The sequence below is a fragment of the Nocardia sp. NPDC050793 genome (genome assembly GCF_040654065.1).
Classification (GTDB): domain Bacteria; phylum Actinomycetota; class Actinomycetes; order Mycobacteriales; family Mycobacteriaceae; genus Nocardia.
In genome coordinates this window covers 230686-286702 of record NZ_JBFAHG010000009.1, presented here as the reverse complement: position 1 = coordinate 286702, position 56017 = coordinate 230686, and the positions used below count along the sequence as shown (strand labels likewise).

General features: G+C 69.6%; 53 protein-coding genes (1 of these 53 cut by a window edge). 21 read left to right on the top strand and 32 right to left on the bottom strand.

Going from position 1 to position 56017, the window contains the following annotated elements:
* Nucleotides 1-248: 248 nt before the first annotated feature.
* The 3 genes from AB0H50_RS28165 to AB0H50_RS28155 are packed head-to-tail and all read left to right on the top strand — an operon-like array spanning nucleotide 249 to nucleotide 2750.
* On the top strand, nucleotides 249-1157 hold the full coding sequence (locus AB0H50_RS28165) for a cation diffusion facilitator family transporter (protein WP_357458257.1): 909 nt from the start codon (nucleotides 249-251) through the stop codon (nucleotides 1155-1157).
* Between the two features lie 46 nt (nucleotides 1158-1203).
* Entirely contained in the window at nucleotides 1204-2262 is a 1059-nt protein-coding gene (locus AB0H50_RS28160; protein WP_357458254.1) for a MerR family transcriptional regulator, read from the top strand.
* A complete protein-coding gene (locus AB0H50_RS28155; protein ID WP_357458252.1) occupies nucleotides 2259-2750 on the top strand; it encodes a hypothetical protein in 492 nt (163 codons plus the stop codon). Before AB0H50_RS28160 ends, AB0H50_RS28155 begins: the two co-directional genes overlap by 4 nt.
* A gap of 120 nt (nucleotides 2751-2870) precedes the next feature.
* On the opposite strand, the gene AB0H50_RS28150 is transcribed toward AB0H50_RS28155, so the two are convergent.
* From AB0H50_RS28150 to AB0H50_RS28140, 3 genes are all read right to left on the bottom strand, one after another.
* A complete protein-coding gene (locus AB0H50_RS28150) occupies nucleotides 2871-3944 on the bottom strand; it encodes a crosslink repair DNA glycosylase YcaQ family protein (protein ID WP_357458249.1) in 1074 nt (357 codons plus the stop codon).
* A gap of 27 nt (nucleotides 3945-3971) precedes the next feature.
* Entirely contained in the window at nucleotides 3972-4388 is a 417-nt protein-coding gene (locus tag AB0H50_RS28145; RefSeq protein ID WP_357458247.1) for a hypothetical protein, read from the bottom strand.
* 169 nt (nucleotides 4389-4557) lie between these two features.
* Nucleotides 4558-5274 carry a hypothetical protein gene (locus AB0H50_RS28140; RefSeq protein WP_357458245.1) on the bottom strand — a complete coding sequence of 239 codons (717 nt, stop codon included), beginning with the start codon at nucleotides 5272-5274 and terminating at the stop codon, nucleotides 4558-4560.
* 396 nt (nucleotides 5275-5670) lie between these two features.
* On the opposite strand from AB0H50_RS28140, the gene AB0H50_RS28135 reads away from it, so the two are divergent.
* The 4 genes from AB0H50_RS28135 to AB0H50_RS28120 all read left to right on the top strand — a co-directional run bounded on the left by AB0H50_RS28135 (nucleotide 5671) and on the right by AB0H50_RS28120 (nucleotide 9284).
* Nucleotides 5671-6048, top strand: a complete 378-nt coding sequence (locus tag AB0H50_RS28135) for a hypothetical protein (protein WP_357458242.1) — start codon at nucleotides 5671-5673, stop codon at nucleotides 6046-6048.
* Between the two features lie 131 nt (nucleotides 6049-6179).
* Nucleotides 6180-7784, top strand: a complete 1605-nt coding sequence (locus AB0H50_RS28130; protein WP_357458239.1) for a GMC family oxidoreductase — start codon at nucleotides 6180-6182, stop codon at nucleotides 7782-7784.
* A 15-nt stretch (nucleotides 7785-7799) separates the two neighbouring features.
* The gene (locus AB0H50_RS28125; protein ID WP_357458237.1) at nucleotides 7800-8525 is read left to right on the top strand and encodes a VIT family protein; all 726 of its coding nucleotides are present in this window, start codon (nucleotides 7800-7802) and stop codon (nucleotides 8523-8525) included.
* Between the two features lie 87 nt (nucleotides 8526-8612).
* On the top strand, nucleotides 8613-9284 hold the full coding sequence (locus AB0H50_RS28120; RefSeq protein ID WP_357458234.1) for a phosphoribosyltransferase family protein: 672 nt from the start codon (nucleotides 8613-8615) through the stop codon (nucleotides 9282-9284).
* A gap of 83 nt (nucleotides 9285-9367) precedes the next feature.
* On the opposite strand, the gene AB0H50_RS28115 is transcribed toward AB0H50_RS28120, so the two are convergent.
* From AB0H50_RS28115 to AB0H50_RS28105, 3 genes are read right to left on the bottom strand one after another with little or no spacing between them, the layout of a single operon-like run.
* Entirely contained in the window at nucleotides 9368-9556 is a 189-nt protein-coding gene (locus AB0H50_RS28115) for a CsbD family protein (protein ID WP_357458232.1), read from the bottom strand.
* An 8-nt stretch (nucleotides 9557-9564) separates the two neighbouring features.
* A complete protein-coding gene (locus AB0H50_RS28110; RefSeq protein ID WP_357458230.1) occupies nucleotides 9565-9720 on the bottom strand; it encodes a hypothetical protein in 156 nt (51 codons plus the stop codon).
* A gap of 37 nt (nucleotides 9721-9757) precedes the next feature.
* Entirely contained in the window at nucleotides 9758-10198 is a 441-nt protein-coding gene (locus AB0H50_RS28105) for a hypothetical protein (RefSeq protein ID WP_357458227.1), read from the bottom strand.
* Nucleotides 10199-10358: 160 nt separating this feature from the next.
* On the opposite strand from AB0H50_RS28105, the gene AB0H50_RS28100 reads away from it, so the two are divergent.
* Nucleotides 10359-10553: a hypothetical protein gene (locus AB0H50_RS28100; RefSeq protein WP_357458225.1), complete on the top strand. Its 195-nt coding sequence runs from the start codon at nucleotides 10359-10361 to the stop codon at nucleotides 10551-10553.
* A gap of 192 nt (nucleotides 10554-10745) precedes the next feature.
* Here AB0H50_RS28100 and AB0H50_RS28095 read toward each other — a convergent pair whose 3' ends face one another.
* Entirely contained in the window at nucleotides 10746-10901 is a 156-nt protein-coding gene (locus AB0H50_RS28095) for a hypothetical protein (protein ID WP_357458222.1), read from the bottom strand.
* Nucleotides 10902-11194: 293 nt separating this feature from the next.
* On the opposite strand from AB0H50_RS28095, the gene AB0H50_RS28090 reads away from it, so the two are divergent.
* Nucleotides 11195-12358 carry a cytochrome P450 gene (locus tag AB0H50_RS28090; protein ID WP_357458219.1) on the top strand — a complete coding sequence of 388 codons (1164 nt, stop codon included), beginning with the start codon at nucleotides 11195-11197 and terminating at the stop codon, nucleotides 12356-12358.
* Nucleotides 12359-12389: 31 nt separating this feature from the next.
* Here the strand turns inward: AB0H50_RS28090 and AB0H50_RS28085 are convergent, their stop codons facing one another.
* Complete coding sequence (locus tag AB0H50_RS28085) at nucleotides 12390-13412, bottom strand: DUF418 domain-containing protein (protein ID WP_357458216.1); 1023 nt, start codon at nucleotides 13410-13412, stop codon at nucleotides 12390-12392.
* 289 nt (nucleotides 13413-13701) lie between these two features.
* Between AB0H50_RS28085 and AB0H50_RS28080 the strand changes: the two genes are divergently transcribed.
* Both AB0H50_RS28080 and AB0H50_RS28075 read left to right on the top strand, forming a co-directional pair.
* A complete protein-coding gene (locus AB0H50_RS28080) occupies nucleotides 13702-14181 on the top strand; it encodes a MarR family transcriptional regulator (protein WP_357458213.1) in 480 nt (159 codons plus the stop codon).
* Nucleotides 14178-14558 (top strand): DUF5313 family protein, encoded by a 381-nt coding sequence (locus tag AB0H50_RS28075; protein WP_357458210.1) that lies wholly within the window; start codon nucleotides 14178-14180, stop codon nucleotides 14556-14558. Before AB0H50_RS28080 ends, AB0H50_RS28075 begins: the two co-directional genes overlap by 4 nt.
* A gap of 6 nt (nucleotides 14559-14564) precedes the next feature.
* Here the strand turns inward: AB0H50_RS28075 and AB0H50_RS28070 are convergent, their stop codons facing one another.
* The 11 genes from AB0H50_RS28070 to AB0H50_RS28020 all read right to left on the bottom strand — a co-directional run bounded on the left by AB0H50_RS28070 (nucleotide 14565) and on the right by AB0H50_RS28020 (nucleotide 26269).
* Nucleotides 14565-15776 carry a cytochrome P450 gene (locus AB0H50_RS28070; RefSeq protein ID WP_357458358.1) on the bottom strand — a complete coding sequence of 404 codons (1212 nt, stop codon included), beginning with the start codon at nucleotides 15774-15776 and terminating at the stop codon, nucleotides 14565-14567.
* 153 nt (nucleotides 15777-15929) lie between these two features.
* Nucleotides 15930-16733, bottom strand: coding sequence for a hypothetical protein (locus AB0H50_RS28065; protein ID WP_357458207.1), 804 nt, complete (start codon nucleotides 16731-16733; stop codon nucleotides 15930-15932).
* Nucleotides 16734-16968: 235 nt separating this feature from the next.
* Nucleotides 16969-17925: an MlaD family protein gene (locus tag AB0H50_RS28060; protein WP_357458204.1), complete on the bottom strand. Its 957-nt coding sequence runs from the start codon at nucleotides 17923-17925 to the stop codon at nucleotides 16969-16971.
* Nucleotides 17922-19022: an MlaD family protein gene (locus AB0H50_RS28055; protein WP_357458202.1), complete on the bottom strand. Its 1101-nt coding sequence runs from the start codon at nucleotides 19020-19022 to the stop codon at nucleotides 17922-17924. Before AB0H50_RS28055 ends, AB0H50_RS28060 begins: the two co-directional genes overlap by 4 nt.
* Nucleotides 19023-19095: 73 nt before the next feature.
* Nucleotides 19096-20199, bottom strand: a complete 1104-nt coding sequence (locus AB0H50_RS28050; protein ID WP_357458200.1) for an MlaD family protein — start codon at nucleotides 20197-20199, stop codon at nucleotides 19096-19098.
* Entirely contained in the window at nucleotides 20199-21245 is a 1047-nt protein-coding gene (locus AB0H50_RS28045; protein ID WP_357458197.1) for an MlaD family protein, read from the bottom strand. The genes AB0H50_RS28050 and AB0H50_RS28045 overlap by 1 nt, the downstream gene beginning before the upstream one ends.
* Nucleotides 21233-22237 carry an MCE family protein gene (locus AB0H50_RS28040; RefSeq protein ID WP_357458195.1) on the bottom strand — a complete coding sequence of 335 codons (1005 nt, stop codon included), beginning with the start codon at nucleotides 22235-22237 and terminating at the stop codon, nucleotides 21233-21235. The genes AB0H50_RS28045 and AB0H50_RS28040 overlap by 13 nt, the downstream gene beginning before the upstream one ends.
* Nucleotides 22234-23268 (bottom strand): MlaD family protein, encoded by a 1035-nt coding sequence (locus AB0H50_RS28035; protein WP_357458193.1) that lies wholly within the window; start codon nucleotides 23266-23268, stop codon nucleotides 22234-22236. Before AB0H50_RS28035 ends, AB0H50_RS28040 begins: the two co-directional genes overlap by 4 nt.
* A gap of 3 nt (nucleotides 23269-23271) precedes the next feature.
* Entirely contained in the window at nucleotides 23272-24138 is an 867-nt protein-coding gene (locus tag AB0H50_RS28030) for an ABC transporter permease (protein WP_357458190.1), read from the bottom strand.
* On the bottom strand, nucleotides 24138-24983 hold the full coding sequence (locus tag AB0H50_RS28025; protein ID WP_357458187.1) for an ABC transporter permease: 846 nt from the start codon (nucleotides 24981-24983) through the stop codon (nucleotides 24138-24140). Before AB0H50_RS28025 ends, AB0H50_RS28030 begins: the two co-directional genes overlap by 1 nt.
* 197 nt (nucleotides 24984-25180) lie before the next feature.
* Nucleotides 25181-26269, bottom strand: coding sequence for an ionic transporter y4hA (locus AB0H50_RS28020; protein ID WP_357458184.1), 1089 nt, complete (start codon nucleotides 26267-26269; stop codon nucleotides 25181-25183).
* Between the two features lie 53 nt (nucleotides 26270-26322).
* Between AB0H50_RS28020 and AB0H50_RS28015 the strand changes: the two genes are divergently transcribed.
* Nucleotides 26323-26706, top strand: a complete 384-nt coding sequence (locus AB0H50_RS28015) for a DUF4377 domain-containing protein (protein WP_357458181.1) — start codon at nucleotides 26323-26325, stop codon at nucleotides 26704-26706.
* Nucleotides 26707-26746: 40 nt separating this feature from the next.
* On the opposite strand, the gene AB0H50_RS28010 is transcribed toward AB0H50_RS28015, so the two are convergent.
* Complete coding sequence (locus AB0H50_RS28010) at nucleotides 26747-27142, bottom strand: nitroreductase/quinone reductase family protein (RefSeq protein WP_357458178.1); 396 nt, start codon at nucleotides 27140-27142, stop codon at nucleotides 26747-26749.
* Between the two features lie 182 nt (nucleotides 27143-27324).
* Between AB0H50_RS28010 and AB0H50_RS28005 the strand changes: the two genes are divergently transcribed.
* The 3 genes from AB0H50_RS28005 (at nucleotide 27325) to AB0H50_RS27995 (ending at nucleotide 29223) form a co-directional block, all read left to right on the top strand.
* Nucleotides 27325-27996, top strand: a complete 672-nt coding sequence (locus AB0H50_RS28005) for a PhoU domain-containing protein (protein WP_357458175.1) — start codon at nucleotides 27325-27327, stop codon at nucleotides 27994-27996.
* A gap of 214 nt (nucleotides 27997-28210) precedes the next feature.
* Nucleotides 28211-28963, top strand: coding sequence for an HNH endonuclease family protein (locus AB0H50_RS28000; RefSeq protein WP_357458172.1), 753 nt, complete (start codon nucleotides 28211-28213; stop codon nucleotides 28961-28963).
* A 35-nt stretch (nucleotides 28964-28998) separates the two neighbouring features.
* Complete coding sequence (locus AB0H50_RS27995) at nucleotides 28999-29223, top strand: hypothetical protein (protein WP_357458169.1); 225 nt, start codon at nucleotides 28999-29001, stop codon at nucleotides 29221-29223.
* 47 nt (nucleotides 29224-29270) lie between these two features.
* On the opposite strand, the gene AB0H50_RS27990 is transcribed toward AB0H50_RS27995, so the two are convergent.
* On the bottom strand, nucleotides 29271-29717 hold the full coding sequence (locus AB0H50_RS27990) for a hypothetical protein (protein WP_357458166.1): 447 nt from the start codon (nucleotides 29715-29717) through the stop codon (nucleotides 29271-29273).
* Between the two features lie 157 nt (nucleotides 29718-29874).
* Between AB0H50_RS27990 and AB0H50_RS27985 the strand changes: the two genes are divergently transcribed.
* Nucleotides 29875-30690: a helix-turn-helix transcriptional regulator gene (locus tag AB0H50_RS27985; RefSeq protein ID WP_357458355.1), complete on the top strand. Its 816-nt coding sequence runs from the start codon at nucleotides 29875-29877 to the stop codon at nucleotides 30688-30690.
* A 54-nt stretch (nucleotides 30691-30744) separates the two neighbouring features.
* Here AB0H50_RS27985 and AB0H50_RS27980 read toward each other — a convergent pair whose 3' ends face one another.
* The 8 genes from AB0H50_RS27980 to AB0H50_RS27945 form a co-directional block, all read right to left on the bottom strand.
* Nucleotides 30745-31557 carry an ABC transporter permease gene (locus AB0H50_RS27980; protein WP_357458164.1) on the bottom strand — a complete coding sequence of 271 codons (813 nt, stop codon included), beginning with the start codon at nucleotides 31555-31557 and terminating at the stop codon, nucleotides 30745-30747.
* Nucleotides 31557-32375, bottom strand: a complete 819-nt coding sequence (locus AB0H50_RS27975) for an ABC transporter permease (protein ID WP_357458161.1) — start codon at nucleotides 32373-32375, stop codon at nucleotides 31557-31559. The genes AB0H50_RS27980 and AB0H50_RS27975 overlap by 1 nt, the downstream gene beginning before the upstream one ends.
* Nucleotides 32372-33343 carry an ATP-binding cassette domain-containing protein gene (locus AB0H50_RS27970; protein ID WP_357458159.1) on the bottom strand — a complete coding sequence of 324 codons (972 nt, stop codon included), beginning with the start codon at nucleotides 33341-33343 and terminating at the stop codon, nucleotides 32372-32374. The genes AB0H50_RS27975 and AB0H50_RS27970 overlap by 4 nt, the downstream gene beginning before the upstream one ends.
* Nucleotides 33340-46845 (bottom strand): amino acid adenylation domain-containing protein, encoded by a 13506-nt coding sequence (locus AB0H50_RS27965; protein WP_357458156.1) that lies wholly within the window; start codon nucleotides 46843-46845, stop codon nucleotides 33340-33342. Before AB0H50_RS27965 ends, AB0H50_RS27970 begins: the two co-directional genes overlap by 4 nt.
* Before the next feature lie 248 nt (nucleotides 46846-47093).
* Nucleotides 47094-47561, bottom strand: coding sequence for an AMP-binding protein (locus AB0H50_RS27960; protein WP_357458154.1), 468 nt, complete (start codon nucleotides 47559-47561; stop codon nucleotides 47094-47096).
* A 507-nt stretch (nucleotides 47562-48068) separates the two neighbouring features.
* A complete protein-coding gene (locus AB0H50_RS27955; protein WP_357458151.1) occupies nucleotides 48069-49274 on the bottom strand; it encodes an FAD-dependent monooxygenase in 1206 nt (401 codons plus the stop codon).
* 211 nt (nucleotides 49275-49485) lie between these two features.
* Nucleotides 49486-50136 (bottom strand): PadR family transcriptional regulator, encoded by a 651-nt coding sequence (locus AB0H50_RS27950; protein ID WP_357458148.1) that lies wholly within the window; start codon nucleotides 50134-50136, stop codon nucleotides 49486-49488.
* Nucleotides 50137-50245: 109 nt separating this feature from the next.
* A complete protein-coding gene (locus AB0H50_RS27945) occupies nucleotides 50246-50878 on the bottom strand; it encodes a TetR family transcriptional regulator (RefSeq protein WP_357458145.1) in 633 nt (210 codons plus the stop codon).
* 187 nt (nucleotides 50879-51065) lie between these two features.
* Between AB0H50_RS27945 and AB0H50_RS27940 the strand changes: the two genes are divergently transcribed.
* Both AB0H50_RS27940 and AB0H50_RS27935 read left to right on the top strand, forming a co-directional pair.
* Nucleotides 51066-51266 carry a hypothetical protein gene (locus tag AB0H50_RS27940; RefSeq protein WP_357458143.1) on the top strand — a complete coding sequence of 67 codons (201 nt, stop codon included), beginning with the start codon at nucleotides 51066-51068 and terminating at the stop codon, nucleotides 51264-51266.
* 128 nt (nucleotides 51267-51394) lie between these two features.
* On the top strand, nucleotides 51395-52336 hold the full coding sequence (locus AB0H50_RS27935; RefSeq protein WP_357458140.1) for a sigma-70 family RNA polymerase sigma factor: 942 nt from the start codon (nucleotides 51395-51397) through the stop codon (nucleotides 52334-52336).
* A 36-nt stretch (nucleotides 52337-52372) separates the two neighbouring features.
* On the opposite strand, the gene AB0H50_RS27930 is transcribed toward AB0H50_RS27935, so the two are convergent.
* Nucleotides 52373-53005 (bottom strand): TetR/AcrR family transcriptional regulator, encoded by a 633-nt coding sequence (locus tag AB0H50_RS27930; RefSeq protein WP_357458137.1) that lies wholly within the window; start codon nucleotides 53003-53005, stop codon nucleotides 52373-52375.
* Nucleotides 53006-53150: 145 nt separating this feature from the next.
* Here AB0H50_RS27930 and AB0H50_RS27925 point away from each other — a divergent pair, with 145 nt between their 5' ends.
* The 3 genes from AB0H50_RS27925 (at nucleotide 53151) to AB0H50_RS27915 (ending at nucleotide 54936) form a co-directional block, all read left to right on the top strand.
* Nucleotides 53151-54026: an oxidoreductase gene (locus AB0H50_RS27925; protein WP_357458135.1), complete on the top strand. Its 876-nt coding sequence runs from the start codon at nucleotides 53151-53153 to the stop codon at nucleotides 54024-54026.
* Between the two features lie 74 nt (nucleotides 54027-54100).
* A complete protein-coding gene (locus AB0H50_RS27920; RefSeq protein ID WP_357458132.1) occupies nucleotides 54101-54556 on the top strand; it encodes a transcriptional regulator in 456 nt (151 codons plus the stop codon).
* Nucleotides 54553-54936, top strand: coding sequence for a DUF3817 domain-containing protein (locus AB0H50_RS27915; RefSeq protein ID WP_357458130.1), 384 nt, complete (start codon nucleotides 54553-54555; stop codon nucleotides 54934-54936). Before AB0H50_RS27920 ends, AB0H50_RS27915 begins: the two co-directional genes overlap by 4 nt.
* Before the next feature lie 110 nt (nucleotides 54937-55046).
* Here the strand turns inward: AB0H50_RS27915 and rdgB are convergent, their stop codons facing one another.
* Both rdgB and rph read right to left on the bottom strand, forming a co-directional pair.
* Nucleotides 55047-55655, bottom strand: coding sequence for an RdgB/HAM1 family non-canonical purine NTP pyrophosphatase (gene rdgB / locus AB0H50_RS27910; RefSeq protein WP_357458127.1), 609 nt, complete (start codon nucleotides 55653-55655; stop codon nucleotides 55047-55049).
* A protein-coding gene (gene rph / locus AB0H50_RS27905; protein ID WP_357458124.1) for a ribonuclease PH crosses the window boundary here: on the bottom strand, nucleotides 55655-56017 show its end. Its footprint extends 411 nt past the window's final position; only the last 363 of its 774 coding nucleotides appear in the window; the start codon falls outside the window, past its right edge — the gene reads right to left on this strand; its stop codon occupies nucleotides 55655-55657. Before rph ends, rdgB begins: the two co-directional genes overlap by 1 nt.

Sequence of the window (56017 nt, the reverse complement as noted above, 5' to 3'; positions counted from 1 at the left end):
CGGGTACCCGTCTTGGCAACCCCCTACACCTCCAAATAAATGCAGACATGCGCATGTCTGCAAGATAGGCTAGGCTGTGGCGCGGCAGCCATCCGACAGGGAAGGGACGTTCGCTCATGGGAGATCAATGCGTGTCGCCGCGGCAACCGGCGGACAGCGCGGCGCGGGAACACGACCGCGCCGGTGAGCTGCGGCATTCCCATGATCACAGCCACGACCACGGCGACGGGCACCACCACGATCACGGCGTGTCCGTCGACTCGGACCCGCGCTGGCTGAGCATCGCGCTCGCACTGATCGTCGCGTTCATGGCGGCCGAGGTAGTGGTCGGTCTGATAGCGCAGTCGCTGGCGCTGATCACCGACGCCGCGCACATGCTCACCGACGCCGCGTCGATCGTCCTCGCGCTCATCGCCATCCGACTGTCCAAGCGTCCCGCGCGCGGCCGGTACACCTACGGCTACAAGCGCGCGGAGATCCTGTCGGCGCAGGCCAACGGCATCACCCTGCTACTGCTCGCCGCGTGGTTCGTCTACGAGGGCGTGAACCGGCTGATCCACCCGCCGGACGTGGAAGGCCCGCTGGTCTTCGTCACCGCGCTGATCGGCATCGTCGTCAACATCGTCGCCGCGTGGTGCATCAGCCGCGCCAACCGCACCAGCCTCAATGTCGAAGGTGCCTTCCAGCACATCCTCAACGACATGTACGCCTTCATCGGCACGGCCATCGCGGGCGCGGTGGTGTGGCTGGCCGGTTATCCGCGCGCCGACGCCATCGCGGCGCTCGTGGTCGCCGCGCTGATGCTGAAGGCGGGCTGGGCGCTGGTCCGCGAATCGGGGCGGATCTTCCTGGAGGCCGCGCCCGCACACCTCGATCCCGACTCCATCGGCGCGCGCATCGTCACCATTCCGCGGGTCGGCGAGGTGCACGATCTGCACGTCTGGGTGATCACCTCGGGCGAGCCCTCGCTGTCGGCGCACATCCTGGTCGACGACCGGGCCGACTGCCACGCCGTGCGGCTGGGGATCGAGCGGGTGCTGCTGGCGGAGTTCGGCCTGGAGCACACGACATTGCAGGTGGACCACGTGTCCGATCCGGATGCGCAGCGCATCGATCTGCACTGCGCCGAGCCGCACGGGCCGGTGCACCGGGCCTGAGGTGCGCGGTTGACCTTCACGTTGGTTGAGACTCCATGATGGCCCGGTGCGGAGTTCCAGGGTCGAGGAGTTGATCACCATCGGGGCGTTGGCGCGGGCCAGCGGCCTGACCGCGAGCGCGCTGCGGTTCTACGCCGACTGCGGGCTGCTCGCGCCCGCCGAGGTCGACGCGGCGACCGGATACCGGTATTACACGCGCTCGCAGTGCGAGCGCGCGGTCCTGATCCGGCGGCTGCGCGGCATCGACCTATCGCTCGAGGCCATCACCGAGGTGCTCGCGGCCGACCTGGACCGCGCCGAACGATTGCTCGACGCGCATGTCGCCGAGTTACAGCGGCGGGCGAAGGCGGCCGCGCGAGTCGCGGCGCAGGTCAAACGGGCCCTCGGGGCGGGGCACGGCACCGCGGTGCCTGCGGCCGAATTGGCGCGCGCCATAGCGCAAGTGGGCCCGGCCGCGGCGGTCGACGACTCGGTGCTCACCGGCATCCTGGTGGAGGCGGATGCGACCGCACTGACGCTCACCGCCACCGACCGATATCGGCTGTCGACGCGCACGATCGCGCCGCTGCGGGACGGCGGCGAGTGGTCGGCGGTGGTCGGGGCCGCGACGCTCGCGTCGCTGCGCCCGTGGCTGGACTCGATCGACGAGGTCGTGCTCGCGCCGCGCGAATCCGGCTTCGCGCTCACCTCCGGCGACGCCGAGCACGACTGCGCCGGAATCGCCGAACCCTTCCCCGACTACCGCGTGGTGCTCGACGGACTGCCCGCGGTGCGCACCCGAGTGCTCATGCCCCGGACAGCGCTGCTCGACCTGCTGGAGACTGCCGGCGACGACAGCCTGGTCTGCGCCGTCGACGGGTCAGTTCTCACGGTCTCCGGCGCTGTCGCCGCAACCCGCCTGCCCGCCGTGGTCACCGGCGCCCCCATGGATCTCGCGTTCCGTTCGACGGTCCTTCGCCCCGCCGTCGCGAGCGCGGTCGGGCCGGATCTCATGGTCGACCTCGCCGCCCCAGACCAACCCGTCGTCGTCCGTTCCGCGACCGACGGCGATCTCACCACCCTCGTCATGCCCACATTCGTTCCGAACACGGAGGACGACCGATGACCGCGACAACCGACACCACCATGGACGCCATCACCCACGCGGTCGGGCTCGGCCGCGCGGGCGACCGCGAGACCGCGCGCACGCTGCTGACCGCCCTGTGGACCGAACTCGGCCCGCAGGGCGATCCACTGCACCGCTGCACCCTCGCGCACCACCTCGCCGACCTGCACGACGACGCCGCCCAGGCCCTCACCTGGGACGTCCGTGCACTCGACGCCGCCGACAGCCTCACCGACGAACGCGTGCGCCGCCACCACGCGGGACTGAACGTGCGCGGCTTCTACCCGTCGCTGCACCTGAACCTCGCCGACAACTACCGCCGCCTCGGCTCGTTCGAGGCCGCCGGATATCAGATCGACGCCGCCCGCGCTTGCCTGCACACACTCGGTGACGACGAGTACGGTGCGACGGTGCGCACGGCCGTGGAAGAAGTGGCGCAAGCGATCCGTGACCGACGCACGGAACCGCGACCGTCGGCCCCCAGCTGAGCACCGATGGAGGCCCTGCGCCATTTCCGACGTCACACACTTTTCGTACGCCTTACAGAGGCGGTGCCTATGTGAAGCGTGCACGCGATGTGTGGGAACGTCGGTGTGTCTGATCGCGGCTCAGTCGAAGTCGAAGCGCAGCCGCTCGTCTCCGGTCAGCCATTGCGCATTCCGCTCCATCTCCCCGCGACGTCCGCGCGGAAGCGGTTCGAAAAGGCTCACCGCCATCCGGTGCTGAGCACGGCGGTACCGCCACACACCCGCCACCTCACCGTCGACGAGCACCGCGCCCGGTGCGGACAGCGCTCGCCACACCTGTGTCCGCCGAGCCCGGTCGGGGACGAGCAGCGACCGATCCGCTTGGCGCAGATAGGGGTCGCCGGGCGGAACAAGCAGGACTCCTTCCGGCGGCGGCGCACCGCGCACCTCGTCCAGCAGCGATTCGGGCAGGTCGTAGCGCCGGTCGTCCACCAGCACTCGCACCAGCGTGCCCGCCACCGCACGCCACGGCTCGTCGACGCCGACGCCGAGCCAGTCGCGAAAGACCGGACGGGTGGTCGGTCCGTTCACCCGGAAGAACGCCCGCAACAGCGCCAGGCGCGGCTGTTGCACGCCGACGGCGGGATGGTCCGGGGTCGGGTACAGCATCGTCGCCCGATTCACCTCCGGCCCGAGCACGATCTGTGCCTGGCACCCGGCTGCGCGGAACAGCCCGTCCGGCACGTGCTCCGCTCCGCAGCGCTCGCACCAGCGCACCAGGGCGGGCGACACCCGCGCGGTCACCGCCGTGCTGACCTCGGCCTTCGGCATCGGCCGCGTAACGACAGCGCGCAGCGCCGCGGCGACCTCGGCGACGGCGTCGGCCTGCGCCGCACCGCCCTCGTCCGAGGCGCGCGGCGCCAGCGCGTCACGCACCACGTCCAGCTGGGCCAGCCGGTGCGCGTGCGGTGCTCCGCGCATCGACCACCAGCTCACCAATGGCCCGGCCGGATCGATCGCCCGGCCGAGCGGGGTGGAGCCGATGCGCTCGGTGCGCTGCCGCAGTGCGTAAGCGGCGCCGCCGAACCGACCGTCCTGCAATCCGAGCAGCAGCAGGTCGTCCAGCGCACCGCCGTTCGTTCGCCCGTTCAGGCCGTGGCGGCGCCAGCGGTGACCGAGCCACTGCGCGCGGCCGACGGCGATCGTCTCCGCCATCGGCCCACCGTATCGACCACGCCGCCCTCAGTATTCGTCGGCAGGCCGCCAGGTCGACACCGCCCAGATCACCACGATGCTGAGGGCGATGATCAGGATCGACCAGTACGGGTAGTAGGGCAGCCAGAGGAAATTGGCGATGATCGCGAGCGCCGCGATGACGATGGCCGCGACCTTGCCCCAGGTGCTTCCCGTCATGAGGCCGATCGAGCAGATCACCAGGATCACGCCGAGCACGATGTGGATCCAGCCCCAGGTGGAGATGTCGAACTTGTACACGTATTCGACCCCGACGACGAACAGTTCGTCATCGACGACGGCCGAGATACCCTCGAAGATCTGCAGTACGCCAACGGTCAGCAGCAGGATCGCGGCGCCGATAGAGGTGCCCGCCGCGATGCCCTGCCGAACCGGGTGACTAGTTTCCGGTGTGGTCATCTGCATTCCCTTCCGCGAAGGAGAAACCTGGATGTCCATCCCAGCCGGTGCACCCGCGGAAAGCCTCACCCGTTTCGGGTGAGGATTCGCGATCAGAGCGCCGCGGCGGACACTCCCGCCGTCTCCGGTGGGGACGAACGCCCACGGCGCTCCGCCGCGCGGAAGGGTGAGTCGGCTACGCGGCCTTGCGCACCTTCTCCACGGCGTCCACGAAGAACTTCTCGAACGCGGCCTCGTCCAGCGAGTCTTTCAGCGCGGCGACGCGCACCACGACGGTGGTGCCGCGCAGCACGGCCATGCCCTGGTAGGCGGTGGAGGTGAGCGGCTTGCCGGTGCCGACGGTCGACGTGCTGACCGAGCGGTAGACGATGGCCTCGGCGCCCTTCAGCCCCGCGGGAGCGGCGAGGTTCTCCACCTTGACCACCGAGGTGATCTGCTTTCCCTCTACCGTCGAGGTCGCGCTCACCTCACCGCACTTCTTGTTTCCCTCGGTGATCTGCGCCAGATCGGCGGTGCGGCCGGCGACGAACTCCACGAACATCAGTCCGGCCTTGTCGTCGGTGGCGCCGGCGACCGCCGCTTCGGCAAGCAGGTCCTTGGTCGAGGCGCCCAGATCCTGCTGGGTGCCCGCGCAGTCCGCCGGGGTGATGGTGGAATTCTGTTGCGTGCCCGCCAGATCGGCGGCCGCGGTCTCCAGGCGGTCCTTGGGCAGGTCCACTTTCTTCGTGTTGGCCGGGAATTCGGACTCCGACAGCAGTAGCTGGTCACGCGGGGTGGTGGGCGCGGCCGAATTCGTCGCCGCTTCGTCGTTCCCGCCGCAACCGGCGAGCAGCATGACGCCCGCCGAAATCCCCGCCAGCAGGCGTGCCCCTGAGTACCGCAGTGTGATCATGCCGGTCAGCATGCCAGCACCCGTCCCGCACGCCCGCACCGGTCCACCCCGTGCTATGCGCGCGAAGATGCCGGGCGCGAAACGTTCTCGGCCACAGACTCATCGCACCCAGTCGCCGACTCCTTGGACAGCACGGGGTCAGGACGACGTCGGCCACCCGCGGCACGGTCACCGCCTCCGGGGTCGCGCCCTCTCTGACCAGTGGTTCGACCGTATCGGGACAGCCGAGCGTCCCGGCGAGCTCGGCCGCAGCTCGCCTGTGTTCCGGGCATCCGCGGTGAGTATTCGGGTCGGCGCGGCACGGCGCGGACAAGGTCAGGCGGCGGGGATCACCTCTAGGAAGCCGGGTTCCGTCGGCATAGACTTCGGCCCGGATATCGACTCGGAAGGGGTCGCATGGACACGGTCCGAGAGGTTGCCGAAGAGGGCAAGCGGCTCATCGACCTGGCCTGGCTCGGCGAACTCACTCGCGACGACGCGGTGCATCGATTCGTTCAGGTCGGCGACGGAATGGTCTGTCCGGTCACGGCGGGCGAGATCATCGACGACGGCGTGCGCTGGCTGGACGCCAATGCCACTCGACTACGAATCCTCGGCTGGTGCGCCCTGCTGGAACTACCGCTGCTCGGAGGTTTCGCGGTGCTATCGCTCGCTGTCGGCGACTATGTCACCGCACTTCTGGCGCTCGCGCTGCTCGGCGGCATGCAGTTCGCGCACCGCAAGCTGATCCCGCACCCGGTGCCCATCCGGCGCACCCGCCGCGTCGGGTCCTGAAAAGTTACCGAACTTCTTCGCCGCCACAGCTTTTCGGCGCGTGGCCGACGCGTGCCTCGTACAGTGAGCGTCACGTGCGGACCGGTCGACGGCCCGCCGGTCGGGGTTTCTGGCTTGCGGGGAGGGCGACCGTGCGGATCGAAGAATTGGCAGCGGTCAGGGACGAGGAACTGACCGCCGACGTGTGCGTGGTGGGGTCCGGGCCCGCCGGACTGACGATCGCGGCCGAGCTGGCGAATTCCACGCTGCGCGTGCTGGTGCTGGAGAGCGGCGGGCGCGAATCCTCGGACGCGACAAACGCACTCGACGACTACGACAACATCGGCGCGCGCCGGGCGCAGCCGGGCCGGATCGCGGGCGACCGGATCCTCGGCGGCAATTCGCACTCGTGGAGCGGGCGCTGCGCGCTGCTGGACGAACTCGACTTCCGCCACCGCCCTTGGGTTCCCGGCTCCGGATGGCCGATCGGCCCCGGCGATGTGGAGCCCTACCTGCCCCGCGCCGCCTGCCACATCGGTATCGGCCACGGCAGCGGCTTCACCGACGACGGCTTCTGGGAACTGGCCGGACGAGCCCGCCCGGCCGAGACGCTCGACCCGCGGCGGTTTCGCTCCTACTTCTGGCAGATCAGCCGCGACCCCGCCGACCCGTTCGACTGCAAGCGCTTCGGCGCGCACATCGAAAGACTCACCGCGCCTGATGTTCTGGTGATCGTCGGCGCGACCGTCACCCATCTCGACACCGATCCGGACGGCACACACGTCGAGACGCTGCAAGTCGCGGGAGCCGAACAGCGACCGCGAACCGTGTGTGCCCGCGCGGTGGTGCTCGCGACCGGCGGCATCGGCAATCCACGCCTGCTGCTCGCCTCGCGCCGGGCCCGGCCCGAGGGGCTCGGCAACCGGAACGACCAGGTCGGGCGCTATCTCATGGACCACCGCTGCGGAGCGGTCGGCGCGCTGGAACCCGCTGCGGCCGAGGCGATCACGCAGCGCTTCGGCAAGTACGTGGTCAAGACGCCGCACGGCCGTCACACCTTCTTGCACGGCGTGGCCCTCGCACCCGAGATCCAAGCCGGTGAGGGTCTGCTGAACTGCGCGTTGTGGTTACAGGAGGTGCCTGCCGCGGACGATCCGTGGGACTCGGTGAAGCAACTGCTGCGCGGTCGCGGCGACCGCCACGACGCGAAGGTCGCGCTGGCCAACTCCGGACTGCTGCTCGCCGGTGCGCGACGGCACCTTCTCCAGCACACCGGACTGCCGCACAAGCTGGATCGAATCGAGTTGCGCTGCATGGTCGAACAGGCGCCGAACCGGGACAGCCGGGTCACCCTCACCGATCGCGCCGACCGGCTCGGGATGCCGACGGCGCGGATCGACTGGCGGGTGCACGACCAGGAGGACGTCACGGTGCGCCGCGCCGCCGCGCTGGCGGTGGCGGAATTCGCCAGACTGGGATTCGCGGCGCCGACCCTGTTCGACTGGGCCGCACCGGACAGCGCGCTGCCGCTGGAGCTCACCGACTGGGCGCACCCGACCGGCACCACCCGGATGTCGGCCGACCCGCGCGATGGCGTCGTCGACGCCGACTGCCTGGTGCACGGCATGGACAACCTGTTCGTCGCGGGCAGTTCGGTGTTTCCCACCACGGGCCATGCCAATCCGACGCTCACGATCGTCGCGCTTGCCGTCCGCTTGGCCGATCACCTCCGCACGAAGGTCACCGCCGCCGGTTAGGCGTACCGTGCGGACATGGAGGACTCGACGATCAACGGTTCTCATCCGCACGAGCCGCACGCGGGTGGCTTCGCGACCAGGCTGAACTGGTTGCGCGCCGGCGTGCTCGGCGCGAACGACGGCATCGTGTCGACGGCCGGGCTCGTGGTCGGCGTAGCCGCGGCGACCACGACCACGAGCGCGATCTTCACGGCGGGCATCGCGGGTCTGTCGGCCGGTGCGCTGTCGATGGCGGTCGGTGAGTACGTGTCGGTCAGCACCCAGCGGGATTCCGAGCGAGCGCTGCTCGCCAAGGAACGCAGGGAGCTCGCCGAGGTGCCCGACTACGAGCTCGCGGAACTCACCGACATCTATCGCGCCAAGGGACTCTCCCCCGACACCGCGCGCAAGGTCGCCGAGGAACTCACCGCGCACGACGCCTTCACCGCGCACGCGGAGGCCGAACTCGGCTTGAATCCGCGCGCGCTCACCAATCCGTGGCAGGCCGCGTTCTCCTCGGCGATCGCGTTCACCCTCGGTGCGCTGCTGCCGCTGCTGGCGATCCTGCTGCCGCCGGTCACCGCGCGCATTCCGGTGACCGTCGCCGCGGTACTGCTGGCGCTGGCGCTCACCGGTTCGATCAGCGCCAGGCTCGGCGGCAGCGATCCCGTCCGCGCGGTGCTGCGGGTGGTGCTGGGCGGCGCGCTGGCCATGCTGGTCACCTACGGCATCGGGCAGCTGGCCGACGTCGCCGGAATCTGAACGGAGCCCCGAGCTCCCCGCCGCCGCAGCGGTTTCGGCCGGGCGTAGACTTCGGTGCTTTCCGAAGTCCGAGTCCGGAGGCCCAGCATGCCCTTCCGTGATCGCCGGGCGGCGGGTCGGCGACTCGCCCTGCGGTTGGCCCACTTTCGCGACGCCGACACGGTGGTGCTCGGAGTGCCCCGCGGTGGCGTTCCAGTCGCCTACGAGGTGGCCGGCGCGTTGCGCGCGCCTCTCACGGTGGCGATGGTGCGCAGGCTGCGGGTGCCCTACCGGCCGGACCTGGCGTTCGGCGCGGTCGGCGAGGGCGGGGTCGGGGTGATCGACGACAAGATTCTGGCGCGCGCGTTCGTCTCCGAAACGGGCCGGGCGGAGCTGGAGGCGGAACAGCGAGCCGACTTGGCCCGCAGCGTCATTCGCTATCGTGGCGGTGCCTCCAGTCTCGCGTTGCACGGCCGGACGGCGGTGATCGTGGACGACGGCATCGCGACCGGTGTCACGGCCAGGGCGGCCGTCGAGGTGGTGCGGGCGGCGGGGGCGGAGCGCGTCGCGCTGGCGGCGCCCGTCGGCGCGGCCTCCGCGATCCGTGCGCTGGGCGGGCAGGTCGACCAGGTCGTCTGCCTGGAAGGCGCGGAAGTGGTCACGTCGATCGCCAGGTGGTACGGGGATTTCACCCCGGTCGACGACGCCCAGGTGTGCGATCTGCTGGACAGCGCGGCGGCCGACCTGCGCCAGCGTTCCGGCGGTCCGGGCGGCCGTTAGACCGCTCGGCGGCATCCGTGCCCGCGCATGCCGATGTCGGCCGGGAGTACGTACTGTGCTCTCGGCCGACATCGGGCGATCGGTCAGCGCCGGAACGCGTCCCGCACTTTGCCCGCGGCCTGCTTCAAGTTGCCGAAGACCTGGTCCCGCCGGCCTTCCGCCGACAGCCGCGGATTATCGGTCGCACGGCCGAAGAATTTCTTCACCTGACCACGCGCGGCCTGAATTCGATGATCGAAACGACTATTCCTGCGGTAATTTTCGTCGCGCATCGCTGACCTCAGTAATAATGCCTGCGGCCGCCGACCGGACGCCCCACCGAACCGGCGATCCAGAGCGCCGCGCCGATGATCAGCACGATGAGGCCCGCCGTGGTCAGCCATCCGATCCCGAGCAACCAGCCCACGATCAGCAGTATCAATCCGAGAACAATCACGGTTCCATCCCTTTCTTCTTGGTCAACCGTTGACTTGTCAGCCGGCAGTAGGAGCCTGCGTCTTGCCGCCGGGAGCGCCCGCCAGCGGCGCGGTTCCGGACGGTCGGCGCAGGAATCGATTCGCGCTCCAGACCGGCTTGTTGCCGGGCGGTGGCGCGACGGGCCGTGCCTGCGGCGGCGGAGCATCGCGGCGAGCAGCCGCGATCTCCCGGCGTGACCTGCGCAGTTCCCTGCGCGCCTCGCTGCCGCGGCGGGAGGTGCGCCACAGCCCGGTCAGCACTAGGAGCAGCCCGAGCGCTCCCGCAGCGCCGATCACCGTGCCGTACAGGAACACCTCTCCCGCGGACGCTGTGAAGTGATAGTCGAAAACGGCGAAATCGCCTGTCGACGTGTGCAGTTCGCCGGTATTCGCCGCCACAGCGGCGACGCCGACGATCACCGCGCCGATCAGGACGATCAGCCCTATGAGAATGATCATGAGAATCCTGGTGCGCTGAAAAGTTGTATTACGAATCCGCTATTCCCGGTTCCAGCGGGATCAAACTCACCGCGATCGCGAACGTTTGCGTCACACGGTTACGGTGTATCCGCTGAACTGACCGCAACCGGTCGAATCAGCACACAGGAGAGTCCGGAACATGACCTATACCTTCGACCTCACCGATTACTCGGATGAGTCCGCCGTCGTCGCCGAGAACGCGCTGCGCGGACTCGGCGGAGTCGATTCCGTCGACGTGGACCGCGTCGCGGAGACCATCACGGTGAACTCCACCAGCCTCAGCTACGGCGAGGTTCTGAGCGCGATCCGGCAGGCGGGCGTTCCCGCCAACTAGCACGCTCAGCGAGCCGGGCCGAGATCGAGGCGTTCGGTCACCCGGTCGACCAGATCCGGCGGCATGCCGGGTTCGCGGCGCACGGCCAGCGCTTCCCTGCGGCCGCCTCCCCCACCGCGTGCGCGGTAGAGAAGCGGCCGGTTACTACCGCTTGCACGGCCACCCGGCAGACGATGCCGTATGCGGCGACGATCACGAATGCGAAGGAATGGGTGGCCTGCCGGTGGTCGCGGTGACGTCGTTGAACAGCCCCGCGCCGTCCAGCACGGCGCCGAGCCGCGCGGCCAGCGCCGCGAGCGGGTCGGGCGGAGCGACGATGGCGCCGAGCACGACGGCGGCGATCGGCACGCCCGGATACGCAACCCAACAGCGTCATCAGGACCGCCGATGCGACGCCGTCCGCCGCGGCACCGGCTCGGCCAGGATCGTGGCGAAGAGCAGCACGAATATCAGCACCAACTGATCCATGACCGTCCAGTCTGCGACGGCCCGGCCCGATCTCGGCCGTGCCGCACCGGGTGCGCGGCAACCGCGGTGGGGCCCGCACCAGCCCGAGCGGCGCACGCGCCGCGAGCGGAGTACTTTGGTGCGCACCGAAGGGTGCCGAGAAGTGTTGGCGGACAAGCGGATGGGGGCTGGGGTTGCGACAGATCTTCGATGCCGGTTTCGCGGCGGATCCGTGGCCGGTGCTGAGCGCGCTGCGTCGCGAGGGCGGCGTGCACCGGGTCCGCACGCCCGACGGCCCGCCCGCCTGGCTGGTGACCAGGCACGCCGATGTGCGCGCCGCGCTGTCGGACGAGCGATTGACCGCCGACGTCACCGAGGCCGGGCCGATCGACTACGCGGGATTCGCCGTCCCGCCCCCGATGGACGCGCTGCTCGTCGCCGACGCCGACGGCCACGCGCGGCTGCGCCGCCTGATCGCGGCCGAGATCGCGCCGCACAGGGCCGCCGAATGGGACGAGCGCGCAAGCGATCTGGTCGACATGCTGTTGCAGGACACCGACACGGACCCGAAGGTGGATCTGGTCGCGCGGCTGGCGATCCCGCTGCCCGCCGCGGTGCTCGGCGAGTTGCTCGGACTGGCCGACGCGGAACGCGAAGCTCTACTGGCCTGGGCGAATTCGACGCTGCTTCCCGGCGCGACAGCGCCGCGCGCCAGGGACACCCTCGCCACCATGCGTACCCTCGTCGATGCCGTGGTCGCGCGGGCGGGCGCAGACACCGCGGTCGGGCGGCTGGTCGCCGCGCGCGACGAGACCGGTTCGCCGACGGCCGACGAGCTCACGGGTGTGCTCTTCTACCTGCTGTTCGTCTGGTACGAGGTGCTCGCCGACCTGATAGCGGGCGCCGTGCTCACGCTCGTCGCCGAGCCCGCGCACCGCAGGGCTTTCCGCGCGGCCACCGACCGGCGGCGCGCGGTGGACGAGCTGCTGCGCTACCTCTCACCGCAGGTGCTCGCCGGACCACGGTTCGCGACAACGGATCTGGACATCGGCGGCTATACCGTAAAGGCCGGGCAGACGGTGTTGCTGTGTCTGGCGGGCGCCAATCGCGATCCGGCGGCGTTCGACCGGCCCGATCGGTTCGATCCGAACCGCACCCGCAACGCCCAGCTCGGCCTGGGTCACGGCCCGCACTCCTGTCTCGGCACCGCCCTGGTGCACGGCGTCGCAGGGGCGGTGCTCACGCATTTCTGCGACCGCTGGCCGGAGACCACGCTGACCGCGCCCCCGCGAGAAATCCCGTGGCGCTCCGGTTTCCGGCACCGAGGGCCGCTGATCCTGCCGGTCGCACTCGCCTGAACGCTCGAGCTTCGCACGCGCGAACCTCGGGTCACCGGCGCGGCAGATCGATCGAGGCCACGCCTTCCTGTTCGGGCTTGCCGATCGGGACGATGCGCCACCAGGTGACGCACCGCAACACCCATTCCAGCGGGCCGTACCGGAACCAGGACAGCCACAGGTAGCTGACGAAGGCTTGGCAGACGACGATCCCGGCGGCGAGACCGAGCAGCGCGGAATAGCGGGTGGTGCCGCCGAGACGCAGGTGCGGCTCCGCGAGCAGGATCATCGCCGTGGCCGACACGTAGTTCGTCAGCGCCATCCGTCCCATCGGCGCGAGCACCTCGGCGAGTACCTCGAAGTATCCGGTGCGCAGCACGAGCAACAGGCCGCTGACGTAGGTGAGCGCGCCGAACAGGCCCGCGATCGGCTCGATCGAGCTGGTCCACAGCTCCAGATACGGTGTGCGCCACTGCCATACCGCGGTCACCAACGCGGCGGGCAGCGCTGGCGCGAAGACGGCCGCGAGCTGCCAGGTGCGGCCGCGCAGGTCGACGACGAGACCGTAACGGCCCGCGGCCGAGCCGAGCAGGAACAGACCGGGCACCAGGGCGAGGCCGCCGCCGAGGGTGAGCGCCACGCCCACCGTGCCGACCAGGCCCGCGGCCAGAATCAGCCACGCGGGCAATGCGGACCCGGGCAGTAGGATCACCGCTCCCACCACCGCGTACGGCAGCAGCGCCTCCCCCGGCTGGAAGCGCTGGTGCACCAGCCCGAGCACGCCGAGCGCGATCAGCCTGCGCGCCACCACGAGTCGTGGACGCGCGGTCCGCTCGGCAACGCCGTCCAGGAACAGCACGAAGCTCAGGCCGAACAGGAACGCGAAGATCGGGAAGAAGCGGCCCTCGACCAGCACCGACAGCACGTGCCGGAGCGGGTCCATGGCCTCGCCCGATGGAACGGTGGCCGTCATGTCGGTCATCTGCCAGATGATGACCACCGGGATTCCGCACAGGGCGAACCCGCGGACGGCGTCCAGTTCGTGAATGCGCTCACGCGGGGCGACGTCGTACATGTCCCGACAGTAACGGCGCGGTCGGGCGAAGTCCGTCAACCGCCGCGCGGCACAGCCGGAAAACGAAGAGCGGGCGCGACTGGACGAACGCCCGTCGACGACCACGCGCACAGCTGGAACGAAAGGCGACCTGGGCCGCAGAGATGCCGTATGGGACTTCGAGACAGGACCCAGGCCGCCGAGAACCCCCGCGTACGGCCGGAGCGGGGGCGAGGCGGGTCCGGAGGAGATATCGCGCACACACACTAACTATTTGTGCGTTAACCTAGCGCGGACCCGAGGAGGAACCGTGGAGACCGAGATCGATGACCCGCTGCGCCTGGACCGGCAGGTGTGTTTCGCGCTGGCCGTGGCCAATCGCGCGGTGCTCGCCGTCTATCGCCCGCTGCTGGAACCGCTCGGGCTGACGCACCCGCAGTACCTGGTGATGCTCGCGCTGTGGGGCGAGGCGCCGATGTCGGTGAAGGAGATCGCCGAAGCCATCCAGCTCGATTCGCCGACCCTCTCACCGCTGCTCAAGCGCCTGGAGTCGGCCGGACTGATCAGCAGGGGCCGCGACCCGCGCGACGAGCGGAACCTGGTCATCGACCTGACCGAGGCGGGCGCCGCGCTGCGCACGCAGGCCGAGCGGATTCCGCCCGCGGTGGTGCAGCGCCTCGGCGTCACGGTGGCCGACCTCGAAGAACTGCGCGAGGTGCTGACCCGGGTCAACGAGGCCGCCCGCCGGTCGGTGCTCGCCGACCCCGCATCGACAGGAGCCGACGCATGACCCGCGCGCGCCGCCGCCCCAACCCCGTCGAGTGGATCGGCTACGCCTTCGGCCGCAGGCTGCCCGACTCGCTGCGCGACTGGGTAAGCGAGGACCTGACCGGAAAGCACGCCGTCGCACGCCATCTGGTGCGCGGCATGGTTCCGTTCACACCGCTGTTCGCGGCGTTCCTGTTCTTCCCCGGCGAGCTGTGGTTGCGCGGGTCGATGGTGCTGCTCGCGATGCTGCTCGCCCTGTTCTACACCGCGGCGTTCATGCCGATGAACCGCGCGCACCGGTTGACCGAGCATGGGCTGCCCGCCGATCTGGAGAGCCCGGAGCGGGCGCGCAGGCGCGCACTGGAACGCGCCCGCTACGCCGCCCAGCATCCGCACTGAACGAGCTCAACGGAGGACGAGCGCGAGCCGCGCGTGCCTGCGCACGAAGATGCTCGGGACCCATTGGGCCGCACCGTCTTCCGGAGCCAGCTCGAACGACGCTGTACCGGCGAGCAGCGCCCCGATCGCGACCCGCGCCTCCAGCCGGGCCAACGCGGCGCCGACGCAGAAATGGACGCCCTTGCCGAACGCGAGGTGCCCGCGCTGGACGGTGCGATCCAAGCGGAGCCGGTCGGCGTCGGGAAAGACGGCGGGGTCGCGGTTGGCCGCGCCCCAGAGCAGGAGCAGGTGCGCGCCCGCGGGCAGGTCGACGCCGCCGAGCGTGGTGTCGGCGACGACGTGCCGATGGTGGGCGCGGAACGGCGATTCCACTCGCAGCGCCTCTTCGAGGAAGTCCGGCAGCAGCTCCGGATCCTCCCGAAGCCGTTGTTGCAGAACGGGATCGGTGGCGAGCAAGCGGACGGCGTTGCCGATCAGGCCCGCGGTCGATTCCCCGCCCGCACCGACCAGCTGCACCAGCATCAGCACCGCGACCTTCGGCTCGAGATCGCCCGCCGCGCACGCCCGCGCCAGATCGCCGAGCAGATCGTCGCCGGGCGCCGCGCACGCCGCGGTGAACGCCCGGTGCAGATAACCGGCGAGCTCGGTCGCCGCGGTGATCACGATCCCGAGCCGGTCGGTGGTGACCACCCCGCCGAGCAGTTCGGTGGAGGCGTAGCCCCACTCCACCAGGCGCGGGACATCCGCGCCGGGCAGCCCGATCAGACTCGCGACCATGGTCATCGGAAGGCGGTCCGCCATCGCCGCCATCCACTCGATGCGGTCGCCGTCCACCCCCTCGGCCCACAGTCGGCGCACGTTCGCCTGCATCGTGGGCTCCAGTGCGCGAATGCGTTTCGCGACGAGCGCGGGCAGCACCAGCTTGCGCTGGCGCAGGTGCTCCGGATCGTCGGCGGTGGCGAGGACGTGCACCGCCTGCCCTTCGCCGTCCATATCGAAGACCGCGGCCGAGCCATCGGGCTGATGCACCAGCGCGGCGGTCAGGTGCGAGGAGAAGTCGGCGGGGCGGGTGGTCGCCTCCACGACGAGATCCCAGCGGCTCACCAGGTAGAAACCGGTGCCGCCGACCTGGTGCACCGGCGCCGTGCGGCGTAGCCGGTCGTAGAGGGGATACGGGTCGTCGAGCGCTCCTGGGTCGAACAGGTCGATCTCGTCCACTGCGCGACGGCGTTCTCTTTCACTCACCCGCAGGCGGTGCGCCACAACGGGCGGGAAGGGCGGAAGCGGCAACTGAAGAACCGGAGCCCAACCAGAACTGGGCCCAACCGGATGCACGGACGGCCACGACGCACCGCCGAATGGCTTCCTACCTCACTCCCCCGCAGGCGGTGCGGGCGCCACCGGCGGGGGAGGCAGGATCGGCAGCGGGAAGAACTGGGGCACGATCGGCGGTGCGGGCGCGACGGGAGGCCCAGCGGGTGCGGGCGCAACGGGCGGCCCGGCGGGTCCGGGCGCGACGGGAGGCCCAGCGGGCGCGGGGGCGATCGGAGGCGCAGGGAATCCGGGGGCGAGCGGCGGCGCGGGGACGACCGGCGGCACCGCTGCGCCCACGCCCGGTTCCTGTTGGACGCAGATCCACCGGCCGTCCGGGGACAGGCCCCACTGGGCGGTGATGCCGTCGTGCGAACAATCGTCGCCTACCTGGTGATTCTCGCGGGCATGCTCCTGCGGCAGGCAGATCCACTGGCCGTCCGGGGCGTGGCCCCACTGCGCGGTGATCCCGTCGTGCGAACAGTCGTCGCCGACGCGGTGCGGATCGTGGCCCTGTCCCTGCGGCACGCACGTCCACTGGCCCTCGCGCAGATCCCACTGCGCGGTGATGCCGCCCGCCGAGCAGTCGTCGCCGATCCTGCGTGCCTGGGGCGTCGCCGACGCGGGCGGACGGGCGGTCGTGGTCATCGGCACGGTGCGCGCGGTGGGGCCCGCGGCCGTCGATTTGCTGGCGACCGCGGGCGTCGGTCCGTTGTCCGACGGGGGATTCGACCGCAGTACGAGTCCGATCGCCACCACCACCGCGAGTGCCGCGGCGATGGCCGCCGCGATCACGAGAACGCGAGTGTTGTTCGCCCCTTCGTCATCGCCATAGGGCGCAGGGCCGCCGCCGGACTCCACCATCGCACCGCCTTCGCTGCCGAACAGAGAACACCGTCACGAGTAGTCGATCTTTCCCGGCAGGTTACCCGAAGGTCGCTGACGCGAAGACCACCCACCCGAATCTCGTGTTCCCACCGCTCAACGGCCACCCAACAAACTGGTCCATCGGTAGCCACGCAGACTCTCCACACGCTTCACAGAGGTTGCACGCGCTGCGAAGCGTGTGGCAGGTCTGCGAGGCCGGTTGCGGGGCAGGCTATTTGATGGCGACGCGGACCTGGATCGCGTCGTCGTCGGTGCTGTGCAGTGCTTGGCCGATGAGGGTGCTCAGGTCGAGTTGCGGCGCGGCGGAGGTGGCCGCGTCGGCGAGCGGTCGCAGGCCCGGGATGAGTGCGCGCAGTTCGGGACCCGCTTCGCGGAGCCAGGCGGTGAGCTTTTCGAGGAACGGCACGACGCCGTCGCCCTCCAGGTACATGTCCGGACTGCCCTGCGCGGTGACCAGGCGGCCGACTGCCTCGACGAGCTCGTCGAGCGCCTGACCGAACCGCACCAGGCCGGGCGCGCCCGCCGCGGTGGCGGGACCTGCCCATTCGATGTCGGCGGCGGCGAGTTGAAAACTGTCGAGCAGCTCGGCGATCTTCGGCGCCCTGGTCATGATGGTCGAGGCGAGCAGGTCACCGGACCTGGCGAGCTCGGGCATCACGGATTCGGTACCGGTGACGGATTTGCTCATCGTCTCCACCAGCGAGCCGACGACGGCGGGATCGAGCTGGTTCATGGTCTTGGTGACCATGCGCGCCACCTCGGCGACGGACAGCGGCGTCCGCACGTCCTCGGCGTCCAGGCGCTGGCCGTCCCGCAGGTACGGTCCGCCGTCGCCCTTGGGAACGAACTTCACGTACGGCTCGCCGAGCGACGACAGATGTTCGATGGTGACGACGCTGGCGGTGGGCACCTGGTGCGCGACGTCGACGCGGAAGCCGACCTCGACGCCCGCCGCGGTGTTGTCCACCGAGGTGACGTCGCCGATCTCGATGCCGGTCAACAGGATCGGCGAACCAACGCCGAGCCCGCCGGAGTTCTTCAGCACCATGGTGGCGTGGGTGTAGTCGGCGAACGGATCGAACCGCACCACGCCGAAGGTCAGGTAGGCCGCGCCCAGAATCATGATGGCGGCGATGCCGCCGAGCGAGGCAAGCGAACCGATCTTCATCGGACGGCTCCGATCATGCGCAGGGTCTGAACGATCCGGTCGACCTGCTCCTGTTCCGCGACGGGACCGATCTCCGTGCGCACGCCGGTGACGTTCACCTTCGGCCCGCGCTCGACGAACGGAATGATCTTGTCCCGCACCAGCGCGACCAGCATGGCCAGGTTCGAGGGGTTGCGCAGATCCAGCGGTCCTCCGGTGGCCAGCGGCACGAACGCCTTGGCCGTCGCGTCGCCGGACTGCACGAGCGGCGCGAGCCACACCAGCGACTGGCCGACGGGGCCGAGCCGGTCGAAGATCTTCGTCACGCCGTCGATGGATTGCGTTGCGGCGCCGAGGCGGTCCACCGAGGCCGCGCTGAGGATGTTGTCCAGCTCCGGCTGCACCTTGTGCAGCACTTCGGCGTTGTTGGCGAGGCCGTGGAGCAGCTCGTCCACCTGGTCGAGGTTGGCGGCCAGGTCGGCGGCGTCGGCGCCCATCACGCCCGCGATCCGCGCGGTCTCCTTCGGATCCTGCGGCAGCACAGAGTTGAACCGGTTGACGATGTCCTGCAACTGGCCGACCGCGCCGCCCTGCACGAAGAACGCCATCGCGGCCATCGTGTCCTCCAGCTGCACAGGAGGTTTGGTGTGATCGAGATCGATGGTGCCGCCCGGCTCCAGCAGTGAGCCGAAGCCGTCCGGCGGGGTGGTCAGTGCGATGTGGATGTCACCGAGCACCGTGTTCTGGCGCAACTCCGCGATCGTGTCGGACGGCAGCCGTACCGATTTCGCGATGTCGATGTCCACGACGACGTACCCGCCGCGCCCCCGCGGCGCCTCGGCCGCAGGCACCACGGTGACCTTCTCGACGGCGCCGACCTGCGCGCCGTTGGCGATGACCTTCGCGCGGGCGGGCAGGTTCAGCACGTTCGCGAACTCGATCCGCACGCGATAGGTCGGGCCCGACACCGAGGTGCCAGGGACCGGCACCGAGGACGGGTCGAACGCGCAGCCGCCGAGCAGGACCGAGGCGGCGAGCGCCAGCGCGATCACGTTGCGCCGCACGATTTTCGGCCGCCACCGTAACGTGACCGTGCGCTGTGTCGCCTGTGCGCTCATGCCTGCGCCTCGCTAGCGCTCGCCTCCGGCATGCACGGAGCGCACCGGCACATGATTCGCTCACTCCGTTCACTCATCGCGCACCCGCCAATCCCAGCACCAGTTGCACCAGTTCCACGTTCACCATGCCGTTCTCGACGCCGGCGCACCGGCCGGGCGACACCGTGTTCACGGCGGCGCACACCTGTTCGGCGTTCTGCTGCGGAATCGCCACCTTCGGCGGGGCGTAGGTCAGGCTCGCCGCGCCGGTCTCCGGATCGGCGACGCTGCGCAGCGCGGAGGCGAACACCGGTGTGGTGAGCACGATCTCGCGCAACGAGCCGACGTTGGCGCGCAACAGTTTCAGCATCGGCACCGCCCGATCGAGCAACGCGAGGATCTGGTCGCCGAACGAGTTCGTGATGTCGTTCAGCATCGGCAGCACCTCGGCCAAGCCGTCGAACAGCTGCGCGCCGGGGATCAGCAGGTCCTCGCTCGCCTGGTTCAGCACCGGTCCGACGCGCACCAGCATGCTCCGCAGATCGCCCCAGTATCGGTTCACCTTCTGCGAGACCGAGGCGAACGCGTCGAAAATGCCCGCGAGGTGGCCGATGTCGGCGTCCGGCGATTTCAAAGCCGACCCGAGCCTGCGGATCAGTTCGTTGATCTGCGGGCCGGTGCCCGCCGTCGCCATGTCCAGCGAGCTGAGCCCGTCGGCCAGCGAATTCGGCTGGGACGGATCGGGTCCCACGACCTGGTCGGAGAATTGCGCGAGCGCCGTGAGTGTCTCGGTGAGGCTCTTCGGGGTCAGCGTCTTGGTGATGCACTGGGAACTGTTCCAGCGCTCCAGGTTCGTGCCGCTGGCCAGCACGGCGAGCTCCCGGTCGGCGACGACGGTGTCGGACACCGTGGTGGCCGAGGCGTCGGCGTACACCGGGTGGTCGGCGTCGACCTCGAACTCGACCCGTACGTTCGCGCCCTGGTTGCGCACCGAGGTGACGCTGCCGACCGTGATGCCGCGCATGGTCACCTGGTTGCCCTCGTACAGGCCGATGCTGTCGGGCATGATCGCGCAATAGGATTCGGTCTTCTTCATCGGATCGAAGACGACGAAATAACCGGCCACCCCGAGCAGCGCGATGACCGCGACGCCCGCGATCGACATGAACGCCTGAGTGCCGAGCAGCTTCTTCAGCATCAGCACTCCTTCCCCGGCACCGGCACGCACACCGACGACAGATCCAGACCCGTGGGGGCGGGCACCGTCGTACCCGACCGGTCGAGCACGATGCCCTCCTCCGGGATCACCAGCGACCGCAGCTTCTCACCGAGCTGCTCGGTGCTCGCGATCATCGGTTCGAGCTTGCCGCCCATCTCCTCGAGCCGCGGCAGCGCGTCGGCCAGCTGCTGCGCCCTCGGCTTCAGCGTGGCGTCCCAGGCGGGTGCGAGCGCGGCGAGCCGCTGCACCACGCTGTTGATCAGCGCGACGGACTCGCGCAGTTCCGCGCGTTTGTCGATGAGCACCGTCTCCAGCAGGTTGACGTTGTCCATCAGCCTGCCCAGGTCGGTCTTCGCGCCGTCGTACATGGTGACGTATTCGTCCGCCACCGCGATGGCGTCGGAGACCTGGGCGCGCTGGCGGTCGATGGCGTCGAGGTAGCCGCCGACCATGTCCAGCGTGGTGCGCAGAGTGTCCGGGGCGGAGGTGAGCGAGTCGTCCAGTGCGGACAGGTTGCGCCGCAGCGTGTCGCCGTCGAGCTCCTTCAGCGGCGTCGTGGCGTCCTGGAAGGTCTGAATCAGGCTGTAGGGCAGTCGAACTCGATCCGCGGGGATAGCCTGCTCGCCGAGCGGCGCGTCTCCCGCGGGGAACAGCGCGACGTAGTGCCCGCCCACCACCGTGAGCATGCGAATGTCCAGGGAGGTCTTGTCACCCAGGAACACATCAGATTTCACGGTGAACCTCATGACGACCCGATCCGGCTTCAGCTCCAGCGATTCCACCGAACCCACCGGGATACCGGCGAGGCGCACGTCGTCGCCCGCCTTCACCGACTGCGCCTCCGACAGTTCGGCCGTGTAGGTGGTCTTGCCGAACGGCACCGCGTACAGCACGCCCGCCGCGACCATGCCGAGCACGACGAGCGCCGCGCCGATGAGGCCGAGCCGAATCTCTTTGCGCCGCTTGGCCGCGTCATCGAGGATCGGCCGGTCACCGCCGGACCAGCGGGAAATCACGCCTGGCATATCGCCACCTTCTGTCCGGCTACGAGGACGCGCACCGGGGCCGGTAGCTCGGCGGCGCCCTTGCTGCACTCCGGCCGCCAGCCGGCGACGGTGCGCGGCAGTGCGTTGTCCACCGACTGCAGCAGGCCCGGCAGCCTGCCGAAGACCTCGACCGCCTGCCGCGGATCGGGGAACAGGCCGCGGATCATCGCGTCGATGTCCTGGCCGCTCTGCGGGTCGAGCCCGAGCGTGGCCAGCAGCCGGTCCAGCGGGCCGAGCACCGCGGGTGCGGACATCGCGAAATCGGCGAGCCCGCCGATATTGGCCTGTAGCGACTGGAAGACGTCGCTGAGCCGGGCCAGCAGCGGCACCAGGTAGTGCACCCGCCCGCCGACCCGGTCGGCGATGTCGGACATGTTCTTCACCAGCTGACCGATCACCTGCTGGCGGTCACCCACGTACTGGCTGAGCTTGCCGATGGCCTCCATGGCTGGGCCGATGCCGGTGCCGTCGCCCTCGATCACCGCGAGCATGCTCTCGGTGAACTGGTTGACCGCTTCCGGCGACAGCGTCGCGAGCACCGGCTTCAGACCGTTGAACAGGCTGGTCACATCGAAGGAGGGCACCGTCATGTCGGTGCCGATCAGCGCGCCCGCCGCAAGGCGCACACCGGGATTCGGCTGCTGCTGGAGATCGATGTACCGCTGCCCTGTCAGGTTCTGGTACCGGATGGCCAGTGTGCTGTTGTCGTAGATCGGCGTCGCCGTCTCGACCGTGAGGTGGATCTTCGCCTTCACCCCGTCGAGCGAGATCTTCTCGACCTTGCCCACCTGCACGCCGTACATGCGCACGTCGTCGCCGACCTTCAGCCCGTTCGCGTCGGTGAACAGCGCGTCGTGCGCCTGGGTCTCACCCGACACCGGCCGCTCGAGCGCGGTGAGCACCAGCACGAGAACCACCGCCATCACCGCGGCGAACAGACCGAGGCGCCATGCCGCACCGCGCACCGTCATCGCACACCTCCCTGTCCGAGCAGCGGCACCGCGATACCGGGCACGCCCCGCAGATCGACCTCCAGATTCAGCACCGGCCCGTCCGGCGTCTCCGGCATCGCGGCGCGCAAACGCTCCAGCAGCAGGCGCAATTCGGCCGCCGACTGCTGCGGCCTCGGCACCATCTGGGCGAGCACGCTCAGCAGCGGCGCCAGCATGTCGGTGGCCTCGGCCAGCTGTCCGCCCGCTGTGCTCACCGTGGTCGCGAGGCCGGGCAGGATCTGTCCGGTGAGTGCGGCGACGCCGATGTCGTAGTGGTCCTTGTCGGTCTGCACGATCCGGATGTCGTGGATCTGGTCCAGGATCTGGATGGTCGCGCCCGCGAAGTCACCGCCGCCGTCGAAGGCCGGGCCCAGCCTGCCCATCAGCTCGGAGGCGGGCATGGTCTGGTTGTCGGCGATGGTGCGCGCCACCGTGATCAGCGCTTGCACCAGTGGTGTGAACGCTTTGAAATCGGCGGAGACCTGCGCGATGACGGTCGCCAGCTGGGGGCTGAAGACCGACGCGCCCACCTGCGACAGGCTTCGCAGGATGCTGCCCATCGTCGCGTCGTAGACGCCGGCGGCGCGCGGTCCGGTCAGGTCGATCTCGGCGTCCTGGCGCAGCGGCGAACCGCCTGGGCCGCGGCGCAGTTCGAGTTCGCTGATGCCGAACAAGTTGGCGGGCGCGTAGTCGACCAGCAGTGAGTCGTCGATGCCGTAGAGCCGGGAGTCGTCCAGCCGCAAGGTGATTCGCTGGGTGCCGCGCTCGTCGGGCGCGATCCGCGCCACCTCGCCGACCAGCACGCCGTCCAGGCGCACCTGGGTGCCCTCGGTGACGCCGTCGCCGATCTGCTCGGTACGCAGCGCGACGCGTAGGCCGTCTTCCGAGCGCACGGTGCGGTAGAGCGCGGTGGTCAGCGCGACCACCGCGATCAGCGCGACGATCACCAATCCGATCGTGCGCGAACGTTTCTTGTCCGCGGCGACGCCGGGCAAGCCGTATTCAGGCAATGTTCACCCCGTGAAGCTGATCGCCGTGTTGAAACCCCACAGCACGATGGACAGCACCATGTCGATGGCGATGATCGCCACGAAGCTGGTGCGGACCGCGCGGCCCGACGCGATGCCGACGCCTTCGGGGCCGCCCTTCGCGAAGAAGCCGTAATAGCTGTGCACGAGAATCACCACGGTCCCGAAGATGGCGACCTTGATCACCGCGGCGATCACGTCGAATCCGGACACGAACTGGAAGAAGTAGTGGTCGTAGACGCCCGCGGACTGGCCGTGCACCAGCGTGATGAGGCCGCGGCAGGCGAGATAGGACAGGATCAGCGCGATCAGGAAGGTCGGGACGATGGCCAGCGCGCCCGCGATCACCCGGGTGGTCACCACGAACGGCACCGAGCGCAGGCCGAGCGATTCGATCGCGTCGATCTCCTCGGAGATGCGCATGGAGCCGATCTCGGCGGTGATGCGGCAACCCGCCTGCGCGGCGAAGCCGACGGCGGCCGCGATCGGGGCCAGTTCGCGGGTCGTCGCGTAGGCCGACACGATGCCGGTGACCGGGCCCATGCCGAGCATGTCCAGGGTGGCGAAGGATTCGACGCCGACCGACGCGCCCATCACGAGGCCGAGCACGACCATCATCGGCACCGTGCCGCCGCCGACCACGATGGAGCCGCGGCCCCACGTCATGTTCGTGATGGCGCGCATGGTTTCCGCGCGGTAGCGCTGCAACGTCAGCGGAATCGACGAGAGCACCTGCCAGACGAACACCGCGACGAAGCCGAGCGAATCGATCGCCCGCAGCACGCGGCTGCCGCGACGGAAGTAGCGCGCGACGGGAGCGAGTCCCTTCGGGACGTAGGAAGAGACCGCCATCACGCCAGCCTTGTGGGCAGGAACATCGCGGTCACCTGCGTCAACAGCAGATTCACGCACACGATCGACACCACCGACAACACCACCGCCGCATTCACCGCATCAGCCACACCACGTGGACCGCCCTTGGCCTCCAACCCACGCTGGCACGCGATGATCACCACCACGAACCCGAAGATCAACGCCTTCACCAACGACACCCACACATCAGCGGCCGTGGTGAACGACCCGAACGTCGCCCAATAGCTACCCGGCGTCACGCCTTGGCCGCCGATCGCCACCGCGTATCCCGCCAGCACGCCGACGAAGATGATCAACACGTTCAGCAACGGCGCGACCACCAACATCGCCACCATCCGCGGAATCACCAACCGGTGCACCGGGCTGATGCCCATCGTGTGCAAAGCATCGATCTCCTCCCGAATCGTGCGCGCACCCAGATCCGCGGCGATCGCCGCCGCGCCCGCACCCCCGAGCAAGAAACCGGTCGCCATCGGCGCACCCTGCTTGATCACGCCCAACCCACCGGTCGCGCCCAGCAGCGAATCCGCGCCCAGCGTGTGAATCAGATTGCCCACCTGAATCGAGACGATCACCCCGAACGGAATCGCCATCAAGATCGCGGGCACCGTCGTCACCGTGACCAACCGCCACGCCTGCACGATCGCCTCACGCCACTGGAACTCCCGGCGCGCGATGTCACCGACCGTTCCGGTCACCGACTCCTGCGCGATACCCACCGCACGACCGAACGTCCACACCGACGACACCATCGTCTCGGAGAAATTCTTGCGAACGATCGCGGTCGCGGATTCGCGATCAGCGGTGCGGATTTCCGTGGTCATAGACCCAGTCCGCGTGCCGCGCTTTCCGCACGGGAGATGTCGAAATTCATGGCGCTCTCCGAATCCGGCGTCAATGCCAACATCCGTCAAGCTAATCGGTACTCTGCGTCACAGCAAAATTCGGATGCTGTGACGCTGGCCACGAAGCAACCATTCAGGCGAATACTCCCGGCCATTCGTGAGACGCATCACGACGGCTAAGGGCTAGCGGCGAGGAACACAAAAGCCGAGAACAGAGCCAGATGCACGCCGCCTTGCAGCAAGGTCGCGCGACCGGGAACGACGGTCAGCACACCGACGACAACCGTCAGCGCGAGCAGAACCATCTGGGTCGCACCCAGTCCGAGCACCAGCGGACCCTGTAGCCAGATGGTTGCCACAGCAATGGCCGGAATGGTGAGGCCAATGCTCGCCATCGCCGAACCCAACGCCAGGTTCAGGCTGATCTGCACCTGATCGCGCCGGGCGGCGCGCACCGCGGCCAGCGTCTCGGGCAGCAGCACCAGCAGCGCGATCGCCACACCCACCGCCGCGGGCGGCAAACCCGCGTTCGCCACCGCCGATTCGATGGTCGGCGAGACCACTTTCGCCAAGCCGACCACGCCGACCAGCGCGACCAGCAACAACCCGAGGCTGGCGAGCGTCGCGCGGACGGAGGGCCGCTGGTCGTGCGCGGCGCCGGTGATCACGCCGTCGTCCTCCACCGGGAGGAAGTCGTCGCGGTGGCGCACCGTCTGCACCATCACGAACAGGCCGTACAGCGCGAGCGAGGCCACCGCGGCGAAAGCGAGCTGCGCGGGCGAGAACTCCGGACCCGGCACGCTCGAGGTGAAGGTCGGCAGCACCAGGCTCAGCGTGGCCAGCGTCGCCACCGTGGCCAGTGCGGCGCCGGTACCTTCCGCGTTGAACACGGCTAGGCGCCTGCGCAGAGCGCCGACCAGCAGGGCCAGCCCGAAGATGCCGTTGCAGGTGATCATCACCGCGGCGAAGACGGTGTCGCGAGCCAGGGTGGCGGCCTTCTCGCCGCCGGAGATCATCAGCGTCACGATGAGCGCGACCTCGATCACCGTTACGGCGACCGCGAGTACCAGCGATCCGAACGGCTCCCCTACCCGGTGCGCGACGACCTCCGCGTGCTGCACGGCGGCGAGCACCGATCCCGCGAGGAACAGCGCGACCACGATCACCCCCGCTGCCGGCAGACTCCGGCCCCACGTGGCGACCAAGGCGAGCGCGGCGAGGAGAGGGACGAACGAGGTCCAGCGGGTTGTCAACGCACGGATCATGCGTTCCATCGTCCCAGCTATCTCCGGGCACCCAGATCGGTATCATCGGGAGGATGCAGCAACGACTCCGCGAGGCCCTCGCCGCGAGCATCCTGCTCGTTCCGCTGCTGGCCGCGTGCACCACCGCACCGCAGGCCCAACCACTGCTCGCCGCGGCCACGACCAGCGAATCCTTCGAACGCGACGGAACCTTCGTGATCGATGTCGCGCCACAGACCATGCGGTGCACCGGCGTCGCGCCGATGGACTGCCTCCAGATCCGCCGCGACCACAACGGCCCGTGGGAGTTGTTCTACGGCTCGATCACCGATTTCGAGTTTCTGCCCGGCTACCGCTACCGCCTGCGCATCGAACAGACCCCCGTGGCGAATCCGCCCGCCGACGCGCCACCGGTGACGTGGCGGCTGGTCGAGGTGCTGGACAAGCAGCCCGCTTAGGTAGGCGGCACCGCCGGACGCGAATGTAGTCGGCCCTCGCTCAGTCGGTCAGGTCTACGCGGACGGTGAGCAGGTCGGTGCCGACCAGCCGGACGGCGGCGCTGTTGGCGCGCGGCAGCTCGCGCAGGCGCGCACGGGCGTCGTCTTCGGGGAGCAGGTGTGCGGTGCCGGTGTGCCAGCTGCCGTGCAGTCGCACGCGAACCCGGTTGTCGGCTTTGATGTTCCGGATGTACTGCGAGCGCTCGCCGAACTCGGAGACCAGCCAGAACTGGTCGCCGGTCCGGCGACCGCCGATCGGGGTGATGCGCGGTTCGCCGCTCACCCTGCCTGTCGTCTCGAGCAGCTGCTGGCTCGGCAGCCTGCGCAGGATCGGATTGCCGACCCAGCGTTGGAAGGTGGTCACCAGACGGTGTTGCACATCGTCCCTCTTCGGCATACGCCGACCGTAACACCGGAAAGGGCGAGCGGCACGGCACGCACTGCCATGTGATATCAGTTCGCTATTTTCGCAGTACACTGCGACTTTCACGCATCATGTGACACGACGCGGAAGCCATGCCCATACCGGGCAGTGCGAATCGTTTCCCTGCTCGCCCCGGCATAGGCGAGAATTTGCCGGTGCGGACCCAGTTCACCCACGAGCTCAACGCGTTGACGAACGATCTGACGCTGATGTGCCGACTCGCCCACGACGCCGTCGAGCGCGTCACCGACGCCGTCGCGGCCGCCGACCTCGCAGTCACCTACGAGGTCTTCGCCCTGGACGAGCAGCTACAGAAGATGTACGGCGCGTGCGAGGCACGGACGGTGGTGCTGCTCGCGCTCCAGGCGCCGGTGGCCAGGGATCTGCGACACGTGGTGACGGCGATCCAGATCGCCAACGAGCTGTCCCGCATCGGCTGGCTGACCAGCCGCGTCGCCGACCAGGTCTACCGAAGTCATCCGAACCATGTCGCACCGCAACCCATCCTGGACGTGCTGACCGAACTCGGCGAGTTCGCGGCGCACCGCACCGCCCTCGCAGGGGAGGCCGTGGCCACCGCCCACCAGTCCGCCGACGCCCAACAGGTCACCGCGGCGCTCGCCGGTCTGCGCGAGCGCCTGCACGCGGCGTTGATCGATCCGGAGCGATCGCAGCCTGCGACCGCGGCCATCGACCTCGCACTGCTCGGCAATTACCTGGAGCGTTGCGTCGACCACACCACGCGCATCGAGCGCCTGATTCGGTTCCTGGACACCGGAGTTCCGCCGATGGCGCAGCCGCCGGACGCGGAGCAGAACGAGGACTGAGCGCCGGCCTGCCTACTCGGTTGTGCGGAACCTCATACGCGGCGTTGGCATTCCCGCATAGCCGAGACAAGGTACTTTGGCGCCGCGATAATTGCACGAGGTAGGCGTTAGGAAACAACTCGATGAAGCTCACGGCCCGGCAATCGTCCCTCTGGCACCCGGCGGCCGGGAGAGTCATCGGTGACTCGGCGGTCTCGTTCGACGGGGGATCGCTGTGAACCGCACAGTGGTGGCCGTTATCGCGCCGATCGTCTTCACTCTCTTGCTGACCGCCGCATGCACCGCTTCTCGCGGCACCGACAGCAAACCACCGGCCTCGCCCGGACAGCAGACTTCGGCGTCCGCCGAGGAAGTCCGTGGCCTGCTCGCGAAACTCGCTGTCGCGCAGGAAGCCCCGATGACCGGGTACAGCCGCGAGAAGTTCCCGCACTGGGATACCAACAAGCCCGAACACGGTTTCGGCGCCGACTTCACGCAATACAGTCGCTGCACCACGCGGGAAGTGATGATGCTGCGCGACGCCGTCGGCTCGGTCCGGCTCGATCCCAAAACCTGTGAGCTCACGATCGGTTCCGACGGGGGCTGGCGCGATCAGTACGGCGTGCTGGACAGCAAGACCGGACAGCTCAAAGAGTACAAGTGGATCACCGCCCCCTCGAGCGTCGACGCCGAGCACATCGTCCCGCTGGCCGAGGCATGGCGATCCGGCGCGGCCACGCGCGACGAAGACACGCGCCGCCGCATCGCCAACGACGCGATCAACCTCGTCGCCTCCGACCCGTCGGCCAACCGGTCGAAGGGCGATCAGGACGCCGCGAACTACCTGCCGCCGGGAAATTTCCGGTGTGGCTATATCGGTCGCTACCTGGAGATCAAAGTAAAATACGGCTTGACCATCGACACCGCCGAACAGTCCGCTCTGCGCACCGCAGTCGACGAGTGCGTCAGCCGAGGAGGGTTCAGATAATCGACATCATCGAGATCTCCGGCAAGGCCGCCGTCATGACCGAGGAGGAAGGCACGGTGTCCGGCGATCTGGATGTCACCGTCGACGCGACGGGCAAGGGGCTGGTCCGCTACCGCGACACCGAGACGTGGCTGACCATCGGCAATCTCGACGGCGACCCCCCGCGCACCTGGTCGACGACCGCCGAACTCGCCGCCGCCATCGAAGCCATACGCGGCGCCCGCGACGCGGCGGGCAACGTGGTGTTCTTCGAGGCGTGACGAGTTCGCGCGCATCCCGCTGACGGGAACCGCCGCGACGCGACCGGCTAGGCGTCGATACCGATGTGCTGGTGGTCCAGCCGGATTCGGCCCTCCTCGTCGAGGGCGATCACCTCGTAACCGCCACCTGGCACGGTGCCGTCGGCGCGGCTCACCATTGCCCAGCCGAGGCCGATAAGCCGTGGCGTGAGGCGGGTGGGGTGGCCGTGCAGTTCGAAGACGTGTTCGCCCGGGGCGACGAACATTTCGTAAGCCCGGCTCACTCGGCGATCCAGAGCCTCGCGGCCGCGCACCTCCAGCGGCGGGATCGGGAAGGCCAGGTCGGTCGCGGCGTCGCGGATGGCCTCGGGGGGATCGACGAGCACCTGCGCGCCGTCGACGGCCCAGAGTTCGTCGATCAGACTGCGGCGGAGCGCGGGGTCGGGCTCGTTCCAGAGTGCGATGTACCGCTCGGCGAAGCGGGCCAGTTCTTTGTCTTCGTGGTGAGTGCTCATGGCACCGAGTCTGGCGAGCGCGACGCGACGCCGCGATTCCCCGCAGGGTATGGCGCGGCCGCACCGGGTTCGATATCAAGGACCGATGAGTACCGTGGCGCAGTCACCCAGATACACCGTGGCCCAGCCACGAACGAGCACCGTGGCCAAGCCACCGATGAACACCGTGGCCAAGCCACCCGCGGGCGCGGTCAACCAGCCCGACGCGTTCGCCCACCAGCTCAAACGCTGGCGCACCCTGCGCCGGGTGAGTCAGCTGGATCTGGCCATCCGCGCCGACACCACCCAGCGCTACCTCAGCTTCCTCGAGCAGGGCCGGTCCCGCCCCGGCCGCACCATGGTCGTGCGCCTTGCCGAGTCGCTGGAACTCTCGCTGCGGGAACGCAACGGTCTGCTGCTGGCCGCGGGCTACGCGCCCGTCTTCGCCGAATCACGATTGGACACACCCGAATTGGCACCCGTCCGGGACGCGCTCGACCGCATACTCGATGGCCACATGCCCTACCCCGCCGTCGTGGTGCGCCCGTATGGCGTGCTGGTCGCCGCCAACGCCGCCTTCGAACTGCTCACCGAGGGCGCGGCGCCCGAGCTGCTCGCACCGCCGGTCAACGTGCTGCGCCTGGCGCTGCATCCCGACGGCCTCGCCCGCCGGGTGCTGAACCTGCCGGAGTGGGGCAGGCACGTGATCGAATCACTGCGCGGCCGGGCGCTGCGCAGTCCCGATCCCGAGCTGGACTCTTTCATCGCCGAGTTGGCGAGTTATCTGCCCGCCGCCGAACCCGGTCCCGAGCACCTCGGTTTCGCTGTCCCGCTGCGGTTGCGCAGCGAGGCGGGCGAACTGCGGCTGATCACCACCATCACGTCCTTCGCGACGGCCGTCGACGTCACCCTCTCCGAGCTGCACCTGGAGGCCTTCCTCCCCGCCGACGACCACACCGCAGCCATCCTTCGCACCCGCGCCGACCACCGCTGACGCCGCACACAGCCGCCGCATCTCCGAAGCGTGGAAACGGCGTATGGAAACGGCTCATTGGCGGCTGGCCCGCCGGTAGCCGATCACCGCGGGCACCGCGAAGACGACGACGGCGCCGATCGACCAAAGGAAGGTCATCGTGAGGGAGTGGGCCAGCGGACCGCCGAGCGAGAGCGCCTTCATGGTGTCCACCGCGACCGACATCGGCTGGTTGCGGACCACGGGCTGAATCCACTCCGGGAAGGCGATCAGCGGGACGAAGCCGGTACTGAAGAACATCAGCAGCGAAGTGAGGATCGTGATGCCTTCCACCAGCGTGGCTTTCGCGGTGAACACCGCGACGGCGGTGACCATGGTGGCGAACGCCAATCCGAAGAACACCGGAATGAACACGAACAGCAGCGCGGCCAGGAACCCCTGGTGGAAGCGGAAGCCGAGCGCGTGGCCCACGACGAGCACCACGAGCGTGCCGAGCAGAATCCGGCAGCCCTCGGCCAGGATCCGGGCGATCAGCCCGGAGGACCTGTGCACCGGCAGCACCCAGAAACGAGCGAGCAGGCCCGCGTCACGTTCCCGGCCGAGCATCACCCCGCCCGCCACCGCGCCGCTGAGCGCGCCGACGATGGCGACCATCGGCACCGACCCGTACAGCGCGTCGGTGCCGGAGAACTTCGCGATCTGGTTGCCGATGACGATGTCGAGCATCAACAACAGCAGGCACGGGATGATCAGCGTCTCCAGCAGCGCCACCGGATTGCGGGACCAGCGCAGCAGCAGGCGCTCGGTCTGAATCGCCGTGTGCCGCAGCAACGAGATCGGCGAGCTCTCGCCGTGCGACAGCATCGCGCGTTGGGTCGTCACAACCATCACGCCCTCCTCGAGCTCAGCCGGATCGCCGCGGGCACGCAGATCACCAGGGTCCCCGCCGCCCAGAGCAAGGGCGGCACCATCAGCGCCCAGCTCACTTCACCCGCATTGCCTTTCGTATCGCCCGCCAGCGCGCGCAACGCGATGACGTACTGCGAGACCGGCTGGTTGCGCACGAAAGGCTGGATCCAGCTGGGGAATTGCTCCGCGGGAGCCAAGCCCGTCGACAGCATGCCGAGGATCAACGGCGGCAGCACCAATGCCTGCGTGGTCGCCTCCGGACTCTTGGCCAGCGTCCCGATGACATCGGCGCCCAGCGTGAAAACGATGCCGATGAGCAGCGAGAAGGCCAGGAAACCCAGCGTGTGCCAGCCGTCCAGGACGAAGCGGAAGCCGATCACGTGTCCGCAGACCAGCGCCGCCGCTATCGCGATGCACAGCCGGAACACATTGCCGGACATGCGCGCAGCGACCGGAACGAACGGACCGATCGGCATCGAGCCGAAGCGGCGGTCGATCCCGGCGACGGCGTCGGTGGCCGAGCGGAACGCGGCGCCGATCGCGGTGAACGCGCAAGCCTGCAGGATGACGATGGGCATCATGAACTGCGCGTAGCTGCTGAATCCAGTGCCGACGACGGTCATCACCGTCTTCAGCGGAATGTAGAAACTGGCGGTGAAGGCGGCGGGCGCGACGACGGAGCTGAGCACCTCGCCGCTCTTGATCGCCGGCGTCACCAGCCTCGTGGTGAGCACCCACCACTGTTGCGCGCGGACCGGCGTGGCGCGGGTCTCGGTCAGCCAGGCCCCGGCGGTCATCCGGCCGCTCCCGTCTCGGTGGCCGCCAGGTGACCGGTGAGCTGGAGGAACACGTCGTCGAGGGAAGGACGGCGCAGGGCGATGTCGACCAGCTGGATGCCCGCCGAGTCCAGCCTGCGCAGCGCCTCGGCGAGCGTCTTCGCGCCCTCGGTGGCAGGGATCGCGATGCGGTCGGATTCCGATGTGAGCGCGGCCCGATTCTCCTCGGGCAGTAGCGAACCCAGCGCGGCGGCGATGGCAGGCAGATCCTCCAGCCGCAGCGGGACCACCTCGCAGTAGCTACCGCCGGTGCGCGACTTCAGTTCGTCGGCGGTGCCTTCGGCGATGACGACGCCGTGATCGATGACGATGATCCGGTCACACAGCGCGTCGGCCTCTTCCAGGTACTGCGTGGTGAGCAGCGTGGTGATGCCGTGCTTGCGGAAGCCGGACACCAGGTCCCACACGCCTTGGCGGCTGCGCGGATCGAGGCCCGTGGTCGGCTCGTCGAGGAACACCACGTCGGGCCGCACGACGAGCCCGCACGCGATATCGATGCGCCTGCGCATACCGCCGGAATAGGTGCCCACCCGCCGGTCGGCGGCGTCGACCAGGTCGAATTCGGCGAGCAGTTCGTCGGCGCGCGCCCGCGCGGCGGGTTTGCGCAGGCCCATCAGCCTGCCGAACATGACCAGGTTCTCGTAGCCGCTGAGCATGTCGTCCAGCGCCGCGAACTGCCCGGTCAACATGATCGAGCGGCGCACCGCCGCCGGGTCGGCGACCACGTCGTAGCCCGCGACCTGCGCGCGGCCGCGATCCGGCGCGATGAGCGTGGACAGAATGTTCACCGTGGTGGTCTTGCCCGCGCCGTTCGGGCCGAGGATGCCGAGCACCTCGCCCTGCGCGGCGGTGAAGTCCACTCCCCGCAGGGCATGCACGTCGCCGAAGGATTTCTCCACGCCTTCCACCACAACTCCACTGTCGTTCACTGCATGCCTCCAAGATGCTCGTCGAGCACACGCGCGATGATCGGCAGCACGTGTGGTGCGGTCATTTCGTCGTGGGTGACCTCGACGTCGTAGTTGGTGATCGCGCCGGTGACGTAGGGACGCCAGCCCTCGGGGCCGAAGATGTCCGAACTGTCGACGGTGGCACTGAAATACAGGGCGTCGCCGTGGTAGACGGGACGCTGATACCCGGTCCTGGTTCGCGCCGAGGCGTTGTAGGAGCCCGCCATTCGCTCGAGGGTGCCGGCGTCCACCACCGCCACACCGCCGGTCCGCTCGGCGATCAGCGCGGCCGTCTCCTGCGCCGTGGCGTCGGCGGGGACGTCCTCGATGCCGAACACCGCGCCGAAGGCGCTGACGAACGAGCCCGCGGTGAGCGGCTCGATGCTGTCACCGTCGATGTCGGCGGTGTCGGCGTCCATCAGGGCGAGCACGCCGACCCGCGCGCCCTCCTGCTCGAGCCGAGTGGCCATGGCGTGCGCGATGAGCCCGCCGAACGACCAGCCGAGAATGTGATACGGACCTTCCGGCTGCACGGCGCGGATCTCGCGAAGGTAGCGGTCGGCGAATTCCTCGATGCTGCGCACGGACGGTTCGCGGCCGCTCAGATCCGGCGCTTGCAGACCGTAGATCGGGCGACCCGGGGCGAGCGCCTCCGCGAAACCCAGGTAGGTCCAGGATATTCCGGACGACGGATGGATGCAGAACAGCGCAGGTGCGTCGCCGCCGACCCGGATCGGCAGGAGCACGTCGAGACCGAGGGCTGCGCCCGGCGCGGGCTGCGCCGCGGCGGCGGCGATTTCGGCCATGGCACGCTCCTCCTCCGCGCCCGCCGCACGCGCCTCCGGGGTGGTCGCGAATTCGGCTGCGACACCGAGCGCTTCGACCCAGAGGCGGGAGAGCTCGGCGACTTCGGCGCGGTCCAGCAGCGTGGCGGGGAAGCCGAAGGTGGCGCGCAACCGGTCGCCGAGGACCACGGCGTTGACGTCGATCTCGACTTGCAGTGGCACGTCCCTGCATTCGGTCGCGGGCAGATCGCCGAGCTCGTCGGTGGGCAGCCAGCCGAGCCCCTCCAGTCCGGGCGGGATCTCGCCGGTGGCGTAACGGCCCAGGTAGTTGAAGGCGACGCGGCCGGGCAGGCGGCTTGGAAGCTGTTCGGCGGTCTGGTGATTCAGGTAGCGCAGCAGCCCGAAACCGATGCCCTTGTCCGGCACCGCGAGCAACTGGTGTTTGATCGCGCGGATTGCCTGCCACAGTGCGGGACCGCCGGCCGAAGCCTCGTCGACGTCCACCGCACCGAGGTCGAGCCGCACCGGGTAAATGCTGGTGAACCACCCCACGGTCCGGGACAGGTCAGCACCGGGGATCACCTCCTGCTGACGACCGTGCCCTTCCAACCGGACCAGGACGCTGCGCTCCTCGGTCGCGCGCCACTTGTGCACCGCGAGGGCCAGCGTGGTGAGCAGGGCGTCCTCGACGCCGCCGTGGAACAGCGCGGGCAGCGTGGTCAGCAGCGCGGCGGTGACCTCCTCGGACACCTCTGCCTCCACCATGCGCAGCTGCCCCGCCTGATCGACGGTCGGATCGAGTTCGCGGCCGCCGATCAGCGGATCGGGTCCGCCGATCAGGTCGAGCCAGTAGTCGAGTTCGGCGACCCGCGTTGCGCTGTGCGCTTCCTCGGCGAGCGCGTGCGCCCAGCGGCGCATCGACGTGCCGGTGTCGGCGAGCACCGGCGTCGCGCCCGTCGAGACCTGGGCCCAGGCGGCCATCAGGTCGGGCACCAGGATTCGCCAGGACACTCCGTCCACGACGATGTGGTGCGCGATCACGATCAGGCGACCGGCCCGGCTACGGTCACCGGCCTCGCCGACCGGATCGAGCCAGAGGAACTGCAACACCACACCGCGCGCAGGATCCAGCCGGTTCATCGCGGAATCCAGTTCGGTGAGCGCGTATTCGCGCAGGTCGACGGTGTCCGCGTCGGCGGCGAACTCGATGCGGCGGATCAGGCCCGCCACGTCGACACTGCCCGGTTCGGCCACCTCGAGCCGCACGTCAGGGTCGCGCAGCAGCCTGGCGCGCAGCATGTCGTGGCGGTCGACAACGGCCGCGAGCGTCGCCGCCAGCTGCTCGGCGCGGATGCCGACGGGCAGTTCCAGCACCGCGGTCTGCGCGAAACGATCGTAGTCGCCGCCGCGTTCGATCATGTACTTCACGATCGGCGGCAGCGGCATCTCGCCGACACCGCCACCGGGCAGCTCCTCGAGCACCACCAGTTCACCCGCGGCGTCGGCCGCGGCGGCCAGCGCCGCTACGGTGCGGTGCTCGAACACCTGCAACGGGGTGATGGTCACGCCGCCCTGCCTGGCGCGGGAGACCAGTTGGATGGCGAGGATGCTGTCGCCGCCGAGCGCGAAGAAGGAGTCCTCGGCGCCGACCCGCTCGCGGCCGAGGAGTTCGGCGAAGACCGCCGCGAGGGTCTGCTCGGTGGGCGTGCTCGGTGCGACGTACTCGGTCCGTTCGTCGGCGAACACCGGTTCCGGCAGGGCTTTTCGGTCGAGCTTGCCGACGGCGTTGAGCGGAATCGCGTCCAGCACCACGAAGGCCGCGGGCACCATGTATCCGGGCAGTGCCGCGGCAGCGTGCGCGCGCAGCTCCTCCACGTCCAGTTCGACGCCGGATTCGTGGACCACGTAGGCGGCCAGCGCGGTGGCGCCGGACGGGCCGCGGACGCCGAGCGTCACGGCGAATTCCACGCCGTCGGCCCGGCCGAGCACGGCGTCGATCTCGCCGAGCTCGATGCGCTGGCCGCGCACCTTCACCTGGAAATCGGTGCGGCCCACGTATTCCAGTTCGCCGCCGAGCCAGCGCACCAAATCGCCGGTGCGATACATCCGCTCACCCTGCGCCCCATAGGGATTCGCGACGAAGCGGGTGGCGTTCAGATCCGGGCGTGCGTGATAGCCACGCGCCAGTGCGGGACCGGCGAGATACAGCTCCCCCGCGACGCCCACCGGCACCGGGCGCAGCCGCCCGTCGAGCACCAGCACCGCCGCGCCACGAATCGGACCGCCGATGGTCACCGGCGCGTCCACCGACAAGGCGTCCGAACCCGTCGCCCAGATGGTGGATTCGGTGGGGCCGTACAGGTTCACCATGGTGCGGTCCCGCGCCCAGCGTTCCACCAGCTCCGCGCCGACCGCCTCGCCAGCGACCGCGAGCACCCGCAGACTCGACACCCGCGCCGGATCCACCGTGGCCAGCGCCGACGGCGTGATCACCGCGTGCGTGACGCGTTCGGCCTCGATCAGTTCGGCCAGCGCGTCGCCGCCGAACACCTCGGGCGGCGCGACCACCGAGGCCGCGCCCGCGCCGAACGCCATGATCGCCTCGAACACCGACGCGTCGAAACTCGGTGAGGCGACCTGCAATACGCGAGCGTGCTCGTCCAGCGCCAGCGACTCGCGCTGCGCGGCGACGAGATCGGCGATGCCGCGGTGCGAAACCGTCACGCCCTTCGGCGTTCCGGTGGAGCCCGAAGTGTAGATCATCCACGCCGCGTGGTCCGGCAGGATCTGTACGCGCGGCTCGTCCCCGCGCAGCGGCGAATTGTCCCCGCGCAGCGGCAAATCTTCTCCGCGCAGCGGCGAGTCGTCGGCCGCCCGCCAGCGGGCGGCAAAGGTCGCGTCGTCCAGGACCAACCACCGCGTGTCCTCGGGCAGCTGCGGCCGGTGGGCGGCGACGGTGAGGCCCAGCACCGCACCGGAATCGGTGAGCATGTGCTCGATGCGGTCGACCGGATGCTTCGGGTCGACCGGCAGGAACGCCGCGCCCGCCGCGGCGGCCGCCCACATGCCGACCAGCAGCTCCGTGCCCCTGGTCAGCGCGAGCGCCACCACCGTCTCCGGTCCGGCGCCCGCCTCGATCAGCAGGCGGGCGAGTTGTGCGGCGCGGGCGGCCAATTCGCGATAGGTCAGCGTCGCGCCCGCGGCGACCACCGCGGCGCGCTCCGGATGCGCGTCCGCCGTCGCGGCGAACAACTCGGGCAGGGTGCGCACCCCGGCGGATTCCGGGCCGCGGGCCGGCACCAGTTCGGCGCGCTCCAGCGGCACCAGCAGATCGATGTCGCCGAGGCGCTGTCCCGGATCGGCGACGACCGCGGTGAGCACACCGAGCCACCGGCGGGCCAGCGTGTCGACCGTCGGCGCGTCGAACAGGTCGGTGGCGTAGGTCAGCGTGGCGTCGATGCCCGCTCGCTCCGCACCGTCGAAGCGCTCGCGCAGGTCGAGGGTCAGGTCGAACTGTGCCGCGTCGCGATCCAGATCCTCCACGTCGATGCGCAGGCCGGGCAGCTCGAGCGCAGGCTCGGCGAAGTTCTGCAGGGAGAGGGAGACCTGGAAGATCGGGTGGTGCGCGGTGGACCTGGTCGGGTTCAGCACCTGAACGAGGCGTTCGAAGGGCACGTCGGCGTTGGCGAAGGCGTCCAGATCCGACGAGCGCACGGCGGCGAGGAATTCGCGGAAGGTCAGGTTCGGGTCGATCGACGTGCGCAGCGCGAGGGTGTTCACGAACATGCCCACCATCTCGTCCAGCGCCGCCTCCCCGCGCCCGGCGACCGCGGTGCCGATCACCACGTCCTCGGCGCCGCCCAGCCGGGCAAGCAGTACCGCGAGGGCGGCGTGTACCAGCATGAACATGCTGACGTCGGTGTCGGCGGCCAGCCCGGCCATGGCCCGGTGCAGCTCCTGCTCGACCGCGAAATCCAGGTCCGCGCTGTGCATCGACTGCACCGCTGGGCGCGGCCGGTCGGCTGGCAGTTCCAGCAGATCCGGTGCGCCCGAGAGGGATTCGGTCCAGAATCGGATCTGGTCGGCGGCCAGCGATTCCGGGTCGGACTCGTCGCCGAGCAGTTCGCGGTGCCACAGCGCGAAATCGGTGTACTGCACCGGCAGCGCGGCCAACGCCGCCTCCTGGCCCATCGTGGCCGCGGCGTAAGCGGTCATCAGGTCGGTGGCCAGCGGCGCCATCGACGCGCCGTCCGCGCTGATGTGGTGCACCACCATGACGACGATGTGCACTGGCGTCGCGCGCCCGTTGCCTTCGGCCGTGTGCAACCGGAACAGTCCGACCCGCAGCGGCAGCTCGGTCACCAGATCGAATCCGACGCCGGCCAGTTCGACGATCCGATCCCGCAGCGCCGCACCGGGTTCGGTGTCGACCGCAGTGAGCTCGGGCGCCGCGGCGCCTGCGCCGAGCACCACTTGCCGTGGCCCCTCGGCGTCGGCCGGGTACATGGTGCGCAAGCTTTCGTGCCGGTCGATCACCGCCCGCAACGCACGCCGCATGGCCGCCACGTCCAGCTCGCCGGTGAGCCGCAGCGCGACGGCGATGTTGTAGGCGGGCGAGGTGGGGTCGAGCCGGTTGAGCACCCACATCCGCTGCTGGGCGGGCGAGAGCGGGATCCGGTCCGGCCGGATGCGCGGAGCCAGCGCGAAGCGGGCGCGCCGACCCGCCGCGGCGGGGACCACGCGCGTCGAGAGTTGCGCGACAGTAGGGGCGTCGAACAGGTCCCGCAGCGCGATCGTGGCGCCGAGCGCGGCGTTCACCCTGGCCACTACCTTGGTGGCGCTGAGCGAGTTCCCGCCCAACTCGAAGAACGAGTGGTCGATGCTGACCCGCTCCGCGCCGAGCACCTCCGCGAACACCTCGGCGACCGCCTGCTCGACCGGCGTGCGCGGCGCCAGGTACCGGCGCAGGAACGCGGCGAAATCCGGCACGGGCAGCGCATTGCGATCCAGTTTGCCGACCGGTGTCAGCGGCACCTCGTCCAGCACGACGAGATAGCCGGGCACCATGTAGCCCGGCAGCGCGCCCGCGATGCGCGAGCGCAGCCGTTCGGTGTCGTATTCCGCCTCCTCGCCGAGGGCTTCGCGGCCCGCGTCGCTGAGCACCACATAGGAGACGAGCACGGTCTCCCCTGCCGGGCCCGGCATGCCGACGGTCGCGGCGTATTCCACGTGGTCGTCGGCCGCGAGCACAGCGTCGATCTCGCCGAGTTCGATGCGCAGGCCGCGGATCTTGACCTGGAAATCGCTGCGGCCCAGGTACTCCAGTTCCAGCACCGGACCGCCGGGGCGGTCGGATTCGACCCAGCGCACCATGTCGCCGGTGCGGTACATCCGCTCCCCGCGCGCGCCGTACGGGTTCGCCACGAAGCGTCCCGCGGTCATCGCGAACCGGTTGAAGTAGCCACGCGCGATGGCGGGACCGGCGAGGTAGAGCTCGCCCTCCACACCGACCGGCACCGGACGCAACCAGGTGTCGAGCACCATGACCGCGGCGCCGCGGATCGGTCCGCCCATGGTGACCGGCTTCCCGGCCTCCAGTTCACCCGGCCCGGTGGCCCAGATGCTGAATTCCGTGGGGCCGTACAGGTTCAGCATGCGCCTGCCGACGGACCACTGCGCGGTCAGCTCCGGCCCGGCGGCTTCACCCGCGACCGAGAGGACGCGCAGGTCGGGCAAGCCGTTCGGATCCATGGTGGCGAGCACCGACGGTGTGATCACCGCGTGCGTGACCCGCTCGGCGCGCAGCAGGTGTTCGAGTTCTGCGCCGCCGTACACTTCGGGCGGCGAGAGCACCAGCTGTCCGCCCATCGCGTGCGCGGTCAGCAGCTCGAAGACCGACGCGTCGAAGCTCGGCGAAGCGACCTGCAACGCCATGGCCGTGGCATCCAGATCCAGCGATTCGCGTTGCGCCGTGGTGAGATTCGCCACGCCGCGATGGCTGAGCAGCACCGCCTTCGGCTTGCCGGTGGAGCCGGAGGTGTAGATCAGGTAGGCGGTCTGGTCCATCCGGATGGCGCCGCCGCGCTCCTCGTCGGTGATGGGTCCGTCCGGGACCGTCATCGCCCTGCGGATGGTGTTCAGGTCGTCGAGCAGCAGCCAGTCGATGGTGCTCGGCAGGGTCTCGCCGGTGGCGCGCACGGTCACCCCGATGGGCGCTTTGGAGTCGGTGAGGATGTGCTCGATTCGTTCCACCGGATAGTTCGGGTCGAGCGGCAGGAAGGCCGCGCCCGTCTTGACCAGCGCCCACACCGCGACCACCGACTCCACCGAGCGGGTGAGGGCGAGGACGACGAAGACCTCGGCGCCGATGCCGCGGCGCAGCAGCACCCTGGCGAACCGGTTCGACCAGGCGTCGAGCTCGCGGTAGGTCATGGTGTCGCCGTTCCCCTTGACCGCGACGGCATCCGGATTCACCGCGGCGCCCGCGGCGAGGATCTCGGGCAACGTGCGCTGGGGCACCGAGTCCACGCCGTGCACCGGCAGCAGGGCGGCGCGCTCCACGGCGTCGCAGTGCTGCAACCGCGCGACACCGAACTCCGGATGCTCGGCGATCTGCCCGAGCAGCAAGACGAAACGGTCGAGCAGCCTGCGCGCGTCCTGTTCGGCCAGCTGGTCGGCCATGAACTTCACCGTGACCTGCAGCTTGTCGCCCGCCTCGCCGGGCAGCCCGCGCAACGGAATCACCATCAGGTTCAATGGATACGGCGCCGCGTCGGTACCTTCGATGTCGAGCACCCGCATCCCCGCGATGTCCAGCGACTGCGACAGCGCCTCCCGGTCGATCGGGTACGACTCGAAAACGGTGAGGGTGTCGAACAATTCGGCCAGGCCGACCGCCTGGTGGATGGCCGCGAGTCCCACGTGCTGGTGATCGAGCAGCCGCGCCTGCTCGCTCTGCACCCGGGCCAGCAGGTCGGCGACCCGCTCCGCCGGATCGAGCCGAACGCGCACCGGGAGAGTGTTGATGAACAGGCCGACCATGTCCTCGACGCCCGCCAGCTGCGGCGGCCTGCCGGACACGGTACCGCCGAACACCACGTCGGTGCGTCCGGTCAGCATGGCCAGCAGCAAGGCCCACGCCGCTTGGAGAGCGGTGTTGACGGTCGCGCCCACGGCGCGGGTCGTCGCCTCCAGTCGCGCGACGGTCTCGGCGGACAGATCGACCGACACCATGCCGGATTCGGTGGACTGAATGCCCGCCAGTGTCGGCACCGCGCGGGTCGGGGCGTCGATCCCGGCCAGCGCCGCACGCCAAGCGGCGAGGGACGCGGAACCTGCTGGGCCGGTGATCATCTCGGCGGCGCGACCCAGCTCGGCCTGCTCCGCTCCTGGCGCACCGGCGGGTTCGGCGGTCGGCTGCTCACCCTCGGCGAAGGCGGGCGCAGCGGGCATGACCTCGGCGGCTTCCTGTTCGGCGAGCCAGGCGAGGAAATCGCGATAGGACGGCGCGGGGGCGAGCACATCCGCGGCGCTCACGCCCGCACCGGAAGCGACGTACACCGTCAACAGCTCGCGCGCCAGCAGCGGCGTCGACCAGCCGTCCAGCACCAAGTGGTGGTTGGCCATCAGCAGGGTGTAAGTGTCGTCGGCGGTGCGGATGAGCTGGAACCGCAGCAGCGGCGGACGGGTGAGGTCGAAGCGGGTGTTCGCGTCGAGAGCCAGGATCCGGTCGAGTTCCCGTGCGCGCTCGGCCGGCTCGGCCAGGTGCCTGAGATCCTGTTCGTGCCAGCGCACTTCGGCATCGGCGAGCACCAGCTGACGCGGTCCGTCCGGGGTCTCGACGAACGCGACGCGCAAGTTCTCGTGCCGGTCCACCAGCACCTGCGCCGCGGCGCGCAAGCGGGCGGGGTCCACCCGGCCCGCGAGGACGAGCCGGGTTTGCACGGTGTAGCTGTCCGCGGTGTCGGTGTCGTACCAGGCGTGGAAGAGCAGACCGTATTGCAGCGGCGACAGCGGCCACACGTCGACCAGGTTCGGGTAGGCGCGCTCCCAGTCATCGATTTGGGACTGCGTCACCGTGGTGAGGGGGAAGTCCGATGGGGTGTGTCCACCGGCTCCGGTCGTCCGCGTGTGCTCGGCGAGCGCGGCCAGCGCGGCGGCCCAGTGCTCGGCGAATTCGCGGACGTCGTCCGCGCCGAGCAGCTCTGTGGCGTAGGCCCAGGTGACCTCCAGCCCGTCGGCGCCCATGATGGCGTTGACGTCCACGACGGCGGGCAGCGGCGCACGGTCATCCTGTGTCGCTGCGAATCGCCGTGGCACCCAAAGTCCATCGAGTATGCCCGTAGCGCGGCCCAGATAGTTGAAGCTGATCTGCGGGGCCGGCCCGCCGGCCAGCTCGGCGGCGGCCTGCGGGTTCAGGTAGCGCAGCATGCCATATCCGACACCCCGGTCCGGGACGGCGCGCAACTGCTCTTTAGCCGCCTTGATCGCCAGACCGGCCGCGGGCCCGCCCGCGAAGGCCTCGTCCAGGTCGATGCCCGCGAGATCGATCGCCACCGGGTACACGCTGGTGAACCAGCCGACCGTGCGAGCCAGATCGGCGCCGGGCAGCACCGACTCCTCGCGACCGTGGCCCTCGAGGGTGAACAGCGCGCCGGTCCTGGTTCGCCATCGCGCGACCGCCATGGTGAGAGCGGCGAGCAGCACGTCGTTGGCGCCGCAGTGGAACAGCACGGGAGCCTGGTCGAGTACGACGGTGGCGACGTCCGCAGGCACGATGGTCCGCACCTCGGCCGCACTTGCCAAGGTGTCCAGCGCCGGATCCGCCGCCCGCGCACCGAGCGGTGCGTCCGGGCTGGCAAGCACACGCTGCCACGCGGGCAGTTCGGTCGCGCGCGACTCCGCCTGCTCGATGTTCGCGTGCGCCCAGCGGCGGTAGGAGGTGCCGACGGGTTCCAGCTCTCCACCCGACCACGCGGTAGCCAAGTCGGACAACAGGATTCGCCAGGAGACACCATCGGTCACCAGGTGGTGCAGCACCAGCCAGAGCAGGGCGCCCTCGGCGATGCCACGGCTGTCGGCAGCAGCTGCCTCATCGACCACGCCCGTGCCGTCGACGATGCCGGAGCCGAGAGTATCGCGGACGGATGCACCCGCAGCAGAACCCGGTTCGACGAGAACGAACTGGGCTACTACGCCCGCCGCCGGATCCAGCCGATCGGCGGCACGCTGCAAGGCGTACTCGCAGGAGACCTCGACGTCTTCACCCGCGACGACCGCGACGACGCAGTCGTCCGCGCGCACCGAACCCGGCTCCGCCACAGTCCATTCCCAGCCGTCCTCGGCCTTCCGCAGGCTGCTGCGCAACACGTCGTGGTGGTCGAGCAGCGCCTGCACCGCGGCGGTCAGGCGGGCACGGTCGCCGTCCGGCGGCAGCGCGATCAGGACGGCCTGGCTGTACCGGTTCCAGGTCTCGCCGTGGTCGAGCATCGCGTGCACGATCGGCGTGATATCCACCGGACCCACGCCGCCGCCGGGCAATTCGAGCACGGCGGTTTCGGCCGCGTCGGTGGCGACGGCGGCCAGCGCGGCCACCGTCTTGCGCTCGAACACGTCGCGCGCGCTGAAGCGCAGCCCGGCGGCGCGGGCGCGGGAGACAAGCTGGATGGAGATGATGCTGTCGCCGCCGAGTGCGAAGAAGTTCTCGTCGACGCCCACCGCGTCCAGGCCGAGCACCTCCGCGTAGAGCCCCGCGAGAGTCTCCTCGCGCGGGGTGGACGGCGGGCGGCGCACGGTGGTGCGTTTTCCGAAATCGGGTGCGGGCAGCGCCCTGCGGTCGACCTTGCCGACCGGCGTCAGCGGCACGCTGTCGAGCACCATGATCACCGTCGGCACCATGTAGGCCGGAAGAACTTCGCCAACAGCGGCTTTCAGCGCCTCGGGCTGCACTTCCACGCCCGGTGCGCCGAGCACGTAGGACACCAGCGCGGTGGCCCCGCTCGGTGTGGTCGCCCCGATGGTGAGGGCGAACTCGACCTCCGGCTGCCGCTCCAGCGCGGCGTCCACCTCGCCGAGCTCGATGCGGTAGCCGCGCACCTTCACCTGGAAATCGCCGCGGCCCACGTAGTCCAGCTCCAGCCGGCCCGCGCGGCGCCGCCACCGCACGAGGTCGCCGGTGCGGTACATGCGCGCGCCCGGCTCGTACGGGTTCGCGACGAACCTGCTGGCGGTCAGCCCGGTGCGCTGGTGGTAGCCGCGCGCGACGGCGGGCCCGCCCAAATACAGCTCCCCGACCACGCCGGGCGCGACCGGCCGCAGCCACGGGTCGAGCACCAACCCGACGACCCCACGGGTGAGGCTGCCGATGCTCACCGGCCCTTCCTGCGTCAGCGGCGCGCTCACGGTAACGGTGACCGTGGTCTCGGTGGGGCCGTACCCATTGAGCAGCGTGCGGCCCGCCCATTTGGCCACCAGCTCCGGCGGGCACGCGTCACCGCCGACCACCACGGTGCGCAGATCCGGCAACGTGTCCGGGTCCAGCGAACCGACCACGACCGGTGTCACGTTCAGATGGGTAACCCGCTGCTCGCGCAACACCTGCGCCAAGTCCTCGCCCGCGTAGGCGGCGGGCGGCACGACGGCGATCGACGCGCCCACCGCGAACGCGACGAGCAGCTCCTCGACCGAGATATCGAAGCTCGGCGAGACCGCATGCGCCACTATGGCATTCGCGTCGACGCCGAACGACGCGCCGGAGCCGGCGACCAGGTTCGCGAGCCCGCGATGGGCCACGGTGACGCCCTTGGGCATGCCCGTCGACCCGGAGGTGTAGATCAGGTAGGCGGGCTGGTCCAGATGGATCGCGGCCGACCGGTCGGCATCCGTGACGGCCGCCGAATCCTGGTGTCCCACCATCTCGTCCGTCTCGGGATCGTCGAGCGTCAGCCAGGTGATGCGGTCGGGCAGCGCCTGCCGCGCGCCGGACACGGTGAGCCCGGCGACGACGCCGCTGTCCGCGATCATGTACTCGATGCGGTCGGCGGGATAGCCGGGATCGACCGGCACGAACGCCGCTCCGGTCCGCGCCACAGCCCAGACCGCGAGCACCGACCGCAGCGAGCGCGGAATGGCCACGGCCACGGCGGTTTCCGGTCCCGCGCCCGCCGCGATGAGCAGTCGCGCGAGGCGGTTGGCGTAGGCGTCGACCTCTCGATACGTGAGCGCCGTTCCCTCGGCGCGGATGGCGATCGCGTCCGGATCGATGGCCGCACCGTCGGAGAGAATCTCGGGCAGCGGGCGCGGCGGCACCGAGCCGGGGCCGCGGGCGGGGGCCAGTTCGTCCCGCTCCTCGGGCGAGAGCACCGACACCGCCGACAGCGGCGCATCCTGCCCCGCGGCCAGGAAGCGGTGCAGGAAGTCGAGAAACCTGCGGTGCTGCGCGGCCAGTTCCTCGTCGTCGTAGAGGTTGGGATTGGCCTGGAAATCGATGTGGGTGTTCTCCGCGCCCATGCCCGGATACAGATTCAGGAACAGGTCCTCGATTAATCCGGAGGTCAGCACGTGCATCCGGCCGGTGACCTCGCCGAGCCGAATCCTGGTGTCCACCATCATGAGATTGACCGTCGGGCCGAACGAGGCCGCCTCGTCCACCGGCCAGCCCAGATCGCGGACGATGTCCTCTTGGCGGTAGCGCTGTCTGCGCAGCGCCGAGGTCAGCTCGTGCTGCGCGGCGCGGATCAACCCGCCGACGGTGGCCTCGGCGCCGAGGGGCAGCCGCAGCGGCACCACGTTGGCGATCATGCCGCCGGAGCGCCGCAGCACCGCGGTGGTTCGCCCGGAGACCGGCAGGCTCAGCATCACCTCGGGTGCGCCGGTCATCGCGCCGAGGTAGGCGCCGAACGCGGCCACCACGACGGGCGCGATACTGGTCGACTGCGCTTTGGCGAACTCATCCAGCAATTTCGCTGTGGCGGAAGGCAATTCGCCCGCTACGAGGCTCGGGTGCGCGTCCACATCGGCCGCGCGCCCGGCCAGGCTGACCGGCTCGGCCATGCCGACGAGGTGCTCGCGCCAGTACTGCGCGTCGGCGACGAAACGGTCCGAATCCCGGTAGGCCACGTCCGCGTCGACGATGGTGCGCAGATCGGCGGCCTTGTTCGGTGGCGACTCGACGCCTGCCAGTCTGGCGTTGTACAGCTCGGCGGTGCGCTGCACGATGGTCATGGCGCCGAAGCCGTCCAGCAGGATGTGGTGAATGCGCTGGTACCAGTACCAGTGATCGTCGCCGAGGCGCAGCATGGCGTACTTGCCGAGCCGGTCGCGCAGCAGATCCAGCGGGGCGGTGTATTCCGCCCGCATCCACGCCTGCGCGGCGGCCACCGGATCGGGCTCGTCACGCAGGTCGACGAGGAACGTCTCGTCCTCCAGCGAGGTGTCGATCACCTGGTAGGGGAAGCCGTCCACCTCGATCAGCCGCATATAGCCGCTGCCGAACTCGTGCACGGCCTGACGCGCCACATCGGCGAGCAGATCCAGGTCGAGCGCGCCGTGGAACTCCACGTACTGCGCGATCGAGATCGGGGTGTCACCCGCGAAGTGCTGTGCGAACCAGATGCCGCGCTGGGCCGCGGAGAGCGGAAACGCTCCCGCGGGCAGGCGGTCGGCCGCGGCCACTGGGGTGAGAGACGGCTGAGGCATACAAAGTCCCTGCTGGCTCAATGAGAAGACGGAGAGAACAAGTCAAGACGCGCGCGGTGCCCGCGAGGGGTAAGCGCGCTGTCGCCCGCGACGGGTCTCGACTCGTGTGGGAACGAGCCTTCCCGCGGATGAGTCGACCAGCGTGCGCATAGGAGTACTTCCCCTGGAGAGTTTAGCTCCGCACGCTGGTCGACAACTCGAAATACGCATGTCAGGAAGGATTTCCCGACGCGGGATACGGCGCGGCGTCAGGACGCCTGCCGCAGTGAGGCGCGCTCGGCGTCGGTGATCGCGGCGTCCGATCCGGTGAGGTAACGAACGAGCATCGATCGGTCGTCGAGCACCAGCCAGCCGATGGCCTCGGTCAGGTCGCCGCGCAGGGCGGTGGTGGTGACGCCGATCGCGGCCGCCTCGACCTCGCTCGAACCCGGCCCGCTCGACGTGACGAGCACTGGGGTCGCGCCGGACTTGGCGATGGCCCAGCGGGTGACCGCCGCTTCGATGGCAGGTTCCACCGCCAAGGCGACCGTCGCGCCCGGTCCGGCACCATTGTCGAGCAGCACCCGGGCGAGCCGATTCGACCAGGAGTCGAGTTCGCCGTAGGTCAGGTCATAGTCGCCGGTGGACACCGCGATCGCGTTCGGGTCGAAGTGGTCGACCGACGCGAGCGCGCCCGTCCGGGTCGGAACGGAAGGTGCGATGGTTTCGGTCGGCATTGCGATGCTCCTCGGGATGCGGCGTCTTCTTTGTGCCTTCCAATCTCGTCGTCCGAGTCCGTCGCCGACAGGAACCCCAAGGCTGCCTCCCCACCTCCGAGGGTGAACGATTCCCCACCCAAGGGGGAACACGCGAACCGCCGGTCGCGAGCGGATATCGCGACCGGCGGTCAGGGACGGACCGAAGGTCTGGTAGAGGGCCAGGTGGGCCCATGCCTCGGCCGGGCACCTGGATGGCAATGCCGTGGCGGTCAACGGGACGCGAAGGCAGTCCGAAGCCGCGACGGTCTCCAAATCGGCCGCAGGAGTGATGTCCATGTGGTCGACGTCCCTGGCGGACACGTGCCCGAAGGCGTCGACGAGGCCCAACGCGGCCAAGGCTCGCGCCGCGCCGGCAACTTGGATATCGATGGACTGGGTGGTGGGGGAGCGCACAAGGGGTAACTGTATGCACTTAGGGACGACGGCGCCACGCTGGAAGCAAAAGTCGGTAACTCTGCCAGGGACTCAGGCGGGGACCAGTTCCGATTGGACCGGGGCATCCCAGTCGATGCGGTACCGCTGCTCGCCGCCCATGGTCTTCTCGGGGTTCATCACCGTCTTCACCATCAGCGGCATGAGCAGATTCATCATCTTGCGCGCCACCGGACCGGGCGTCTTGCTGTGGTTGATCTTCGCGGCGCGCGCCGCGATGCCCTCCACCCGCTCCCGGCGCAGCCGCTCGTAGGCCGCGAACGCCGCCGCGGGCTCGGGCAGATCCCGCAGGCACCTGGCCAGCTGGACCGCGCTCTCGATGGCCAGCGAGGCACCCTGTCCGGAGCTGTTGGATGGCGAATGCGCCGCGTCGCCGACCAGCACCATGCGTCCGCGGTACCAGTGCGGCACCGGCGGCATGATGTGCAGACCGCCGGTGACCTCCAACTGCTCCGCGGTGGTGCTGCGAGCCAGCGCGCCGCCCGGCGTGTCGTCGGCGTAGGTGTCGCGCAGGATCGACAGCCAGTGCTCGGCGGGGATCGCACGGGCCTCGGTGAGCGTCATGTACTGCTTGTGCGGCAGATTGGCGCCCCAGAAGACCCGCCCGTCGGCGGCTGCCCCGTACAGGTAGTAGGCCCGCTTGCCGAACGCGAAAACCATGGTGTCGGAAGGTATTCCGGCATCGCATTCGACCGTGGCGCCGAAGCCGAGCATGCCGGTGTACTGCGGGCCTGGCGCGTTCGGGTCGATCAGGCCGCGCACGGTCGACCGGATGCCGTCGGCGCCGATCAGCACGTCCGCGGTGGCGGTACTGCCGTCGGCGAACCGCGCGGTGACGCCGTCGGCGTGCTCGTCGACGCCCACCAGGCGCTTGTCGAACTCGACCGGGACACCCGCGGCCACCGCGTGATCGTGCAAGGTCTGGTGCAGCTCGGCGCGGTCCACCATTTGCAGCGGCGGCTCGCCGCGCAGGGCGGGCAGGTGGTGATGGTTGCCGCCCACCGAAAGGATCATCTTCGACACCGGCTGCGCGATGCCGCGCACGGGATCGCCCGCGCCGATGATGTCGAGGGCGGCGACGCCGTTGGGAGCGAGCGCGAGCCCGCTGCCGATCCCGTAGGAAGGGCCAGGGTAGGCCTCGTAGACGCGGGCGTCGATGCCCGCCTTCAGCAGGGCGGTGGCCGCGACGGGCCCGGCGATCCCGCCGCCGATGACGAGCGCGGAACGGATTCTGGACATGGGGTATCTCCGTACGTGAGTTGACTTGGTTTCCCCGAACCGATCCGCGTACCGCACACCCAGCTATCCTGTGGTTGCCAGCCTCGTGGCCGGGTGCGCTCGTGCGGGCACGGTTCGAGACGGTTTCATCGGGCTCGGCGGCGGTGTTGCCGCACTTCCGTCGGGCCCGGTCTCTAGCGCGTCCCTCCCGGCTACGGCCGGGCGACGGTGGCTACTTCGGTTCCTGCATCCCCCTCTCCACCATCTCGACGACGTCGGACGGCGCGATGTCACCGGCATGGAACTGCCGCCACATCGGCAGGTCGGGGAAGGTGCCTTCGACCAGCTCGGCGCGCCAGGAGCGGGCCCACGCGGCCTCGGCCTCGAGCATCGCCAGCCCGTATTCGGTCTCGATCAGGAACAGCCGGGGCAGGGTGCCCGCGAGCTTCTCCAGCTCACCGCGGATGCCGGCGACGATCGCCTCCAGCGCGCCGATTCTGACGCCGAGCAGCTCGATCACCTCGTCCGGCGACAGCGCGCTGATCACCGAGAGTCCGGCGGTGAAGGCGTCGTGCTCCTGCACCGGAGTGGCGATCAATTCCCTTGTCCAGTCGGACATTTCGGCGCGACCCGCGTCGGTGATGCGGTAGATGACCCGCTCCGGGCGCGCGCCGTCGCGTTCGCTGCCGACGGCTTCCAGGAAACCGGCTTTGACCATGTTCTGGACCACCGTGTAGAGCGAACCCCACTTGATGTCCATGTCCTGGTCTTTGCCGCGCTCGCGCAGCTTCGAGGCGATCTCGTAGCGGTGCATCGGCCGTTCGATGATCACCGAGAGAATCGCGAGCGCCAACAGGTTGTTCACCTTGCGCTTCGTGGCCATGACACCTCCTTACTCGTCTACGAATATACGCACGCGAGTATTCGGGCGCAAGTATTACTGCGCGCGCGACGCAGACGCTGTCGGACGACAACCTTCCGACAGCCGGGGGTTAGACGCGGACCGCGTACACCCGCAAACCCGGTTCCAGCGCGTCGAAGGCCACCCGGATGTATTCGGTGAGCGCTCCGCCGATCTCGTCGTTCGATTCGCCCGCGAGGGTGCGGCGCACGGTCTCCTCGAACAGCACGCGGTGCACGCCGCCGAGCTGGGCCGCGGCCACCCGAGGCGTGATATCGCCTGGCGCAGTGCCGATTTCGGCGGCGAGCGTGCGCGCCAAGGCCGCCTCCCTTTCCTCGTGGAACTCGCGCAGGCGCGCCGTCAGTGCCGGGCTCTCGGCGATCATCCGGGCGAACTCGAGACCCGAGAAGCCCACCACTGGGTCCCGGTCAGCGGCGGCGGCGAGGTAGGCGCGCCGCAGCGCGGCCAGCGCGGACTCTCCCGGCTCACGCTCGCGCACGATGCGGGCGAGTTGATCGACGAAGACCTCCCCGAGGTCGAGGGCGAGGTCCTCCTTGCGGGGGAAGTAGTTGGTCACCGTCATCTTGGCGACGTCGGCGGCGGCGGCCACCTCGGCGATCGTCACCTTGTCGAATCCACGCTCGAGGAACAGCAGCGTCGCGTGGTGCGAGATGTTCTCGCGCGTCTGCTGCTTCTTGCGCGCACGAAGTCCCTGTTCGGCCATGTCGGCGAGCGTATCCGATCCCGACATAAATTTGTAGTTGACATATTTTTATGTTCGATCTAAGTTTGTCTGCGTCGCCGGAACGGCGGCACGAGTCGACAAGGAGAACCCTCTGCGCATGACCCACGGCCCCCGACCCGCAGCCCCGACCAACTCCAGCGAGACCGACCGACAGGGAGCAGCCACCGTGGCCGACATCGACAACGCGCACCTCGAGACCGCGATCCGCAAGCACCTCGCCGACGCACCGATCAGAACCGGCACTCCGCGCGGCACCGGATCGCGCAACCCCTACCTCGGCGCACCGACGCACCGCGACGGCGGTGTCCCGCGCGCGCAGACCCACCGGGGGAAGCCGCGCCGCCCGCTGCGCATCCCGGGTCGCTGAGCGAAACAGCAATCCCCCGCGGCGGGTTCGCGCGCGACCCGCGCCGCCCGCCGCCCCGGTCCGGTGATCGACGCCCCGAACCGCGTCGCCCACCGGACCGTCTCCCCGATCGATCGGAAGGACCACCCGTGCCCCAGCTCGACACTGCTCCTCTCTCCGAAGATCCGATGCGGGATTACCTGCGCCACATCGGCCGTACCCCGCTGCTCACCCCCGCCGAGGAGGTGGCGCTGGCCGTCCGCATCGAGGCGGGCGCGCTCGCGCAGCGGCGCCTCGCCGAAAGCGTCACGGCCGGAATCGAACTCGCCCCCGCCGAGCGGCGCGAGCTGCGCAGCGCCGCCGCCGACGGCCTGCGCGCCAAGGACTACATGATCCGCGCCAATCTGCGCTTGGTGGTCTTCATCGCGAAGCGCTACCCAATACCCACCGGGATGTCGCTGCTCGACTTGGTGCAGGAGGGCACCTTCGGCCTGATGCGCGCGATCGAGAAGTTCGATCACCGACTCGGCCTCAAGCTGTCCACCTACGCCACCTGGTGGATCCGTCAAGCGGTCGGCCGCGCCATCGCCGACCAGGGCCGGACCATCCGCATCCCGGTGCACGTGGTCGACGTGCTCAACCGGGTGACCCGCACCGGGCGCGGGCTCGCTCAGCAACTGGGCCGCGAAGCCACCGCGGCCGAGGTGGCCGCCGAACTGGAGCTGCCGGTGGCACAGGTCGAGGAGGTGCTGCGCCACGGACGCGAGCCGATCTCACTGCACACTCCCCTCGGCGACGGCGAGACCGAATTCGGCGGCCTGATCCCGGACGACGCCCCCGACCCGGCCGACGTGGTCGCGGCGACCATGATCCGCGGCAGGCTCGACGCGGTGCTCGCCACGCTCACCGACCGGGAACGCGCGGTGATCCTGCTGCGCTTCGGGCTGGACCGGGGCGAAGCGCGCACGCTAGCAGAGGTCGGCACCGCGCTCGGCGTCTCCCGCGAGCGAGTCCGTCAGCTCGAGGCGAAGGCCATGGGCAAGCTGCGCCAGCCCCACCGTGCGCGGCGACTGGCAGGCATGCTGACATGACGCGATGACGCGACGGCCGCCGGGTTCCTTTACTGGTCAATGGGTTTCGATCAGCGCGATGGCCACCGGAACCAGCAGGTCCACCAGCTCGGATACCGGCGGCCGCGGGTCGCAGAGCAACCATTCGTGGGTGAGTCCGTTGATCGCGCCGATCAGCGCGCTCGCCGCGAGACCGGGACCGCCGCGAATCCGGCCGCCGGGCACGACCCGCGGCACCACAGCCGTTTCGAGCACCGTCGCCCAGGCGTGCCTGCGCTCGCGCCGATGCCGCTCCATCCGCTCGCTGACGCCGACCACCTCGATGAAGGCCACCTTGGCGCGGTACGGATCGGCGTCGAGCGAGCCCAGGTAGGCGCTGAGCACGGCCGTCATCGCGGCGTCCGGATCGAGCCGGGGATCGAGCTCGGAGAGGGCGCCGCCCACCGCGGCGACCGCGTCGTCCTGGATGCGGTCGTAGGCCGCGACGAGCACGTCCTCCCTGGTGTCGAACTCCTCGTAGAACTGACGCTTGGACAGTCCGGCGGCCGCGCACACGTCGGCCAGCGAGCACTCCGTGTACCCGCGTTCGGCGAAGAGGCGCGTCGCCGCCTCCAGGAACCGCAGCCGCCGTTCCGCCTTGCGCTCGGCCACGGCGCGCCCGCCGTATTGCCGCCCCACCGTCGTTGTCACGCCTTCACCGTATCGAACGTCATGGCGAGGTAAGGTCACCGAATCGGCGTACGCGCCGGTAGCGAGACTGTCTGGGCCGACAATCGACGCGGCGACCATGGCGCGGTTCCTTCCCTCAAAACTTACTCCAGAGTAAGGTTGCCCCATGGCGTGGAAACCTACCGAAATCCCGGACCAGACCGGGCGCACTTATGTCATCACCGGCGCCAACGGCGGCATCGGCGCGGAGACCACCAAGGTGCTGGCCGCCAAGGGCGCGACGGTCGTCATGGCCTGCCGCAACGCCGCCAAAGCGAAGGAGGTGGCGGCCGCGATCCCCGGTGACGTGCGGGTCGCCGCGCTCGACCTCGCCGACCTGACCTCGGTGCGCGCGTTCGCCGAGCAGTCCGGCGAGATCGACGTGCTCGTCAACAACGCGGGCCTGATGAACATCCCCTTCTCCCGGACCGCGGACGGCTTCGAGACCCAGTTCGGCGTCAACCATCTCGGCCACTTCGCGCTGACCGGCCTGCTGCTCGACCGCGTCCGCGACCGGGTGGTCACGCTCGCCAGCATCGCGCACAAGCAGACCCCGAAGCTGTGGATCGACGATCTCAACTACGAGAACCGCCGTTACCAGCGCAATCTCGCTTACGCGCAGGCCAAGCTGGCGAACCTCATGTTCGCGCGGGAGTTGCAGCGCCGCCTGGCCGAGTCCGGCTCGAAGAAGCGCTCCTACGCCGTGCACCCAGGTGTCTCGGCCACCGACCTGTTCGCCAAGACCGAGACCCCGCTGGACCGGGTCAGCAAGCCGTTCATCCGCCTGATCGGGCACGCCCCGGCGAAGGCCGCGCACTCGACGCTGTTCGCCGCCACCATGCCCGACGCCGATCCCGACATCTACTGGGGTCCGACCCGGCTGTTCGGCACCCAGGGACCGGTGCAGCCCTCCCCCTCCAGCAGGCTCTCGAAGAACCCCGAGTTGCAGCGGCGACTGTGGTCGGAATCGGAGCGGATGACGGGGATCACGTACCGGTTCTGACCGCGCTCGCGGCGGGGAGAGCCGAGACCGACCTGCTCCTACGCACCCTGTAGTAGACAGGTACCGTAGTAGGCGTGTCCGCTTCTTCCCGCCGCTCGGCACACAATCGCCCGGCCCTGATCGCGCTGGTGATCGTCGCCGCCCTGGCCTGCCTGGCGCTGGGCTGGTGGCAGTGGGAGCGATTCGAGTCGTCCAGCGGTACCGGGCAGAATCTCGGGTACGCGCTGCAGTGGCCGTTGTTCGCCGGGTTCGCGGTGTTCGCCTACTTCCGGTTCGTGCGACTGGAGACCGAAACCGAAGAACGGCATACGCCGGGCGCCGCGCCGCAGCGGACCGAAGCCGCGCCGAAGACCGCGCCGCGCGAGATTCCGGCGGGCATCCTGCCCGAGCGCCCCAAGGCCGCCCGCGACGACGATCCGGTGCTCGCCGAATACAACAAGTACCTGGCCGCGCTCAACGCCGACGAGCTCGACGACCGGGTTCGCCGGGCAGGCTTGGACACCCGCAACACCGAGAGGAGCGCCGGTTGAGCGCCAGCGAGAACGAGACCACCGTCGCCACCGAGGCCGCGCCCGCGCCGGCGCCGGCCAAAGCGGCGAACACCGCCAAGATCGCCTCGGCACTGCTGCGCTACCGGGTGCTCGCCTGGACCACCGGCCTGTGGCTGCTGCTGCTCACCGGCGAGATGATCGCCAAGTACGGCTTCGGTGCGAGCACGCCGAGCTGGATCGCGGTCGTCCACGGCTGGGTGTACTTCATCTACCTGATCGCCACCGCCGACCTCGCGGTCAAGGTGCGCTGGCCGATCGGCCGCACCGTCGGCACCCTCATCGCGGGCACCGTCCCGCTGCTGTCGTTCTTCGTCGAGCACACCAACGCCAAGCAGGTCAAGAACGACTTCGGCGTCTGAGGCGCGGCGCGGTTCTCGACGTGGCGTGCGGTCCGGCCTGTGTCGGAGATTCGAGTGCCGCGCGCCCGCCGAGACATCGAATCGATCCGGCGACCGACCACGTGCGTCGGTCAGGCCTCGGCGAGGGCGGTGAGCGCGGGCAGCAGCTGCCGCAGCGCGCGGCCGCGATGCGAGGCGGCGTCCTTCTCGGCGGGCGTGAGCTGGGCGGCCGAGACCTCGCCGCCCTCCGGCACGAACAGCGGGTCGTAACCGAAACCGCCCTCCCCCACCGGTTTCCGGGCGATGACGCCGGGCCATTCGCCGCGCACCACGAGTTCCGCGCCGCCAGGAACCACCAGCGCGCAGGTCGAGACGAAGCGCGCGCCGCGCCGCTCGTCGGGGACATCGGTGAGCTGGCCGAGCAGTAGCGCGTTGTTGGCGCCGTCGTCGCCGTGCCGCCCTGCCCAGCGGGCGGACAGCACGCCGGGCATGCCGTTCAGCGCGTCCACCTCGATACCGGAATCGTCCGCGACACAGGGCAATCCGGTCGCCGCGGCGCCGTCGCGAGCCTTGGCCAGCGCGTTCTCCTCGAAGGTTGCTCCGGTCTCGGGCGCCTCGTCGTAGGGGGGCACGTCGTCCAGACCGACGATCTCCACCCCGGCAACGCCCGCCTCGTCCAGGATGCGGCGCAATTCCTTCAGTTTCTTGGCATTGCGGCTGGCGAGCAGGACCCGGCTCATCACTTCTTCTTCGACGTCTCGACGGGCTCGGGCAGCACACCGGGATACGGCAGCGCCAACGCCTCCTTCTGCACCGTGAACAGCTGCTCGCATCCGGCGAGCGCGGAGTCGAGGAGCTTGTCCAGGGTGGAGCGCGGGAAGGTGGCGCCCTCGCCGGTGCCCTGGATCTCCACAAGGGTTCCGGTGTCGGTGGCGACCACGTTCATGTCGACCTCCGCGCGCGAATCCTCTTCGTAGGGTAGGTCGAGCCGCACCCGGCCGTCGACGACGCCGACGCTCACCGCGGCGATCGCGCAGGAGATGGGCTGCGGGTCAGCCAGCCTGCCGGAGGCGCCGAGCCAGGTCACCGCGTCGGCGAGCGC

What these genes read in the sequence shown, in the direction of transcription:
- AB0H50_RS28155 (WP_357458252.1), top strand. Translation starts at nt 2,259, where the DNA reads ATGACCGCGACAACCGACACCACCATGGACGCCATCACCCACGCGGTC.
- AB0H50_RS28060 (WP_357458204.1), bottom strand. Translation starts at nt 17,925, where the DNA reads ATGAAGATCGGTTCGCTTGCCTCGCTCGGCGGCATCGCCGCCATCATG.
- AB0H50_RS27925 (WP_357458135.1), top strand. Translation starts at nt 53,151, where the DNA reads ATGGCGTGGAAACCTACCGAAATCCCGGACCAGACCGGGCGCACTTAT.
- AB0H50_RS28015 (WP_357458181.1), top strand. Translation starts at nt 26,323, where the DNA reads ATGCAGCAACGACTCCGCGAGGCCCTCGCCGCGAGCATCCTGCTCGTT.
- AB0H50_RS27965 (WP_357458156.1), bottom strand. Translation starts at nt 46,845, where the DNA reads ATGCCTCAGCCGTCTCTCACCCCAGTGGCCGCGGCCGACCGCCTGCCC.
- AB0H50_RS27975 (WP_357458161.1), bottom strand. Translation starts at nt 32,375, where the DNA reads ATGACCGCCGGGGCCTGGCTGACCGAGACCCGCGCCACGCCGGTCCGC.
- AB0H50_RS27980 (WP_357458164.1), bottom strand. Translation starts at nt 31,557, where the DNA reads ATGGTTGTGACGACCCAACGCGCGATGCTGTCGCACGGCGAGAGCTCG.
- AB0H50_RS28085 (WP_357458216.1), bottom strand. Translation starts at nt 13,412, where the DNA reads ATGTACGACGTCGCCCCGCGTGAGCGCATTCACGAACTGGACGCCGTC.
- AB0H50_RS28135 (WP_357458242.1), top strand. Translation starts at nt 5,671, where the DNA reads ATGGACACGGTCCGAGAGGTTGCCGAAGAGGGCAAGCGGCTCATCGAC.
- AB0H50_RS27990 (WP_357458166.1), bottom strand. Translation starts at nt 29,717, where the DNA reads ATGAGCACTCACCACGAAGACAAAGAACTGGCCCGCTTCGCCGAGCGG.
- AB0H50_RS28045 (WP_357458197.1), bottom strand. Translation starts at nt 21,245, where the DNA reads ATGCCAGGCGTGATTTCCCGCTGGTCCGGCGGTGACCGGCCGATCCTC.
- AB0H50_RS28040 (WP_357458195.1), bottom strand. Translation starts at nt 22,237, where the DNA reads ATGACGGTGCGCGGTGCGGCATGGCGCCTCGGTCTGTTCGCCGCGGTG.
- AB0H50_RS28050 (WP_357458200.1), bottom strand. Translation starts at nt 20,199, where the DNA reads ATGCTGAAGAAGCTGCTCGGCACTCAGGCGTTCATGTCGATCGCGGGC.
- rdgB (WP_357458127.1), bottom strand. Translation starts at nt 55,655, where the DNA reads ATGAGCCGGGTCCTGCTCGCCAGCCGCAATGCCAAGAAACTGAAGGAA.
- AB0H50_RS28075 (WP_357458210.1), top strand. Translation starts at nt 14,178, where the DNA reads ATGACCCGCGCGCGCCGCCGCCCCAACCCCGTCGAGTGGATCGGCTAC.
- AB0H50_RS28065 (WP_357458207.1), bottom strand. Translation starts at nt 16,733, where the DNA reads ATGGTGGAGTCCGGCGGCGGCCCTGCGCCCTATGGCGATGACGAAGGG.
- AB0H50_RS28020 (WP_357458184.1), bottom strand. Translation starts at nt 26,269, where the DNA reads ATGATCCGTGCGTTGACAACCCGCTGGACCTCGTTCGTCCCTCTCCTC.
- AB0H50_RS28030 (WP_357458190.1), bottom strand. Translation starts at nt 24,138, where the DNA reads ATGGCGGTCTCTTCCTACGTCCCGAAGGGACTCGCTCCCGTCGCGCGC.
- AB0H50_RS28100 (WP_357458225.1), top strand. Translation starts at nt 10,359, where the DNA reads ATGACCTATACCTTCGACCTCACCGATTACTCGGATGAGTCCGCCGTC.
- AB0H50_RS28025 (WP_357458187.1), bottom strand. Translation starts at nt 24,983, where the DNA reads ATGACCACGGAAATCCGCACCGCTGATCGCGAATCCGCGACCGCGATC.
- AB0H50_RS28125 (WP_357458237.1), top strand. Translation starts at nt 7,800, where the DNA reads ATGGAGGACTCGACGATCAACGGTTCTCATCCGCACGAGCCGCACGCG.
- AB0H50_RS27960 (WP_357458154.1), bottom strand. Translation starts at nt 47,561, where the DNA reads ATGCCGACCGAAACCATCGCACCTTCCGTTCCGACCCGGACGGGCGCG.
- AB0H50_RS27995 (WP_357458169.1), top strand. Translation starts at nt 28,999, where the DNA reads ATGACCGAGGAGGAAGGCACGGTGTCCGGCGATCTGGATGTCACCGTC.
- AB0H50_RS28105 (WP_357458227.1), bottom strand. Translation starts at nt 10,198, where the DNA reads ATGATCATTCTCATAGGGCTGATCGTCCTGATCGGCGCGGTGATCGTC.
- AB0H50_RS28145 (WP_357458247.1), bottom strand. Translation starts at nt 4,388, where the DNA reads ATGCAGATGACCACACCGGAAACTAGTCACCCGGTTCGGCAGGGCATC.
- AB0H50_RS27985 (WP_357458355.1), top strand. Translation starts at nt 29,875, where the DNA reads ATGAACACCGTGGCCAAGCCACCCGCGGGCGCGGTCAACCAGCCCGAC.
- AB0H50_RS28120 (WP_357458234.1), top strand. Translation starts at nt 8,613, where the DNA reads ATGCCCTTCCGTGATCGCCGGGCGGCGGGTCGGCGACTCGCCCTGCGG.
- AB0H50_RS28140 (WP_357458245.1), bottom strand. Translation starts at nt 5,274, where the DNA reads ATGATCACACTGCGGTACTCAGGGGCACGCCTGCTGGCGGGGATTTCG.
- AB0H50_RS27945 (WP_357458145.1), bottom strand. Translation starts at nt 50,878, where the DNA reads ATGGCCGAACAGGGACTTCGTGCGCGCAAGAAGCAGCAGACGCGCGAG.
- AB0H50_RS27955 (WP_357458151.1), bottom strand. Translation starts at nt 49,274, where the DNA reads ATGTCCAGAATCCGTTCCGCGCTCGTCATCGGCGGCGGGATCGCCGGG.
- AB0H50_RS28055 (WP_357458202.1), bottom strand. Translation starts at nt 19,022, where the DNA reads ATGAGCGCACAGGCGACACAGCGCACGGTCACGTTACGGTGGCGGCCG.
- AB0H50_RS28010 (WP_357458178.1), bottom strand. Translation starts at nt 27,142, where the DNA reads ATGCCGAAGAGGGACGATGTGCAACACCGTCTGGTGACCACCTTCCAA.
- AB0H50_RS28115 (WP_357458232.1), bottom strand. Translation starts at nt 9,556, where the DNA reads ATGCGCGACGAAAATTACCGCAGGAATAGTCGTTTCGATCATCGAATT.
- AB0H50_RS28150 (WP_357458249.1), bottom strand. Translation starts at nt 3,944, where the DNA reads ATGGCGGAGACGATCGCCGTCGGCCGCGCGCAGTGGCTCGGTCACCGC.
- AB0H50_RS27950 (WP_357458148.1), bottom strand. Translation starts at nt 50,136, where the DNA reads ATGGCCACGAAGCGCAAGGTGAACAACCTGTTGGCGCTCGCGATTCTC.